This is a genomic window from Crenothrix sp., from assembly GCF_043729335.1.
Classification (GTDB): domain Bacteria; phylum Pseudomonadota; class Gammaproteobacteria; order Methylococcales; family Methylomonadaceae; genus Crenothrix.
The window spans coordinates 1-56,941 of the sequence record NZ_JAYTLQ010000032.1 but is presented as its reverse complement, the minus strand read 5'-3'; the positions used below and the strand labels follow the sequence as shown (position 1 = coordinate 56,941).

Annotated in this window: 63 protein-coding genes and 1 pseudogene (1 of these 64 cut by a window edge); 14 read left to right on the top strand and 50 right to left on the bottom strand. The window is 44.9% G+C overall.

Features of this window, described 5'->3' with window-relative positions:
• The 4 genes from ACHZC4_RS08005 to ACHZC4_RS07990 form a co-directional block, all read right to left on the bottom strand.
• On the bottom strand, positions 1-317 hold the 5' portion of the coding sequence (locus ACHZC4_RS08005) for a bacterioferritin (protein ID WP_394753309.1). It extends 277 nt beyond the left edge of the window; the window shows 317 of its 594 coding nt (coding positions 1-317); it begins with the start codon at positions 315-317; its stop codon lies off the left edge, out of view.
• 127 nt (positions 318-444) lie between these two features.
• On the bottom strand, positions 445-642 hold the full coding sequence (locus tag ACHZC4_RS08000; RefSeq protein WP_394753308.1) for a hypothetical protein: 198 nt from the start codon (positions 640-642) through the stop codon (positions 445-447).
• 135 nt (positions 643-777) lie between these two features.
• Positions 778-1,014, bottom strand: coding sequence for a hypothetical protein (locus ACHZC4_RS07995; RefSeq protein WP_394753307.1), 237 nt, complete (start codon positions 1,012-1,014; stop codon positions 778-780).
• A 454-nt stretch (positions 1,015-1,468) separates the two neighbouring features.
• Complete coding sequence (locus ACHZC4_RS07990) at positions 1,469-2,398, bottom strand: glycerophosphodiester phosphodiesterase (protein WP_394753306.1); 930 nt, start codon at positions 2,396-2,398, stop codon at positions 1,469-1,471.
• Positions 2,399-2,560: 162 nt separating this feature from the next.
• Between ACHZC4_RS07990 and ACHZC4_RS07985 the strand changes: the two genes are divergently transcribed.
• The 4 genes from ACHZC4_RS07985 (at position 2,561) to ACHZC4_RS07970 (ending at position 7,857) form a co-directional block, all read left to right on the top strand.
• A complete protein-coding gene (locus ACHZC4_RS07985) occupies positions 2,561-4,243 on the top strand; it encodes an ABC transporter ATP-binding protein/permease (RefSeq protein WP_394753305.1) in 1,683 nt (560 codons plus the stop codon).
• A 41-nt stretch (positions 4,244-4,284) separates the two neighbouring features.
• Entirely contained in the window at positions 4,285-5,421 is a 1,137-nt protein-coding gene (locus ACHZC4_RS07980) for a glycoside hydrolase family 5 protein (protein ID WP_394753304.1), read from the top strand.
• A 219-nt stretch (positions 5,422-5,640) separates the two neighbouring features.
• The gene (can, locus tag ACHZC4_RS07975) at positions 5,641-6,279 is read left to right on the top strand and encodes a carbonate dehydratase (RefSeq protein WP_394753303.1); all 639 of its coding nucleotides are present in this window, start codon (positions 5,641-5,643) and stop codon (positions 6,277-6,279) included.
• Positions 6,280-6,306: 27 nt separating this feature from the next.
• Positions 6,307-7,857: a SulP family inorganic anion transporter gene (locus ACHZC4_RS07970; RefSeq protein ID WP_394753302.1), complete on the top strand. Its 1,551-nt coding sequence runs from the start codon at positions 6,307-6,309 to the stop codon at positions 7,855-7,857.
• Positions 7,858-7,883: 26 nt separating this feature from the next.
• On the opposite strand, the gene ACHZC4_RS07965 is transcribed toward ACHZC4_RS07970, so the two are convergent.
• The 28 genes and pseudogenes from ACHZC4_RS07965 to ACHZC4_RS07830 all read right to left on the bottom strand — a co-directional run bounded on the left by ACHZC4_RS07965 (position 7,884) and on the right by ACHZC4_RS07830 (position 24,775).
• The gene (locus tag ACHZC4_RS07965) at positions 7,884-8,267 is read right to left on the bottom strand and encodes a hypothetical protein (protein ID WP_394753301.1); all 384 of its coding nucleotides are present in this window, start codon (positions 8,265-8,267) and stop codon (positions 7,884-7,886) included.
• Complete coding sequence (locus ACHZC4_RS07960) at positions 8,264-8,707, bottom strand: phage holin family protein (RefSeq protein ID WP_394753300.1); 444 nt, start codon at positions 8,705-8,707, stop codon at positions 8,264-8,266. The genes ACHZC4_RS07965 and ACHZC4_RS07960 overlap by 4 nt, the downstream gene beginning before the upstream one ends.
• Positions 8,708-8,718: 11 nt before the next feature.
• The gene (locus tag ACHZC4_RS07955) at positions 8,719-8,973 is read right to left on the bottom strand and encodes a DUF883 domain-containing protein (RefSeq protein WP_394753299.1); all 255 of its coding nucleotides are present in this window, start codon (positions 8,971-8,973) and stop codon (positions 8,719-8,721) included.
• A gap of 256 nt (positions 8,974-9,229) precedes the next feature.
• Entirely contained in the window at positions 9,230-9,481 is a 252-nt protein-coding gene (locus ACHZC4_RS07950) for a YqjD family protein (RefSeq protein WP_394753298.1), read from the bottom strand.
• Positions 9,482-9,548: 67 nt separating this feature from the next.
• Positions 9,549-9,770: a hypothetical protein gene (locus ACHZC4_RS07945; RefSeq protein WP_394753297.1), complete on the bottom strand. Its 222-nt coding sequence runs from the start codon at positions 9,768-9,770 to the stop codon at positions 9,549-9,551.
• Between the two features lie 50 nt (positions 9,771-9,820).
• Positions 9,821-10,036, bottom strand: a complete 216-nt coding sequence (locus ACHZC4_RS07940) for a hypothetical protein (RefSeq protein WP_394753296.1) — start codon at positions 10,034-10,036, stop codon at positions 9,821-9,823.
• A gap of 60 nt (positions 10,037-10,096) precedes the next feature.
• Positions 10,097-10,327, bottom strand: coding sequence for a DUF883 domain-containing protein (locus tag ACHZC4_RS07935; RefSeq protein ID WP_394753295.1), 231 nt, complete (start codon positions 10,325-10,327; stop codon positions 10,097-10,099).
• Positions 10,328-10,339: 12 nt separating this feature from the next.
• Entirely contained in the window at positions 10,340-10,654 is a 315-nt protein-coding gene (locus ACHZC4_RS07930; protein ID WP_394753294.1) for a BON domain-containing protein, read from the bottom strand.
• Positions 10,655-10,941: 287 nt separating this feature from the next.
• Positions 10,942-11,040, bottom strand: a complete 99-nt coding sequence (cydX, locus tag ACHZC4_RS07925) for a cytochrome bd-I oxidase subunit CydX (protein WP_394753293.1) — start codon at positions 11,038-11,040, stop codon at positions 10,942-10,944.
• A gap of 10 nt (positions 11,041-11,050) precedes the next feature.
• Positions 11,051-12,190 carry a cytochrome d ubiquinol oxidase subunit II gene (cydB, locus tag ACHZC4_RS07920; RefSeq protein WP_394753292.1) on the bottom strand — a complete coding sequence of 380 codons (1,140 nt, stop codon included), beginning with the start codon at positions 12,188-12,190 and terminating at the stop codon, positions 11,051-11,053.
• On the bottom strand, positions 12,183-13,754 hold the full coding sequence (locus tag ACHZC4_RS07915) for a cytochrome ubiquinol oxidase subunit I (protein ID WP_394753291.1): 1,572 nt from the start codon (positions 13,752-13,754) through the stop codon (positions 12,183-12,185). The genes cydB and ACHZC4_RS07915 overlap by 8 nt, the downstream gene beginning before the upstream one ends.
• The gene (gene cydP, locus ACHZC4_RS07910) at positions 13,751-13,948 is read right to left on the bottom strand and encodes a cytochrome oxidase putative small subunit CydP (protein WP_394753290.1); all 198 of its coding nucleotides are present in this window, start codon (positions 13,946-13,948) and stop codon (positions 13,751-13,753) included. The genes ACHZC4_RS07915 and cydP overlap by 4 nt, the downstream gene beginning before the upstream one ends.
• A gap of 133 nt (positions 13,949-14,081) precedes the next feature.
• The gene (locus ACHZC4_RS07905; RefSeq protein ID WP_394753312.1) at positions 14,082-14,168 is read right to left on the bottom strand and encodes a hypothetical protein; all 87 of its coding nucleotides are present in this window, start codon (positions 14,166-14,168) and stop codon (positions 14,082-14,084) included.
• Positions 14,169-14,356: 188 nt separating this feature from the next.
• Positions 14,357-14,869 (bottom strand): annotated as a pseudogene (locus ACHZC4_RS07900) (SDR family NAD(P)-dependent oxidoreductase); the annotation flags it as partial.
• Between the two features lie 55 nt (positions 14,870-14,924).
• Positions 14,925-15,368, bottom strand: coding sequence for an SRPBCC family protein (locus ACHZC4_RS07895; RefSeq protein ID WP_394753289.1), 444 nt, complete (start codon positions 15,366-15,368; stop codon positions 14,925-14,927).
• Between the two features lie 134 nt (positions 15,369-15,502).
• The gene (locus ACHZC4_RS07890) at positions 15,503-15,877 is read right to left on the bottom strand and encodes a hypothetical protein (RefSeq protein WP_394753288.1); all 375 of its coding nucleotides are present in this window, start codon (positions 15,875-15,877) and stop codon (positions 15,503-15,505) included.
• Between the two features lie 89 nt (positions 15,878-15,966).
• Positions 15,967-16,257: a hypothetical protein gene (locus ACHZC4_RS07885; protein WP_394753287.1), complete on the bottom strand. Its 291-nt coding sequence runs from the start codon at positions 16,255-16,257 to the stop codon at positions 15,967-15,969.
• Between the two features lie 354 nt (positions 16,258-16,611).
• The gene (locus tag ACHZC4_RS07880) at positions 16,612-17,469 is read right to left on the bottom strand and encodes an oxidoreductase (RefSeq protein ID WP_394753286.1); all 858 of its coding nucleotides are present in this window, start codon (positions 17,467-17,469) and stop codon (positions 16,612-16,614) included.
• Positions 17,470-17,502: 33 nt separating this feature from the next.
• Entirely contained in the window at positions 17,503-17,697 is a 195-nt protein-coding gene (locus tag ACHZC4_RS07875) for a CPXCG motif-containing cysteine-rich protein (RefSeq protein ID WP_394753285.1), read from the bottom strand.
• A gap of 88 nt (positions 17,698-17,785) precedes the next feature.
• Positions 17,786-18,229, bottom strand: a complete 444-nt coding sequence (locus ACHZC4_RS07870) for a hypothetical protein (protein WP_394753284.1) — start codon at positions 18,227-18,229, stop codon at positions 17,786-17,788.
• 175 nt (positions 18,230-18,404) lie between these two features.
• Positions 18,405-18,986: a superoxide dismutase gene (locus ACHZC4_RS07865; protein ID WP_394753283.1), complete on the bottom strand. Its 582-nt coding sequence runs from the start codon at positions 18,984-18,986 to the stop codon at positions 18,405-18,407.
• 58 nt (positions 18,987-19,044) lie between these two features.
• Positions 19,045-21,165 (bottom strand): catalase, encoded by a 2,121-nt coding sequence (locus ACHZC4_RS07860; RefSeq protein ID WP_394753282.1) that lies wholly within the window; start codon positions 21,163-21,165, stop codon positions 19,045-19,047.
• Between the two features lie 175 nt (positions 21,166-21,340).
• Complete coding sequence (locus tag ACHZC4_RS07855) at positions 21,341-21,781, bottom strand: DUF2383 domain-containing protein (RefSeq protein WP_394753281.1); 441 nt, start codon at positions 21,779-21,781, stop codon at positions 21,341-21,343.
• Positions 21,782-21,868: 87 nt separating this feature from the next.
• Entirely contained in the window at positions 21,869-22,108 is a 240-nt protein-coding gene (locus tag ACHZC4_RS07850; RefSeq protein ID WP_394753280.1) for a DUF2171 domain-containing protein, read from the bottom strand.
• 130 nt (positions 22,109-22,238) lie between these two features.
• A complete protein-coding gene (locus ACHZC4_RS07845) occupies positions 22,239-22,754 on the bottom strand; it encodes a hypothetical protein (RefSeq protein WP_394753279.1) in 516 nt (171 codons plus the stop codon).
• 21 nt (positions 22,755-22,775) lie between these two features.
• Positions 22,776-23,183, bottom strand: a complete 408-nt coding sequence (locus tag ACHZC4_RS07840; RefSeq protein WP_394753278.1) for a BON domain-containing protein — start codon at positions 23,181-23,183, stop codon at positions 22,776-22,778.
• Positions 23,184-23,363: 180 nt separating this feature from the next.
• A complete protein-coding gene (locus ACHZC4_RS07835) occupies positions 23,364-23,624 on the bottom strand; it encodes a YqjD family protein (protein ID WP_394753277.1) in 261 nt (86 codons plus the stop codon).
• A 329-nt stretch (positions 23,625-23,953) separates the two neighbouring features.
• Positions 23,954-24,775, bottom strand: coding sequence for a calcium-binding protein (locus ACHZC4_RS07830; RefSeq protein WP_394753276.1), 822 nt, complete (start codon positions 24,773-24,775; stop codon positions 23,954-23,956).
• A 519-nt stretch (positions 24,776-25,294) separates the two neighbouring features.
• On the opposite strand from ACHZC4_RS07830, the gene ACHZC4_RS07825 reads away from it, so the two are divergent.
• Positions 25,295-25,927, top strand: a complete 633-nt coding sequence (locus tag ACHZC4_RS07825) for a DUF502 domain-containing protein (protein ID WP_394753275.1) — start codon at positions 25,295-25,297, stop codon at positions 25,925-25,927.
• Between the two features lie 346 nt (positions 25,928-26,273).
• Positions 26,274-26,519 carry a DUF2789 domain-containing protein gene (locus ACHZC4_RS07820; protein ID WP_394753274.1) on the top strand — a complete coding sequence of 82 codons (246 nt, stop codon included), beginning with the start codon at positions 26,274-26,276 and terminating at the stop codon, positions 26,517-26,519.
• A gap of 98 nt (positions 26,520-26,617) precedes the next feature.
• On the opposite strand, the gene ACHZC4_RS07815 is transcribed toward ACHZC4_RS07820, so the two are convergent.
• The 12 genes from ACHZC4_RS07815 to ACHZC4_RS07760 form a co-directional block, all read right to left on the bottom strand.
• Complete coding sequence (locus ACHZC4_RS07815; protein ID WP_394753273.1) at positions 26,618-30,007, bottom strand: ice-binding family protein; 3,390 nt, start codon at positions 30,005-30,007, stop codon at positions 26,618-26,620.
• A gap of 873 nt (positions 30,008-30,880) precedes the next feature.
• A complete protein-coding gene (locus ACHZC4_RS07810) occupies positions 30,881-33,277 on the bottom strand; it encodes a phosphoketolase (protein WP_394753272.1) in 2,397 nt (798 codons plus the stop codon).
• Positions 33,278-33,666: 389 nt separating this feature from the next.
• Positions 33,667-34,428 carry a diguanylate cyclase domain-containing protein gene (locus ACHZC4_RS07805; protein ID WP_394753271.1) on the bottom strand — a complete coding sequence of 254 codons (762 nt, stop codon included), beginning with the start codon at positions 34,426-34,428 and terminating at the stop codon, positions 33,667-33,669.
• 13 nt (positions 34,429-34,441) lie between these two features.
• Complete coding sequence (locus ACHZC4_RS07800) at positions 34,442-34,948, bottom strand: septal ring lytic transglycosylase RlpA family protein (protein WP_394753270.1); 507 nt, start codon at positions 34,946-34,948, stop codon at positions 34,442-34,444.
• 46 nt (positions 34,949-34,994) lie between these two features.
• Entirely contained in the window at positions 34,995-35,510 is a 516-nt protein-coding gene (locus tag ACHZC4_RS07795) for a general stress protein (RefSeq protein ID WP_394753269.1), read from the bottom strand.
• 153 nt (positions 35,511-35,663) lie between these two features.
• Entirely contained in the window at positions 35,664-36,371 is a 708-nt protein-coding gene (locus tag ACHZC4_RS07790) for a Crp/Fnr family transcriptional regulator (RefSeq protein WP_394753268.1), read from the bottom strand.
• Between the two features lie 213 nt (positions 36,372-36,584).
• Positions 36,585-37,184: an NTP transferase domain-containing protein gene (locus ACHZC4_RS07785; RefSeq protein ID WP_394753267.1), complete on the bottom strand. Its 600-nt coding sequence runs from the start codon at positions 37,182-37,184 to the stop codon at positions 36,585-36,587.
• Complete coding sequence (locus tag ACHZC4_RS07780) at positions 37,174-38,376, bottom strand: XdhC family protein (protein WP_394753266.1); 1,203 nt, start codon at positions 38,374-38,376, stop codon at positions 37,174-37,176. The genes ACHZC4_RS07785 and ACHZC4_RS07780 overlap by 11 nt, the downstream gene beginning before the upstream one ends.
• Positions 38,377-38,452: 76 nt before the next feature.
• Positions 38,453-40,750 carry a xanthine dehydrogenase family protein molybdopterin-binding subunit gene (locus ACHZC4_RS07775; protein ID WP_394753265.1) on the bottom strand — a complete coding sequence of 766 codons (2,298 nt, stop codon included), beginning with the start codon at positions 40,748-40,750 and terminating at the stop codon, positions 38,453-38,455.
• On the bottom strand, positions 40,747-41,742 hold the full coding sequence (locus ACHZC4_RS07770) for an FAD binding domain-containing protein (protein WP_394753264.1): 996 nt from the start codon (positions 41,740-41,742) through the stop codon (positions 40,747-40,749). The genes ACHZC4_RS07775 and ACHZC4_RS07770 overlap by 4 nt, the downstream gene beginning before the upstream one ends.
• Entirely contained in the window at positions 41,739-42,347 is a 609-nt protein-coding gene (locus tag ACHZC4_RS07765) for a 2Fe-2S iron-sulfur cluster-binding protein (RefSeq protein ID WP_394753263.1), read from the bottom strand. The genes ACHZC4_RS07770 and ACHZC4_RS07765 overlap by 4 nt, the downstream gene beginning before the upstream one ends.
• Positions 42,348-42,698: 351 nt before the next feature.
• Positions 42,699-43,592, bottom strand: a complete 894-nt coding sequence (locus ACHZC4_RS07760) for a hypothetical protein (protein WP_394753262.1) — start codon at positions 43,590-43,592, stop codon at positions 42,699-42,701.
• Positions 43,593-44,187: 595 nt separating this feature from the next.
• Between ACHZC4_RS07760 and ACHZC4_RS07755 the strand changes: the two genes are divergently transcribed.
• Together ACHZC4_RS07755 and ACHZC4_RS07750 are read left to right on the top strand one after the other, a co-directional pair.
• On the top strand, positions 44,188-44,400 hold the full coding sequence (locus ACHZC4_RS07755) for a cold-shock protein (RefSeq protein ID WP_394753261.1): 213 nt from the start codon (positions 44,188-44,190) through the stop codon (positions 44,398-44,400).
• A 205-nt stretch (positions 44,401-44,605) separates the two neighbouring features.
• Positions 44,606-44,836, top strand: coding sequence for a hypothetical protein (locus ACHZC4_RS07750; protein ID WP_394753260.1), 231 nt, complete (start codon positions 44,606-44,608; stop codon positions 44,834-44,836).
• 287 nt (positions 44,837-45,123) lie between these two features.
• On the opposite strand, the gene ACHZC4_RS07745 is transcribed toward ACHZC4_RS07750, so the two are convergent.
• The 3 genes from ACHZC4_RS07745 to ACHZC4_RS07735 are packed head-to-tail and all read right to left on the bottom strand — an operon-like array spanning position 45,124 to position 46,642.
• On the bottom strand, positions 45,124-45,453 hold the full coding sequence (locus ACHZC4_RS07745) for a transposase (protein WP_394753311.1): 330 nt from the start codon (positions 45,451-45,453) through the stop codon (positions 45,124-45,126).
• Positions 45,389-46,123, bottom strand: coding sequence for a transposase (locus tag ACHZC4_RS07740; RefSeq protein WP_394753310.1), 735 nt, complete (start codon positions 46,121-46,123; stop codon positions 45,389-45,391). The genes ACHZC4_RS07745 and ACHZC4_RS07740 overlap by 65 nt, the downstream gene beginning before the upstream one ends.
• Positions 46,124-46,141: 18 nt before the next feature.
• Positions 46,142-46,642, bottom strand: a complete 501-nt coding sequence (locus ACHZC4_RS07735; RefSeq protein WP_394753259.1) for a hypothetical protein — start codon at positions 46,640-46,642, stop codon at positions 46,142-46,144.
• A gap of 188 nt (positions 46,643-46,830) precedes the next feature.
• On the opposite strand from ACHZC4_RS07735, the gene ACHZC4_RS07730 reads away from it, so the two are divergent.
• On the top strand, positions 46,831-47,052 hold the full coding sequence (locus tag ACHZC4_RS07730) for a hypothetical protein (RefSeq protein WP_394753258.1): 222 nt from the start codon (positions 46,831-46,833) through the stop codon (positions 47,050-47,052).
• 124 nt (positions 47,053-47,176) lie between these two features.
• Here ACHZC4_RS07730 and ACHZC4_RS07725 read toward each other — a convergent pair whose 3' ends face one another.
• The gene (locus ACHZC4_RS07725) at positions 47,177-47,398 is read right to left on the bottom strand and encodes a DUF4400 domain-containing protein (protein WP_394753257.1); all 222 of its coding nucleotides are present in this window, start codon (positions 47,396-47,398) and stop codon (positions 47,177-47,179) included.
• A gap of 260 nt (positions 47,399-47,658) precedes the next feature.
• Entirely contained in the window at positions 47,659-47,934 is a 276-nt protein-coding gene (locus ACHZC4_RS07720) for a hypothetical protein (protein ID WP_394753256.1), read from the bottom strand.
• 314 nt (positions 47,935-48,248) lie between these two features.
• On the opposite strand from ACHZC4_RS07720, the gene ACHZC4_RS07715 reads away from it, so the two are divergent.
• Positions 48,249-51,767 carry a PAS domain S-box protein gene (locus ACHZC4_RS07715; RefSeq protein WP_394753255.1) on the top strand — a complete coding sequence of 1,173 codons (3,519 nt, stop codon included), beginning with the start codon at positions 48,249-48,251 and terminating at the stop codon, positions 51,765-51,767.
• Between the two features lie 339 nt (positions 51,768-52,106).
• On the opposite strand, the gene ACHZC4_RS07710 is transcribed toward ACHZC4_RS07715, so the two are convergent.
• On the bottom strand, positions 52,107-53,303 hold the full coding sequence (locus ACHZC4_RS07710) for a hypothetical protein (protein ID WP_394753254.1): 1,197 nt from the start codon (positions 53,301-53,303) through the stop codon (positions 52,107-52,109).
• 320 nt (positions 53,304-53,623) lie between these two features.
• Here ACHZC4_RS07710 and ACHZC4_RS07705 point away from each other — a divergent pair, with 320 nt between their 5' ends.
• The 4 genes from ACHZC4_RS07705 to ACHZC4_RS07690 form a co-directional block, all read left to right on the top strand.
• Positions 53,624-53,884, top strand: coding sequence for a hypothetical protein (locus ACHZC4_RS07705; protein ID WP_394753253.1), 261 nt, complete (start codon positions 53,624-53,626; stop codon positions 53,882-53,884).
• A gap of 232 nt (positions 53,885-54,116) precedes the next feature.
• Positions 54,117-54,500, top strand: a complete 384-nt coding sequence (locus ACHZC4_RS07700) for a hypothetical protein (RefSeq protein WP_394753252.1) — start codon at positions 54,117-54,119, stop codon at positions 54,498-54,500.
• 66 nt (positions 54,501-54,566) lie between these two features.
• Positions 54,567-54,767: a hypothetical protein gene (locus ACHZC4_RS07695; RefSeq protein WP_394753251.1), complete on the top strand. Its 201-nt coding sequence runs from the start codon at positions 54,567-54,569 to the stop codon at positions 54,765-54,767.
• Positions 54,768-55,295: 528 nt separating this feature from the next.
• On the top strand, positions 55,296-56,941 hold a 1,646-nt coding region (locus tag ACHZC4_RS07690; protein ID WP_394753250.1), incomplete at its 3' end, for a hypothetical protein.

Here is a 56,941-nt window from a genome sequence, read left to right as displayed (position 1 = left end):
CCGCCTAATTCCGTAATGCGTTTGGCCAAACGGTCCGCGTGAACCATTTCTTCAATCGCATGTTCCAAAAATTCAGCTTTAACGGACTCTGAATGAATGCCTTTTGCAGTGAAGTAATGGCGTTTATAACGCAATACGCACACCAATTCGGTTGCCAGCGCTTCATTCAACAATCTAATCACTTCTGCCCGGTCGGCGCCATAGCCTTCAGTAACTGCGCCGCCTTCAATATTGATGCGGGCGCGTTCGCGTAGGGTTTTAATATCTGACAGCGTTGTTGAATTTGCTGTGGCGCTTTGGTTTGTAGACGGTTTCATTGTAGTGTCCTTAGTAGTTGCCCATAGTAAAAAAATCCACGCACTGACTAACAAAAAGCAAGGCAAAACGTGCGAAAAGATTTTTCCTTCGTATATCCAGGAAAGATTTATGTGTTTAGCGGGTTGCTTAGAGGTGGAATCGAGACTTTGCATCACTAATGCACAGGTGTGCGGCATTCTCATCCAAGGCTTCAGGGCTAAACGCTAGGTAACCATTGTAGATGAGGGGGGTATAGGTTTTTTTGGATAATGTTCCGGCCATTACGCCCATACTAAAAACAAGGCCAATTACTAAAATAAATGAGCTTAATTTAAAATTTTTCATGTTTTTATTTCATGGGTTACATTATTTGGGAGAGCTAGGCTGTTTAAGGCGGGTTTGTCATTCGCTTGACCTACTACAGTCCTTTTTTGATCCACTTAAAACAGCCAGAAGGCAATTTCCCATCTCAAGTTGCTTTTAGCCCAACATTTTTTTGTCTTGATTACGTAGCTTGTCACGTTGAAGCTGTTGCCATTCGGATAAGCGTTTTTCGGCTTCAACTTTGTCCTGCACATAGCTATTTTTATAGGGTTTACCTATAAAATAATTTTGTTTGCCGTCAATTAAATCCAGTTGATCATGGGTAAACCAGCTCCATTGGTCTTTAACATCATTTTTAATTTGTTCCCAATTGCTTTTAATTTGGCTTTTCATTTGTTTCTCTCATTCAAAGGTTCATGAAAATCAGTAAGGTTACCCGTAGGTATAGGTGACAAAACACACACGTTACAAATGCCATTTCATATCGGTACACCGGAATAGTGGCGAAGCTTTTGTTTTGTAGCCTTAGAATACGGTGATATTTTTTTATTGTCTGTTAGCTAGCGCACATAGCTAAAATTTTGTTGTCAGCCAAAACTTTCACTAAGCGCATCATGGTTAAATAAAGTTTTCATCGGTCTTTGCCTGGTTGTCTGTCAGGTAACTGTCCAATGTCTCTTGGGCGTTGTGCAAGCTGCGCCGCATTTGCCTGCAAAAAATAAGGCAAAGGTCATAAATTGAAATTTTTGTCGGAAAAAGCTGCCAAAATTTTTTACGCTATCTCTGAAAAAATATAGGGGTGGGCGAGCAGTTACGTTATTTCATGCATGTTCTTAAGGTCAGTTTCTCAGGATTTTATGAAGCCTGCATCATAAGCCGCGATTATTTCCCGTACCCGATTAGGGTAATCCGATACCAAACCGGTTACGCCAGCTGCCAGTAAATATCGTAGTTCTTCGCGGTCGTTGCATGTCCAGATATTGACACCAAAATTTGCTTTGCGAATTTTTTCAATATGGGCAAGATAGCGCTGACTGGCTCTATTACTGAAATCATTGTGCTTTAAGTCTTTATAGCAGGCCAAATTGTAAGCATTCACTTTAAGCTGGCGTAAATAACTTAACGGCGCTTTTAAAGGGATTTCCGTGAGCGCCGCTGTAGCGATATGAGCTGATTGTTGGCGTATTTGCCTTAGCAGATCATGCTCAAAAGAAGAAATAAGCACGTTATTTTCCATGTTCAGCGCTTCCACAACTTCCAGTACACCAGTAACCAATCTTGCACTATTATCGCGCAGTGCTTTAAGTTCTATATTGACGCTCATGTCGATGTTTTTAGCCAACGCTAGGGTTTCCATCAGCGTGGGTATTTTGACAGCACCGGAAGCATAAAGCTGACGCTCTGCGGGGCTGACAAATTGAGCCATCTCATCAGCGGTTAAGCTATATAAAAACGGCAATCTTTCTGTATTGGGAAGCGCCAATTGCGCAATATACCAGCTGCCAGCATCTAAACGCCCCAACTCTTCGACAGTAAAATCTGCAATTTTATAATTATTACCGCCAGGGAATTTTTTGACCACATCCGTGCATCGGGTCAGCTGTTCATCGTGATGAACAATAACGACACCGTCTTTTGACAAACGTACATCCATCTCGAACATTTGGCAGCCAAAGGTTTTGGCTTTGGCAAACGCCACCAGCGTGTTTTCAGGCGCATAAGCTCTAGCGCCCCGGTGCGCTATATTTAGAATTCGGGGTGATGTCTCTAATTTCATAGTGTCCCAGTTGTTACAGGCTTGTTGTGTGCAAAAACGCTTTATATCAGCTCGCTATTGCTAGCCATAATACAATAGGCGCTAAGAATCAGATAATGAACGGTTGACGTAGCCAACACTAGCAATTTCAATAAATGAAGGATAAACCAATGCAAGGCCAAGATGGGATTTTTTAAACAATTTGTAAAGCTAACCGGAGGGTTTTGGAGTTCTAAAAATAAAAATGCTATACGCAAAGATACAGCATTACTTATTGTGCTGACCATCATGCAAATTAGTATTGCTATTGGCATTGCGCAATGGAACAAGGATCTTTTTGATGCACTGGAAAAGCATTCAATGTTAGATTTAATTACCCAGATAGAATTGTTAATAGGCATTTTCCTGGCCAACATCATGATAACGACGACGCATCTCATTGTTAAAAGGCGTTTGCTTATCAGTTGGCGCTCGTGGCTTACCAAAAAAGTTATTTCCAGATGGATGCACAAAGGCCGGCATTATCAGGTGACTTTTATGTCAAAATCCGACCATGACAATCCTGATGGACGTATTGCAGAAGATATCCGCATAGTGACCGAAGAGGCTGTCTCACTGGCTCTTTCACTGTTTTACAGTGTTTTGTTGCTGGTAAGCTTTAGCAAAATTCTGTGGACATTATCGGGTACCGTTGTTTTAAATCTAGGCTCATTTTCGCTGCCTATTGTGGGCTATTTGGTGTGGATTGCTATTATTTATTCGTTTTTCGCCTCCATATTAGGCTGGTGGATGGGTAAACCACTGACTGTTGCAACCAATGCGCGGCAAACCGAAGAAGCTAATTATCGGCATGAACTGATAAAAGCCCATGAAAATTCCCAGGCGATTGCCTTAATTCATGGCGAGGACAACGAACAAGAGCGTTTTATTGACTCATTTCGAGCTATTATTGCCACCTATCAGCAACAAACAGCGGCGTGGACACGCATTCAAATATTTACATCAGGCTATTCGGTCATATCAATGGCGCTGCCCATTCTGGCCGCTTCACCGCGTTATATTACGGGCGCAATAACGCTGGGTACATTAATGCAATCTGTCCAGGCATTTGGGCACATGGTTTCTGCGCTGTCTTGGCCGGTCAATAATATGGCAGAAATTGCTAAATGGCGCACTTCGTTTGAGCGCGTTGTCAATCTGGTTAAAGCCTTGGATGAGCTGGATCAGGATATAGAAGGACTTGCTGCGCACCAAATTTGTGTAGATACGTCAGAACAACCGCTATTGAAGTTTACCGATGTCACTATAGCCAATTTGGAAAATGAAACCATCTCGGAAACTATCAATGATGAAATTAAAGCCGGGGAACGGGTTTTGATTTGCGGTGAAACAGGCGCAGGTGAAAAATTGTTCCAGGCGATTGCTGGTTTATGGCCGTGGGGTTCTGGTCATATTGAAATCCCTACCGAGGAGCCTTTGTTTTTTATGCCACCACGGCCTTATCTGCCAAGCGGTACGCTGCATACGGCTATTTTTTACCCCAAAGCCGTAGCTTCACTCAGACGGGCTGATTTGGAAAAATTGTTGAAAAAAGTAGGGCTAAAAGATTTAGCCAAGCAGCTTGACCAAGTGCAATCATGGGAACAGCTACTTTCCCGTGAACAACAACAACGTTTGGGTGTGGTTCGCGTTTTATTGCATAAACCCAAATGGATTTTTATCCAGGAAGCCCTGGATTCACTAACCCCCGATGGCGAAATACAAATGCTGGAATTATTGGCCAAAGAGCTTCCTGATGTCACTATCATGAACATTACCAATCAGCCCACGGCTGAAGATTTTCATCAGCGCAAATTAAAAATCTAGCCTGTCGGATATTTTAGTCACTTAATAGAAGGAAACAGATCATGGATCATGCCACACTGGATAAACACGATAAAAAACTACGTGGTGTCAATCTTGGCGGTTGGCTGGTGCTGGAAAAATGGATGACCCCCAGTTTGTTCGAAGGCTTGAAGGCAACCGATGAAACCAGCTATTGTGTTGAGCTGGGTACCCAGGCCGAATCACGCTTAAAGCAGCACTGGCAAAGCTTTATCACCCGCGATGATTTCGTCTGGCTGGCCAGCATCGGTATTAATGCGGTGCGCATTCCGCTTGGGCACTGGATTTTTGGCGCAAATTACCCCTATCATCGCGTGTATGGCGAATCACGTTATCCTTTTGTTGAGGGTGGCATTGATATACTCGATCAGGCTTTTGAGTGGGCACAAGCGGTGGGTTTGTCGATAATACTGGATTTACATGCCGCGCCAGGCTGTCAAAATGGCTTTGATAATGGCGGCATTAAGGATGTGTGTGACTGGCCTACCGATAAAAGTTATATTGAGCATTCATTGTGGGTGCTGGAAAAGCTGGCTGAGCGTTATCAAGGGCAGGGTGCATTACACGGGATTGAGGTGTTAAATGAGCCGCGTTGGGATATCGATACCCATCTGCTGAAACAATACACAACCGATGGCTACCATCGTATCCGTAAGCATTGCGCCGCTGAGGACGTGGCGGTTATTTTTTGTGATGGCTTTCGCCCCTATACCGAGTATCTTGAGTTTTTAATGCCGCCAGAATTTGAGAATACCGTGCTCGATATTCATCGTTACCAATGTTTCACTCGGCAAGAAATTGATCTGGATATTTTTGGACACCTTAAACAAACAATCGTAAACTGGAAGCACGAAGCAGAGCTCATTGGTAAAGACATGCAACGCGGTACTTATGTGGGTGAATGGAGTTTGGGTATGGATTTAAAAGTGGTGTCGCTTTGGGCTAACGGGCCTTTTAACCATGCACTGGAAACGATGGGTGAGTTTCAAAAAAATGTGGCGTATCGCGCCTATGCCTCTGCCCAATTAGCCACTTTTGAAAGCTATCTGGGCTGGTTTTTTTGGAGCTATAAAACCGAAACGGTACCGGCATGGTGTTTTCGTGATTGCGTTAAGAATGGCTGGTTACCGGATCAGTTTGGTTTTGATGGGGCTTTGTAACTATGGCTACCCATTTAAGCAAACAAAAGTTAGGTTGGTGTTGACGTTAGGAACCCCAACAACCACTGTTTCGCCAGTCAGCACATAATTTGCTTTATGAGCCAAAATATTTAACCCAACAGCCAATGTTTACAGGTTTTACGAATTATGTTTGCACATGGCCATACCTACTAGGTATATTTACATAGTTTTAACACTCATTATAGGGAGAGATGTCGTATGCACACACCGGAAAAGCTTCTTTTAGAAAATAAAGCCTGGTCACAAGAAATGGGCGCAAAAGATCCGGAGTTCTTTAAAAAACTAGCGATAGAACAATACCCTAAGTTTTTATGGATAGGTTGCTCAGACAGCCGCGTGCCTGCCGAAACGGTCGTTAATGCGCACCCTGGAGATATTTTTGTGCACCGTAATATTGCCAACCAGGTCCTTAATACCGATTTTAATTGTCTTAGCGTGGTGCAATATGCCATTAATGTACTCGCCGTTAAACACATTATTGTCTGCGGCCATTATGGCTGTGGCGGTGTTAAAGCGGCACTGCAACGCCAACAATCCAACCTGCTGGTGACTAATAAATGGCTGATGCACATTAAAGACGTCTACCGATTGCATCAGGATGAACTGGAGGCTTTGGAGCCTGAAAAAAGGCTTAGCCGCCTGATTGAGTTTAATACCATTGAACAAGTACAAAGATTGGCGTACACCTCCATCATTCAGTCGGCCTGGAAAAACGGTCAAAAAATCACTCTGCACGGCTGGGTTTATGGCCTGGAAGATGGCTTAATTACCGAACTCATTAAGGTAGAAGATGCGTCTAGCATTCCGACTATTTATCAATACACAGATGATCTTTAATTAAAAATTGCGGTCTTTAAAAGTATTATGAAAACACATATCAATTATTATCTCACCCACTTGCGCCAGGATATTCCTGCGGGAATCGTCGTGTTTCTGGTAGCGCTACCCTTGTGTTTAGGTATTGCCCTGGCATCGGGGGCGCCGTTATTTTCCGGTATTATTGCCGGATTAATTGGCGGAATTGTCGTGTCCTGGATGAGCGGTTCTCATCTGAGCGTCTCAGGGCCTGCCGCTGGCTTAACAGTGATTGTATTGAATGGCATTGAAACCTTGGGCAGCTTTAATGGTTTTTTAGTCAGCTTGGTGCTGGCAGGTGTTTTACAGGTCGTGTTGGGATTTTTAAAAGCCGGTGTGATCGGTGCTTTTTTCCCTGCGTCGGTCATTAAGGGGATGTTAGCGGCCATTGGTTTAATCCTGATTATTAAACAAACCCCGCATGCTACCGGTTATGATATTAGCTACGACGGTGATGAAAGTTATATGCAAGAAACCGCCGAAACCAGTTTCTTTGAGTTTTTTCAATCCCTGGAGGGTATTACCCCTGGTGTAACGCTGGTCAGTGCCGTGTCGTTGTTAATCCTGATTATTTGGGACAGTGCCTATTTAAAACGCTTTAGCGGGCTAAGACGCATTCCGGGGGCTTTACTGGCAGTGGTTTGGGGGATTAGCTATAACTTACTGGCAGTGCGCTTTGCACCGGATTGGGTGATTGGTGAAAAGCATTTGGTCGCCTTACCCCCATTGGGCAATCCCGCCGCATTTGTCGAACAGTTGTTGTGGCCAGATTTTAGCCATCTGGGCAATATTAAGGTCTACAGTATTGCCATTACATTAGCCATTATTGCCAGTCTTGAAACGCTGTTAAGCATTGAAGCAGTAGATAAGCTTGATCCTTATAAACGTACCACACCCACCAACCGCGAACTTAAAGCGCAGGGTCTGGGTAATATTATCAGCGGCTTGATGGGCGGATTGCCGATTACTGCGGTTATTGTGCGTAGTTCAGCCAATATCAACGCCGGTGGCCAAACCCGAATGTCGTGTTTTTTGCATGGACTATTGTTATTGGTGAGCGTGTTGTTTTTCTCACATCATCTTAATGCTATTCCGCTGGCGTGTTTGGCGGCTATTCTTTTACAGACCGGTTACAAGCTGGCGAAACCCAAATTATTTATGGAGTTTTACCGCAAAGGCTGGAACCAGTTTTTACCGTTTGCGATCACCGTAATCGCCATTCTGGTCACCGATTTATTGCAAGGCATTGTTATTGGTATGGCGTGTGGCTTCTTTTTTGTGTTAAAAGCCAATTATCAAGCGGCCATAACCCTCACCCAGCATAATTCGCATTATTTATTGCGCTTGCATAAAGATGTGTCGTTTTTAAACAAGGCGCTGCTGAGAAAGCATTTGAATACAATCCCTAAAAACAGTGTGTTGATTATTGATGGCTATAAAGCCCAGTTCGTCGATTATGACATTATGGAAACTATTAACGACTTTGTATTGACGGCAGCAAATCGTAATATTGCTGTTGAATTAGAAGGTTTTAGCGTAGCGACGACACCTACTTTGTAATGGTTGACAGTGGCGCTTCATAGGTTTTAAACGTCATCATCAGGTGATAAATTTGACGCGCCACCAGGCTGATAAATATTTTTCAGCATCCAAACAATAGGTAAAGCAGAATACAGACTGTGCGCCGAGGACACCAGATTAAGTACTCTTCTTAAAGGAGAGCCTTCTGGGCTACGTGAATGACTTGCTGTGGCCGATGATCTTTTAGGCGGTTGCTTGGTGATTTCCCCCAGAATAAATCCAACGCCACCGCCTAACCACAGCGTTCCTGGCGTAGCCACGTATTGTTGCAGCTTTTGTTGCACCTTTTTAAGCAAGGTAACCGTGCAGGCATCCAGCTTTTGTTGATGGACTAATAATTGACGCTCGGCATTTTTAATTTCAGTGCTTAAAGATTTGAATATTTTCATGGCTTTCTCGCATCTTGAGGCTTTAAAGGCATAGGTTTAAGGCTACGTAGCGTCGATGGAAATTTCAGGTAACGTTTTTTGCGCATTATTACCACACAAAGAATTAAAGCGAGTAGTAAATTAAAGCCTACGGCTAATAATGTGGCGCTACTCGTCGCCATAATGCCATATTCGACCAGACCCAAAACGCCAGCCACCATAAGACCCAGCCAAGCACCTACCAATAACAGCGCTACCATTACCCCCGCTATAATCATAGTGACTATGCTTTGCACTGCTCGCTGTGCTTCTAGCACAGCGAGCAGTAAATGCCCATGGCCTAATGCACGTAATTCGGCCAAGAGTGCCTGGACATTTTGCAGTACACCACCCCCATTAAGGGGATCGTCGTGTGAGGCAGTTTGTCCAAGCGCCTCAGGCTTTTTGGTGTTTGGCTTCATTACTCTACGGTCTAACGGGCACTTAACATACGGCTTAGTAAATAGCCGGCGGTGGCTGCAATAGCAATGGAGCTCACTGGATTTTCGCTAATATAACTGCACGTTTCGCCCATTACACGTTGTTCAGCGTCTCTCAATTGTCCACCTTTTTCACCCAAGTAATTGCCTGCTTTGCTGCTGGCCTTAGCGATTTTATCGCCCGCTTCATCAGCAAAATCGCCGGCTTTGTCTCTAAAATCTTCTGCTTTATCTTTAATGTCCATCATTATGTCCTGTCTTTAAACCGTATTATTACGGGAATTGATAGTTTTAACGTTTTTAGCGTAGCCATTCAATCCCCCTTTTTTCAAAGGGGGAAGTGAATACTTAGGTTTCAACAGACTTCCAATTTAAGGCGGGACAAAAACAAAAGTACACAGGTTGGGTTAACAATAATAACCTTGGCAATATGCAGGTAGCGTATTGTTTTAGGTTCATTTAGGCCAACCTACTTTGTTTGTCCCGCCTAAAGCGGATAAGTCTTTAGCGAAAGCTCAACATGCGGCTTATTAAGAAACCAGCCGCCGCTGCCATAGCAATTGACGTTACCGGATTTTCGCTGACATAATTGCATGTTTCATTCATTACACGTTGTTCGGCATCTACGAATTGTTCGCCTTTCTCCCCAAGATACTTGCCTGCTTTGCTGCTTGCCTTAGTGATTCTATCACTGGCTTGATCAGCAAAATCGCCGGCTTTATCTCTAAGGTCTTCTGCTTTGTCTTTAATGTCCATGATTATTTCCTGTATTAAATAGTATTTATATTAAGAGTGAGTAATGATTTTAATTGGCTAACGAAGCCTAAAATAGGCGACTTAATAAAAGTCCCGCCACTACCGCCATACCAATTGATGTGACTGGGTTTTTGCTTATATAGCCGCTAGAACTCTTCATTAAACGTTGCTCGGCCTTTTTGAGTTTTTTAGCTTTTTTACGCAATGCTTTAGCGGCTTTAGAGCTGGTGTTGGCAACCCTGTCACCTGCTTCACTTGCCATATCAACAGCTTTGTCTGTAAATTCCATGATGATTTCCTCTGACTTAAACTGATCTATAATTTTAATAAAATCGCAAATTAACGACCGGTTAATATCTGACTCAGTAAAACGCCGCCAGCTACTGCCATACCCATTGACGTAAATGGATTTTCACGGATATAAGCGCAGTAGCTATGGGTAGATTCTTGCTCGGTATTGCCAGCATGATTATCGTTACCATGCACCCGCCTACCGGCAGTTGCATGAGTGCTAGTTTTATGAGTAAGGTGAGCCGCTTTATGTCTATGTCTCATAATATACCCTCTAGATATAAGCCCTATTTATCTAGGCTATGGTTAATAACTGTCAAGAGTCTAACGACCGCTCAACACGCGACTTAGCAAAAAACCACCGGCTACTGCCATAGCTAACGCCATTTCTGGATTTTTACGGGTGTAATCGCAGCAATCGTTTACCAGGCGTTGTTCAAGTGTTTTAATTTGCTTACCTTTTTTAGTGACCGCATCAGCGGCTTGATTACTGGCATCCGTGATTTTATCAATCACATCGTGTGCAGAATCAGAAGCATCATCTATGGTTTTCATATTGGGTTTCTCCTATTTAAGGTTCATCTTATTTTTAACAGAAACGACACCGGTAACACCCCGGGCAATTTCAATGGCTCTATCCATATCGGCACGAGAACTTACAAATCCGCTTAATTGCACTTCACCTTTAAAGGTTTCCACGTTAACTTCTGCGGCACTTACGTTAGGATCTCTAACAAGCTCGGCTTTAACTTTTGTAGTAATGACAGAGTCGTCAACATATTCACCGGTAGCTTCGCGTTTGTGTGTTGATCCGCAACCTTGAGCACTCAGCAATGTCATAATGATAAAAAATGCGGATAAAAATTTGATAAAAAGTTTCATGGGTAAATCTCCATTAAGGCGTTTAAAGGTTGTTTATATTCCCAAACTGACTTCAGTAAGGTGCATTATCTTAAAAGTAAGCTCATTGGTATTATGATTAAAAGTCTTAACTTCTAAGTAAAACTGGGGTTTTTAAAACCTTGACGCTAATTTACGCATAAAACCAACAGTAGTCTGTACGGTATCGAACATATACACCGAGTTGATGGTATTAACCCTTGTGCGAGCGTGTATTTTGTTAGTAAAGCTTGAACTTTATTATGCCCACCCATTGCCCCTTAGCTTTTTTAACTGTCCGGGTGATCATTAATTTCTAGCCATAAAGCGTTAATAATGGCGCAAGCACAAGCCAGCGCTACCCCTAAAATCCAAGCGAAATACCACATAACGTTTGCCTTAATATAAAGTGTGCGGATTTTTTTGAATGTCTTCGACAATTATTTTTCCGCGTAAAGTACGATAAACCCAAGTCGTATAAGCCATAACGACAGGCATTAAAAACAGTGTGGCATAAAATAAAGTGTGTAAGGCGTAATAACTGCCACTGGAATCCCAAACCGTTAAACTGCTGGCGGGAGCAATACTGGAAGGCAGTATAAAAGGAAACATTGAGGCAGCCGTTGTCACCACCACATAAAAAACCACCACACTACTGACTAAAAAAGCCGATCCGGTAAAGCGTTTTACCGATAAAAACAGGACCAGCCAGCAGCCAATAATGGCAATTAAGGGGCATACCATTAACCAGGGATATTTTTGGTAATTATTGAGCCATAACCCCGGTGCTTTTTCGACTGTTTTTGATAATGGATTGGCAATCTGGGTGGTATCAATAACTGAAGTAATACGGTAACCCTCTACGCCAAAACTAATCCAAATACCCGCCGCAATAAAGCTTACCGAAAATATTAAGCCACTCCATAAGATAATTCGCCTAGCGCGTTTGGCTATGATTGCCTTGGTGCGCCAATGCAAAAAAACTGCCCCGTGAAAACAACATAAAGCAACCCCCACCACAACGCAAAGTAAGGCAAAGGGTTGGAACAAATCCCAAAAATTTCCGATATAGCTAGACCGTAAATCGTTATCAAATTGAACCGGTAAGCCAAGCAATAAGTTGCCCGCTACCAGGCTTAACACGACAGCAGGTAAAGTACCGCCTGCAAATAATGCCCAATCCCAGGCCGAGCGCCAGCGTGTATCAGCCAGTTTGCTACGGTAATCAAATCCGACCGGTCGTAAAAATAAACCAAACAATAAAATAAGCAAGGCCGTGTATAAACTCGAAAACAAGGTGGCATAAACTAATGGCCAGGCTGCAAACGTAATGCCGCCTAAGGTAATCATCCAGGTTTGGTTGCCTTCAAAAGTAGGCCCTATGGTGTTAAGCAAGACCCGGCGCTCATCATCGGTTTTGCCCAAGAATGGCAACAACATACCAATACCCAGGTCAAACCCGTCCATGACGGCAAAACCGCAGATTAAAAACACCAATACGCCCCACCAAATAACCCGTAATACTTCGTAATCAAACATGATCTATAGCCTCATCAGCGAGTTCAAGGTGATAACGGCCCGTATGTAAACTACTGGGGCCTAAACGGATATATTTAGTCATTAAGAATAATTCGATCACTAACAGGACGGTATAAAACACGAAAAAACCGGCCAGACTAAAATATAATTGCCCCACCTCAACGCTGGAAGCACTTAAATAAGTAGGTAAAATACCCGCGATTGTCCAAGGTTGGCGACCGTATTCTGCAACTACCCACCCGAGTTCATTGGCAATCCAGGGTAATGGCAGACCGTAAAACGCCAAGCGTAACAGCCAGCGCTGGTTATGTATGGTGCGTTTGGTGTTGTAATAAAAAGATGCCGTGAAAATAAATAACATCATAAAACCGCACAGCACCATCATACGAAAACTCCAAAACATGGGGGCTATTCTGGGTATGGAATGCCGGGTCGCCTCATCAATTTGCGCAGGGGTGGCATCGACTACCTTTTCGGTAAAACGCTTTAATAGCAGGCCATGGCCTAGGTCATCCTTATGAGCCTCAAACAGTGCTTTGGCTGGCATGTCGTTTTTATTTAAGCGTAATTTTTGCAAGTTCTCATAGGCAATCATGCCGCTTTTTATACGTTCGTGGTTTTTTTCAAGTATTTCTTTAATACCCGATACTTTTTCGTCTGTTGAGCGGGTAGCAATCAGGCCTAATATCCAGGGAAATCTAATCGCATAATCGGTGGACATCGTATCTTCGTTTGGTAAGCCTAACAGCGTAAACGAGGCGGGCGGTAGCTCGGTTTGCCATTCTGCTTCAATAGTGGCAAGTTTGGCTTTTTGCACTTCGCCTATGGTATAGCCGCTCTCATCGCCTAACACAATCACCGATAATACTGATGCCAATCCAAAGCCTGATGCAATTCTAAAAGACCGTCTGGCAAACGCGAGATCCCGATTTTTTAATAAATAATAAGCACTGATGCCCAAAACGAACATTGACCCGGTGACATAACCTGCGGCTACGGTATGCACAAACTTGACTTGGGCGACGGGGTTAAAGAACAAATCGGTAAAGCTGGTCAGCTCCATGCGCATGGTGTTGTAGTTAAACGCCGCCCCCACAGGATGGTTCATCCAGGCATTGGCAATTAATATCCATAACGATGATAAGCTGGTGCCTAAGGCCAGCAACCAAGTCACCATTAAATGTTTTACCGGGCTAAGTCGATCCCAGCCAAAGAAAAACAGGCCTATAAAAGTAGATTCCAGAAAAAACGCCGACATGCCTTCAATGGCTAACGGTACGCCGAAAACATCGCCTACATAATGAGAATAGTAAGCCCAGTTAGTACCAAACTGAAATTCCAGGGTAATACCGGTAGTAACCCCCATAGCAAAATTGATACCGAATAATTTGCCCCAAAACCGCGTCATATCCTTATAAACAATTTTATCGGACATCAGGTAAAGCGATTCCATTATGGCTAATAGAAATGCCAGTCCTATTGTCAACGGGACAAATAAAAAATGGTATAGCGCCGTTAGTGCAAATTGGAGTCTGGAAAGCTCGACAACTTCATTGATAATCATGGGCGATGCTCCTGGTTTTTAAGATGGCTATTGCCGGAATGCTGTTCGCCGAAAAGTTTGTCGGCCATAACAGCCGCATCGACCACGGGTTTATTACCGGCAAAAAATAACCACCACAACGCAGCCAGCATCATAAATTTTAAAACCAGTTCGCTAGTAATTTCCAAACGGAAAGTTGTTTTACGATTTTTCATAACTGATATCCAATGGCTACAGTCAGACTAAGTGGCTCGCCTTCACAAATGTTTAAAACAGCCATCGAAGCCGCAAGGACAAGTTATTTTGGGCTATCTTTTAAGTTCTAGGTAATCTGTTATGCCGCAGATATTAGAACGCACTTTTAATAACACCCCCCTCTACGCGAAGAGCCGCCCCTGTGGTAGCGGACGCAAGAGGACTGGCAATATAAGCCACCAGCGATGCCACTTCTTCTGGAGAGGCGAAGCGTTTAATAAGCGAGGCCGCACTTTTTCAAAAAATTCTTTTTCAAATTCATCAAACGACTTCCCTTGTGCCTTGGCAAGAGTATTAACAAATTCGCCTACACCACGAGATTTAGTGGGGCCAGGTAGAATACTGTTTACGGTGATGCCAGTGCCTGCAACTGCCTCAGCTAAGCCGCGTGCTAGCGCAATTTGTGCGGCTTTGGTCACGCCATAATGGATCATCTCGGCGGGAACCTGAATGCCACTTTCGCTGGAAATAAAAATAATACGCCCCCAGTTCATGCGTTTCATGTCGGGCAAGCATAAACGCGCCAGGCGAACGCCACTCATGACATTGACTTCAAAAAACCTCATCCAGTCATCGTCGGCAATGTCTTCAAAAGATTTCGGCTCGAAAATGCCCAGATTATTCACCAAAATTTCTATATTGGGGTACGCGTGGTTTAATGCTTGTGCAGCCTGTGAGGTACTTAAATCGCCCGCGAACCCGAAAACCTGAGTATTCCCGCTAGCTTTAAGACCGGCTATGGCAGCATCAACAGAAGCTTGAGAGCGCCCATTAACAATGACTTGTGCGCCCTCTGTAGCCAGTGCAGCAGCAATGGCATATCCTATTCCGGCAGTGCTCCCTGTTACCAGTGCAAGCTTATTGGTTAATTTCAAATCCATATTTAAGACCACTCAAAAGATTAACTTACGACCGATTCAGATTAAATGCATTTTGTTAGCCCGAAATATCGGGTTCAACAAGCTTGGCAAGTTGTTCCATGGACTCTTGCCATCCGAGGTAGCACATTTCGACCGGAATCGCGGTGGGTATTCCCTCCTGGATGATGCTGATATCGGTGCCGCAGGATACTTGCTTTAGCATAACTGTAACCTGCATTTCGCCGGGCAGATTCGGGTCATCAAACCTATCGATATATCTGATGCGTTCGAAAGGCACCAATTCGAGATAGTTACCGCCAAAGGAATGACCATTTCCTGTGGCGAAGTTCGTGAATGACATCTTGAATGTGCCGTCCGTTCGCGCATCCATATGGTGAACTTTGCAAGTAAAACCGTAGGGAGGCAACCATTTTGCCAGGGCATCAGCATCCAAGAATGCTTTGTAAATTTTTTCCGGTTTAGTCCTAAGGACACGATGGATTTTTACAGTACCTGACATGATATAAATTCTCCTTTCCAGAGCGGGGTATATTGCAGGGAATAAAGCGAAGTTGCGCTGAATGGGTAGCGCCTAACTTATCTTAAACCCGGTAAATTAACCCCTTAGTCTGAGAGCTTAGGGTTAAAAAGAATTTACTTTTTTTCCCGCTTATTGCGTTCAATCTGTTCTTCAGGGGAAATGTACTGGCCATTTTCGTACTGCTGAACCTCTTGAGGATGGTCGGTTTTCAAGGCCTCTTCTGTTTGCACAACGTCTGCCAGCTTGGAAAATTCTGCCTTATCTAAATTGCCGTCAAGACTAGTGTCCAATTTGTCCCAATATTTAGAAACATCTTCAGTGCTAAAGCCTTCCTCGCGGCTTATTAAGCCATCACTGTTTTTATCGACGCTGCTAAATGTCGGAAGATCGTGCTTACCTTGTGCCGGGAAATTAGGCGGGTCTTGAGCCCAGGCTGTCGAAAAAATCGTCAAGGATATGAATACGGTATAGCTTAGCCTGCTAATCATGAGGGTAGCTCCATTAATTACACAAACTTCAATGAGATAAACTGCTATTGCAGCGTAATAAACGCCACAATAACAGGCTGGTTTTGCAATTAAGATTGTTGGTCGCTGTGGGTTTCAGCGTATTTTTTGGTGGCTTTCGCACCTTGTTTTTTAGCTTTGTTGGTATGCCCCTGTGCTATCTGTGCATGATGGGCTGCGGTTTTATGGTCGCCAGAATCGTGATGCTTAACCGCTTCTTTGTGATGTTTAGCCGCTTGATCATGATGAGCTGCCGCTTTTTCATGGTTTTGCTTTGGAGTTTTGGTTTGAGAGGCTTTCTCATCTTTCGCTGGGGTTTTCTTTTGTGATGATTCCTGATCTTTTTCTTTTTGAGTTGCCATTTTTATCTCCTAGATAAAAAATTGAAAATAACTTCATGATGGTCATTAATTAACCAACAACTTCATATTAAGCAATTATCAAGGGTAATTCTGTCTGTTAGCACACATAACCGCGCTTATTGAAATGCAATTAAAGGTTTTCTCAGCAATTTAGAGTATCCCTGAAGCATAACCACAGCGAGTTTACCCATTTTGCTTAGGGCATACGATCCCCTCTCCTAGTTGGTTAGGGCTGGCGAGGTGTTAGTGTTCCAAGCTATTTAGCAGGTGATGTGGCTGCACTAAACCGGACACACCCTTTAAAAAAATAATTTATGCGGTTGCCCTAGGGGACTAAAGCGTCGGAAGAGTATTCTAATTTTTGGGAAAATCGGCACCTCGAGATACCGTTTCCCACGCTAAAAATTCTTTCTGAAGCTTATTAATTTTTGCCATCGCCCCATCGAAAGCATCGTTGCCAAGTAGCAAATGGTGAGGCGGATTACCTGAGTCAATCGCTTGCACAATGGCTTGAACAGCCCGTTTTGGATCGCCGGCTTGTTTACCTGAAACAGCACGGATATGTTTGCGCCAAAAACCTGCGGTTTTAGCATAATCCTCAATTTGGCGGTCACTTTCGTTTGCAGAACGACCCGCCCAATCGGTACGGAAGCCACTGGGTTCGACCAGCATTACCTTAATGCCTAAAGGTTCAACTTCTTGCCAAAGGGCTTCTGATAAGCCTTCCACTGCAAATTTGGTTGCATTGTAGTAGCCAAGTGAAGGAAATGAAGTCAGTCCACCGATAGAAGAAAAGTTGACGATAAATCCTTTTCGGCGTTTACGCATGGCGGGCAGCGCCACATGAATCATCCTGGCCAGACCAAATACGTTAATATCAAACATCCGGCGTACTTCATCTTCTTCGCTTTCTTCAACGGCTGCAAAATAGCCAATCCCTGCATTGTTGACCACCACATCAATGCAGCCAAACTCATACTCTGCGGCAATAATGGCCGCTTCAGCTTGAACATGGTCAGTCACATCGAGCTTAAGTATCAAGGCATCGCCTTTATGTGCCAAGTCTTTAATATCATCTGGATTACGGGCAGTCACAACCGTGCGATAGCCTTGTTCAAGTACGTATGAAGCCAGTTCTCGGCCAAAGCCTGTGGAACAGCCGGTGATAAACCAAACGGGTTTTTCGTTGGTGGGTGTAGTGTCAGTTGCCATGGTTATGTCTCTTTATATAAATGTGACTTTTCCTTACTCATCTTCTGTGTGGGCTTCAATGCTGACTACCTCACCTTGAAATGAAGCCACAGAAAAAATAATTGGTTTGCAACAAACGCTGCAATCTTCAACGTATTCCTGATTATTCACTGAGCAATCAACGATTACCTCAATTTGTTCCCCGCAATACGGGCATTGAATACTTTTAGTTTGGAGGCTGTATGTCATACGTCCATAATTGTGTTAAAAGCCACCTTACTTAATTAAGATGGCTTTTTGATTTTAATGGGCACTTATAAATAAGCGACCGCTGAGCTTACTGATTTTGTACCAGCGCGGGCTCAGTTTCACCGCTATGGACACCTCTTGCGGTTTCACAATGGGCTATTAGCACGTAACTATTTGCCCCAACACCGCTTTTATCCACCAAAATGGTATAAAGACCTTCGCCACCCTTCGCAATTGTTCCAACAGGGCTGTAAAGCGCATTGCCGCCTCTGGGATCAGTCGTTTGAGAAGCTAACCTGCCTTTATAGGCTTGTGCGCTGATTAAAGCACCCACTTTTGCTGCTCTTATTCGCGTGACAAATTTTCCGGTTGCCCCTGCTGAATTTCTGAAGCAGCGCATCTGATAAACATCAACGGCATTAGCTTTTGCCGCCAATGCACCATTGGCGGTATGTGCTGAAACTGCACTGCCATAACTTAAGGCAGTTAATAAGGTTGTGGCGGCAATATTTTGTAAAATTGTATTTTTCATGACTAAACCTCAGCTTGGCAAACTAACAATAAAATTAAAAAAGTTGATGAATTCATCCTGAAATTATCAACAGGAAACAAGGTAAACCAAAAGTTTGCGTTGCCATCTTTTATTTTCATTTTTCTAAAAGCTAATGAAAGCTTGCTTAACTGCTAGCAGTTAAACACTAGAAAAATTAAGCAGAAAAGTTTTTAGCCGCAAACTCCCAATTTACCAATGCCCAAAAGGCTTCTAAATATTTTGGACGCGCATTACGGTAATCAATGTAATACGCGTGCTCCCAGACATCGCAAGTTAACAACGGGGTTTGACCGGTTGTTAAAGGGCAACCGGCATTACTGGTGCTGAGCACGGCTAAACTACCATCGGTATTTTTAACCAACCAAGCCCACCCTGAGCCAAAAGTAGTCACAGCAGATTTAGTAAATTCTTCTTTAAACGCATTAAAAGAACCAAAGTTTTTATTAATAGCGTCTGCTAATAGCCCGGTAGGTTCACCGCCACCACGTGGAGACAAGCTGTTCCAATAAAAAGTGTGGTTCCAGACTTGGGCCGCATTATTGAATATACCCCCTGAAGATTTTTTAACAATATCTTGCAAAGATGCAGCTTCAAATTCAGTGCCGGGCAGTAAATTATTTAAATTAGTAACATAGGCTCTATGGTGCTTATCATAATGAAAATCTAAAGTCTCTTCAGAAATGTGGGGCGCTAACGCATTTTTAGCATACGGCAAGTTGGGAAGCTCAATAGCCATTGGATAATCTCCACAGTAAAGTAATTTATAAAAAGCCCGCTCAATAAAGCTAAGCGTATCAAGCCAGCTTTCTGACATTGGCCTCGCGACTCCACTGGCGTGTTTTAGCGGCGTTAATAAAGCCCTCTATGCTACTGATGGCTATGACGCCTGCATCAGGGTCAATACCGGCTTTTTCTAATAAGGCTTCACCGCCCTTATCCACACCAATGGCTTTCAAATGGCCAAAAGCGTCGCGTACAAAATCAACAGCAGCACCCTCTTTAGCCAATATTGCGGCGGCTTCAGCAGAAAGAATGACGGCAACTGCATCAAATAATACCGAAGGGGTACCGGCTAACTGCGTATCCACTTTTAAACCCGAGCCATCCGCAGATTTTATTTCGCCAATTTTTGCCGCAATTATTTTCAGTTTTGCACCGGCAGCAGTAACGGCATTCTTAAGTGCATTAATACTGGCTATATCCGAACCTTCTGCAACCAACACACCGATCATACGGCCTTGCAAGGTATCTTTCATGTTGCAGATAATTTGTAATGCAGGTGAGGGTGCTAATTTTTGTACCGGAGCAGCAACTGGTGGAGCTTTCGGCAAATCATCCATGCCAAGCCCTGCCGCCACGCGCTGGGCAAGGTTTTCTTCTATATGGCGCAAATGACCGACCATGGCTGTGAGGATATGCGGATGCTCAACTTTGGACAGTTCAAAGACCAAAGCAGAAGCAAGATGCGCCTGTTCGTAAACACTCTGGCTGATATAAAATTGCCGAGCCTGGCTGTAATGGTCGGCAAAGCTCTCAGCCCGAATGCGACCTTTAACCCCCGTTTCTTCTACCGCCGCCGTTTTAAAGCCGGTTTCCGGTTGCTCGGCGGGTGAGTTAGCTGCTAGCGTATTGGGTTCGTAATTAACCCGCCCAGTCGGCTGCATCATTTGCATGTGGCCGTCGCGCTGATTGTTGGCGAAGGGGCATTGGGGGGCATTAACCGGTATTTGATGAAAATTGGGCGAACCTAGACGCGATAATTGGGTATCCAGATACGAAAAAAGCCGTCCTTGCAATAAAGGATCGTTGGAGAAATCAATACCCGGTACCAAATGCGAAGGACAAAACGCCACTTGTTCGGTTTCGGCAAAAAAGTTGTCCGGCCAGCGGTTAAGCACCATGCGTCCGATCACTTTCAAGGGTATCAGCTCTTCAGGGATTAATTTAGTGGCATCCAAATGGTCGAACGGCAGGGCATCTGCTTGTTCTTGAGAAAACAGCTGAACAGCCAATTCCCATTCCGGAAAATCGCCGTCGTTGATGGCGTCAAACATATCACGGCGATGAAAATCCGAGTCAGCTCCGGCAATTTTAACTGTCTCATCCCAAACAGTGGATTGCATGCCCAGTTTGGGTCGCCAATGGAATTTTACGAAAGTAGATTTTCCGGCGGCATTAACCAAGCGAAAGCTATGCACCCCAAAACCTTCAATCATACGCAGCGAACGGGCTAAGGTACGGTCAGACATGATCCACATTACCATGTGCATGGCTTCAGGGGTAAGCGATATAAAATCCCAGAAAGTATCATGCGCGGTAGCCGCTTGCGGAAACCCGCGATCAGGTTCCATTTTGATGGCATGGACAAGGTCAGGAAATTTGATGGCATCCTGGATGAAAAACACAGGCACATTATTACCGACTAAATCCCAATTACCCTCTTTGGTGTAAAACTTGACGGCAAAACCGCGTACATCGCGCGGTGTATCCGCTGACCCTGCACCGCCTGCGACGGTTGAAAAACGGGTAAAAAGAGGGGTTTGTTCGCCAACTTCAGTCAATACTTTGGCTGTGGTGTATTTCTCCAGGGATTCGGTAAGCTCAAAAAAACCGTGTGCACCGGTGCCGCGGGCATGGACGATGCGTTCCGGAATGCGTTCATGATCAAAATGATGGATTTTTTCCCGTAAAATAAAATCCTCGAGTAGCGTCGGACCTCTGGGGTTGGCTTTCAGGGAATTTTGATTGTCAGAAATAGGCAAGCCTTGATTAGTGGTTAACGCAGGCTGAGCATCCGTACCCATCTGGTGCCACTCACCTCCATTGCCCACTGACACAGCCGATTCTTGCGCTTGTGATTTTTCTGGTTTACCGTTAACGGGTAAGGTAAGCGAATTTTTTGCTTTGGTCATCATGAATCTCCAATTATTTTGCACAACAACTTATTTAGCGTTACGCATCGCTGAAAATTAAAAACCTGTTACCTCTAAAACTGAGGTAAGCAATGCCTTTATTAATGGGTTAAATACAACAGATGCAGCGTAATTGCATTAAACTTACGCTGCATTAAATTTAAGTGAGTATGGCAATTTAAGCGGCGGTTTCTAAAAGCCGATCCAGGATACGAAGATGTGATTGCTGTGCAGGCAGGAGTTTAGTTTTAATTAAGCTACTGATATCGGTATGCAGTTCGGCATCTTCAAGCGCGTCTTCATAATCCTTAACGCCCTTTTTTTCGCCTTCTTGTAAAGACTTTAGCGCGGCTTGCTTACCTAATAAATTAGCCCCACCTTGCACTAATTTTGCCCACGTTCCCCAGCTGCCTGAATCTTCAGAAGGCGTTCCTCCAAGGCGTTGAATAAGGGATTGTAAGCTGGAAACGGAATCTTTATGGGCTTCGTAAAGCGGCATTAAAGATTCGGCTACCGATAGCCCGACATCGTCACGCAGTTTATTTAAGGCCTGTTGGTAGGTTTCTGTGGCTGATAATTCATCTTTTAAAAATTTGTTGAGTAATTTAATATTATCCATAATAAACCCCTGTGTGATTAACTTGGGGTGGCTTATTTCTAAAGTATAAGAATGAGCCAACCGTGAAAATTAAGTTTGCAAATTCAGCTAGCCCATTGGTGGAGTTGTCGACCAATCTTGCATTGCTTCATCGCCTGGGCGATCCACTTTAACTTTGCCGTCTTCAGTTGACGTTACCCAGCTTAAAGGGATGTAATGATGTTGACCTGCTTTATCTTTTTTCAGTTTGATAGTCGTTTGACCTTCCATATGATCAACAACGGAAAATTGTCCGTCTTCAGAACAGACAACAGGCATATCAGGTTTAATTTGGTCGGCAGTAGTCATGGTTTTTTCCTTTGGCTCAGCCTGAGCCTGTTGTGTTGATAATTTTAGTGAGCTTGGCTGCTTATTTAATAGCGCATAAAATAATTTATGCGCTAACCAAACAAGTGTGCCGCTTTGCAAGCAAACTCAATTACACCGATGTTTCTGTGGTGTAAGAAATATCTTCAGCATGGGCATCTTCAAATATTTTCTTAGCCTGATCAATCCCTTCACTGCTGGTGGTATGCACAGAAATCAAGGCATTGCCGCCATGCACTTTACCTTCATAACGTTTAGCTTCATATTCTGGAATACCCAGACCAATTAACGCGCCTGCCAGGCCACCGGTTGCAGCGCCTACTGCCGCACCCCCTAACGCGCCCATAATAGGGCCTGCGGCAATAAAGGGGCCAACACCTGGAATCGCCAAGCTGCCAATTCCCGCTAACCACCCCAGCACTGCGCCTGTGCTGATGCCTACCGCACCACCAATAGCAGCGCCTTCTGGCGATTTAGTGTGCTTTTCGTGGGCAAAATCCTTGGTAGTGGATTTGTCCGGAAACAGCACGGATATATCATTATTTGAAAACCCCGCTATCTTCAGGTTATTTACAATGATCTCTGCTTGATCAACATTTTTAGCAATACAAAAAACGGCTTTACTCATGACATTCTCCAAGGTGCGCTGTTAAGGCGCAGTAATTTCAAGTTGGTTATCTACCCGCACCACGCCACGTGTGCGTTTGGCAATTTTTTCAATTTTTACGTTTTCTGCCTTGCTGTCGACAGGGCCTCGCAAAGTCACCTGGCCGCTACGGGTAATTATTTTTACGTTTTGGGCGTTGACCGAAAAAGACTTGTCTCTCATTATTCTTTTGCGTATATGAGTGGTAATCCGAACATCCCTTTTGGTTTCTTTTTGGTTTTCTGGTGTTAATGTTGTGTCATTTTTGTCACGAACATTCATCTCGGTATTTTCCAAAACCGAGTTTTCTGCTACGTAGATTGCGCTACCCTGTTCAGCTTGAACAAGGCCAGTGGTCAGTATTAAACTGCTCGTAAAAGTGAGCAGAATCAATGAAAATCGCGTTGTCATAATAATCCCCTAACAGTGAGTTTTTTAAAGTAATTAAGTGGCATCATTGCCTGCTTGTCCTTTTAATTAGCATATTAGCACTTGCTTTTAAGCGACTAACAAGATTGTCGATGAACACTGGGATTAATCAATTGTTGCTTGGTAAAAACCTGTTATTGCATCCGCAACCTAATGAGTAATTTAGCGAATACTCAACATACGACTTAAGATAAAGCCAGCGCCCACTGCCATGCCTAGCGCAGTGACGGGGTTGTCATGAATATAGCCGCGGCAATCATCTACAAATTGCTGTTCTGCCGTTTTTAACTGCTCACCTTTTCTGCTGAGTGTTTCGGCAGCATTGGTGGTTGCATCCGCTACTTTATCAACCACTTCGTGCGCACCGGTTCTAACGCGGCTAACGGTATCATCAACATTGTTGTGTATTTCTCTGGGTTCCATAATAATTTCCTCTAAAATAATTAATTTAAAAACGTGCCCTCTTTAACCTGCTGCTGGCAAGCTAGTGAGTGACTCAAATAACTGGACGTTAATGGTTAAAAATCAAATAAACAATAACTAGCACAATAACCGGTACGCCCAATAACCAACCTAAAAAATATTTACCCATGAAACAATCTCCCTAAAATAGCTGTATCTGTGGTCGCTTATTATTTTTTGACTTGCCTTTAACCTAAGCTACCGAAATCGGTAATGATGCAAGTTGGTATAAAGTTTACTGGAAAGGCTTTTTAGAGTCGGTGCGGTGTCGCACATTGTGTAAAACTATTCTAAATAATTTGGTGGGCGATGGTAGCGGTGACATTACCAATAATATCTACTGCGGTTATACCGGCACTTGCATCAGAGTGCGCTTCCAACACAACGGTATGGGCCGGATTGTGATTAAGGTTGTAGCTGTTATAAGCCACGGGTGGGTAACTTACGTTCACCTGAAGCGCCACCGCTTTATCCAGGTTGATGGGAAGGCAGTTTTTTATAATAAATTTGTACGCTTCGCCCGCTAGCGCAACCGTGTTGATATTGACATTATGATGCTGGCTGTCCTGTAAAGTGATGACGCCATTTTTGATTTTAAACGCATCAAAATGAGGCGTGTCATTAGCATCGGCCGGGTTTACACTGGCGTTGGGCATAATTTTCTTAGAGTCTAAATCAATCTTATCGAAGCGATCTAAACCGTATATCCTGTCAAAATTGATGGGAATTTTGAGCGGGCTAAGCTGAAAAACACTTTCTCCTTTAGGAATGACCACGGTATCGGGATTGGCATGGCCTTTGACTAAATAATAAGTATCCTGATTAACATTATCGGGGCTTATGCCGCCGCCCCCTCTTAGCGTATTGGCACCGGTTCCGCCGTATAAATTGTCACTGCCTGTGCCGCCATAAAGTGCATCCGCGCCGCTATTGCCATAAAGATTATCCCTGCCCGCGTCACCATAAAGCTTATCAGCACCACTACCACCGTATAGCTTGTCATTACCGGCGTGGCCGTAAAGCATGTCGTTACCGCCTAGACCTAAAATAGTGTCATTATCAGCAGTGCCCTGAAGAATATTATTTTTGTTTGTACCTATTATGCTAGCCATGGGCGTTACCTCTGTGATTTAAATTTTATTAATTTGCTCACCTACAAACAGGCCTAAAAAGCCGTCATGATGTAAGTGAGTAAAACAGTAGGGGAATAATTGTTTATTTTCTGTGCGATGCCATACATTAGGGGAAAGTGTTTTTTAACACCCTAAATAACATGACTATTTTATGAATATGCTTTTCTATGTGCGCAACCGAACAGACTCATTTTTGTTATCTGTATATATTTGAATACAAGCAAAAATAACTTCAGCTTGAAATTTGTGTAGATACTGATGACTGTTTAGCGGGACAAATGCAGATTTAGGTTAGGCGGGTGATAACAAATCCGATACTTAACCCACCATAAGCTTTAGGCTGTTACTTCAGCCCGACCTAAATCTGCATTTGTCCGGTTTTTAATGGATCGTTTTAGAGGGTTTAAAGCCTGTTTTTACGCAATCTGCATTGCTGTATTTTGTTTTTAATGCTGAAATCACTACTCCACCGTCTCTTTTTAGGAAAAAACCTAGGCTATGAATCCATTATTAACCGTTAAAATGAAGCCCATCACCAAAACCTTTTTTAAAGGTTTGATAGCTATTATTCCGCTAACGCTTACCCTGTATTTACTGTTTTGGCTGGCAGCCACGGTAGAACTGGCTTTAGGGAATATTTTTAAACTTTTCTTGCCCGAAAGCTGGTATACCAAGGGTTTAGGATTTGTATTAGGTCTTGCTGTAGTATTCTTTTTCGGCGTATTTCTGGAATCCAGGCCATTTCGCCATTTGTTCCGTAAGTTTGAGGAGTTGGTAAATCAGATTCCGGTTGTTAAAAGCATCTATAGCGCAATCCGCGATTTTATTTCCCTGTTCTCTGGCAAACAAAAAGGTAAGTTTAAGCAAGTGGTGTTAGTTAATGTGCCTCACGGCAAAGGCCAGCAAATAGGTTTTATTACCGTTTCTGATTTTGGAGAGGTTTTGCCTACGCTTGTCAGCAATGATCAAATTGCCGTATTTTTACCTTTTAGCTACCAAATGGGTGGCAATACCGTCATTATGTCGCGGCAAAATATAATAAACATAGATATGTCGGTGGAAGATGCCTTACGTTTTATCGCAACCGCTGGCGTTGTCGGCAATGTGGAAGACGAAAAAAATAAAATTTAAGCCTATCTTTTCCTAGCTTGAAAATACCTTGATTAAGCCTGCCAGGTGTCACGTTTTAAATATTAAGTAAAACGTTTAAGCACCTTGTTTTTTCTATCTGGCAGAAGTTTTTTATAAAAGCTTCTGCCCTACTTTCTCAATTAGCAAAAATCAGGCTAGCCAATTAAGGCGCGACATCCATTCACCGTAAGTTTGTCAAAGGGCTTGTGGGTGATGATTTGATAAAGCCCTCATGAGCTTGTTGAATGGCTCAGCCTTTATGCCCTTTTGGGTACCAACGGTTTTTTAAAGCTGTCGCGTGTTAAGTGGATAGCCAAAAATCATAAGTTAATTTTTGGAAATTTAAATGGATACTTCAATGCACACCATGCAAACGCTATTTTGCCAATTAGGCTTAGATGATGATGAAAGACAAATGACGGCTTTTATTGAAAAACACAAGCCATTACCTCAAACAACACCGTTACCTGAGGCTTTTTTTTGGAGCGAAGCGCAGGCTACGTTTTTGATTGAAGCTGTAGAAGATGATTCCGATTGGTGCGAGATAGTGGATAGATTAGATTGTTTGTTGCGAGAAAATAAAGCGATATAAGCATGATTTTAACTGTAAAAGTATGCGGTTTGCCTATAGAAAGTTAGCTGTTCGCTTGGCTTTTGCTAAACGAACGGCTTAAATCAACCTTATTGATCCTACTTAGCGACTAGTGCTTTAACCGTTAAAGTCGCGCTCGCAGAGGCGGCGTTGTTGCCTTTATTGGTTTTTAAAGCTCCAGCAGGCAACTTGTTTTTGTAACTGCCTTTAGATTTTGCAGTCACTTGCACCTTCACAGTACAGCTACTTTTGGCTGGAATAGAGCAGGCCTTTAAGATCACTTTTGAGCTACCCGGCGCGGCTGTTAACGTTCCACCGCAAGTGGTAACTGCTTTTCCTGATATCACCATGCCGATGGGGAAAGTGTCGGTAAGGGGGGCAGTCAATTTAGCCAATGTACTGTTAGGGTTCTTTAAGGTAATGCTCAGCATTGACAGACCCTTAGCAGGGACAATAGCCGGTTTGAAAACCTTGCCAAGGCTGGGCGCAATGTGAGCTGCGGGAAGCACTGTCAAGGTTGCGACAGTAGGGCCTGCGTTGTTGCCTTTATTCGTTTGCAAATCACCCGCTGCCAAGGAGTTATAAGAACAGCCTTCAGCCAGTCCAATGACATTTACTGATACCGTACACGAACCATGAGCCGGAATCGTGCCATTTTTCAATACCACGGTCCAGTCATCAACCATGACTTTTCCACCGCAGGTCGTGCTGGCATAGCCATCGACCAATACGCCACTTGGCAGGTTGTCGATAAGAGGTGCAGTAAGGCTTGCAGCTTTAGCACCCACGTTGCTTAAGGTAATGGTAAGCAGTGAGTTATCACCGGATTCGATAGTGGCTGGACTGAAGCTTTTGCTGAGTGCAACAGAGACTGGCGCGGAAGGCGTAGATGGATTTGAAGGTGTGGAAACGGTCAAGGTTGAGATAGCCTGGCTGATGTTGTTGCCATTATTGGTTTGTAAGGCACCAGCAGCCAGGGAGTTAATATAGTTTCCTACATTAGAGGCAGTCACTTTCACTGTCACCACACAGGATTTATAGGCTGGGATCGATCCACCTACCAAGATGACTTTAGAGCTACCAGGAGTCGCTGTAAGTGTACCGCCGCATGTATTGCTGGCCGCGCCGACAATCAGCATACCATTAGGTAATATGTCAATGAGGGGTGCGCTCAGAGTAGAGATTCTAGCGCTAGAGTTGCTTAAAGTCAGGCTGAGAATTGATGTGCCTTTTGCGGTGATGGTGGCCGGACTGAAAGACTTGCCGAGCATAGGGGCAACACCTACAGGAGGATTGACAGTTAAGGTGGCAATAGTTTGAGCAGCATTACTGCCATTACTGGTCTGCAAGACACCGGCAGCCAGCGAGTTAAGATAGTTGCCTTCTTTAGTTGCCGTTACTTTTACCGTTACTGTACAAAAACTATTAGCCAGAATCACGCCGTTTTTCAAGGTTATTTTTGAGCGTCTCGCAGAGGCTGCAAAGGGCAATTTACTACACGTGGTGTGCACTGAACCCATTACCATAATACCTTTGGGCAATGTATCAATGAGCGGCGCGGTAAGGCTGGCAGCCGTGTCACCAGGATTGCTTAAGGTAATAATTAGTGTCGATGTACCGTCTGCATTAATGGTAGCAGGGCTAAAGGCTTTACTGAGCGTAGGTCTTGTGCTCACAGGTGAGTTAACGGTTAAAGTTGCGATGGTGGCATTGGCATTGTTGCCGTTATTCGTCTGTAAAGCACCGGCGGCCAGTGAGTTGATGTAATTGCCTCCGTTGGCGGCTGTGACATCCACGTTGATTACACAGGAGCCGTTGTTCGCAGGAATAGACCCACCTGTCAAGATCACTGTCGAAGCGCCCGCAGTAGCGGTGAGTAAGCCTCCACACGTAGTGCTCGCATTGCCGTCGACCACCAAGCCATTGGGCAATGTGTCGGTAAGCGGCGCAATAATGCTGGCGGCTGTTACATCAGGGTTAGTCAAGGTAATGGTAAGTGTAGATGTACCATTGGTATTCATTGTGGCAGGGCTAAAGGCTTTGCTGAGAGTGGGTGTAGTCACTACAGGTGAATTGACGGTTAAAGTCGCGATGGCCGGCGCAGCATTACCGCCATTGCCGGTTTGTAAGACACCGGCAGCCAATGCGTTAATGTAGTTGCCGCCGTCCGTTGCAGTCACGCTGACCTTTACCGTACAGTTACTGTTGGCTGGGATTGTTCCTCCTGTCAAAGTTACCGTTGAACCACCCATAGGGGCAGTCACTGTTCCTCCGCAAGTATTGGCCGCACTACCTGCAATGGTTAGGCCACTAGGCAACGTATCAGTTAGCGCTGCGGTCATAGTTGCAGCGGTATTGTCCGAGTTGCTTAAAGTTAAGGTGAGAGTTGATGTGCCACCGGCATTAATCGTAGCCGGACTAAAGGCCTTGCCGAGAGAGGGCGGAATCACCACCGGGGCATTAACTGTTAAGGTGGAAATAGCGGCAAAGGCATTATTGCCATTACTGGTTTTCAATACTCCGGCAGCTAGCGAGTTGATGTAGTTGCCACCGTTCGCTGCTGTCACCGGAACGGTAACGGTACAGGAACCATTGTTGGGTGGGATCGAGCCACCGGTTAAAGTTACCGTTGAGCTGCCCGTGGTGGCAGTCACTGTGCCGCCGCAGTTGGTGCTGGCGCTACCGGCGACTACCATACCCGTGGGCAGGGTATCGGTAAGTGGGGAGCTCAAGCTGGCCGCTTTCGTATCAGGGTTACTTAGGGTAAGCGTAAGCATTGATGTCGCATCCGCACTGATGGTAGCAGGACTAAAGGCCTTGCCGAGCGTAGGCGGTATGGAAGTTCCTGGTGACACCGCGCACACGGAGATGGAGACGGCATTGGAATCCATCGTAACAGCCCCATTGCGTGCAAGGGCTCTACCCGATACGTCGGTATTGCTATTAAGGGAGATACTGGCGAGCGCTAGAATATTGCCTACAAACGAAGTGCCGGTACCTAAAGTTGCAGAGCTGCCTACTTGCCAAAAAACATTGCATTGCTGGCCGCCATTGATTATTTGTACAGACGAGTTAACCGCTGTGATCAGGGTACTGCCTACCTTAAATACCCAGACTGCACTGGGGTCGCCTTGGGCGTCGAGCGTGAGCGTTCCTGTCAATTGAGCTGAGGAGGAAAAACAATAAACACCCGGCACGAGTGTCATGCCTCCGATGTTGGTGGGAATACCATAAGTGGTATTACACGCCTGGCTCGCCAAATTATTGTAAGCAATAGCGTTATCACTTTGCGCCTGAGCTGCCACCGCATCACCCGCATGTATCGTGCCTGTAGTCACAGTGCCGGGCGGAAAACCGGTAATAGCCGAGCCCGGACTGACACCCAGATCGCCAGTTGCGATGATAGTTGGGCCGGTATTGGTTACCGTCGAGCCGCCCAAAACCGCGAAACTCTGCGCTGTACCCAGTGACGGCGCGGTCGCTGCCAATGCTGTGTGGAATGGGACTGCGCTAATTACGGCGAAAAAAAGAAGACTGAGAATCCGCGGCCTCAGAGTATTCAGCATGTTCAGAGTGTTCATTTGATATCCTTTAATCCTTTAGATAAAGGCAGGCCTTTGCCTATTGGCATAGGTGTCTACCTATCTTTAAAAAATTTTTGTTGAAAAAATGCGTTATTGTTTTGCACAAAAATACCTAACTCATTTAAATTAAATAAGTTAAAAATGTGTGTAGATACCTATGCTGTTTTGGCGTGCTATTTATGCTTGAACGTTTTGAGCTGCTATGGCGTACTCATTGTTTTTAAAGACGTGTTCTACGCTGTAGCGCATGTAGTGAAAAAAGCCAGTATTACCCTTACGGCTTTTTGATGACATGTTTGATAGATGAAAAGATACCCGATGCTTATTGTTTAAAATCAACTTCCAATTAAGCTGAGACAAGTGAAGTCTACTGCTCTTCCTTATCCCAGTTATGTAGGTAGATTTGAAATCTGATAGGGCTGAAACTTGCTTTTACTGCGTTCTGCTTTACCTGTGCTTATGTGGAGGCTTTGTAAGATTGCTGTGTTGCAGGTTGAAAACTTTAATTAATCGCTAATGTAACCGCGATTACAACACATCAGAAAATTAGTGTAAAGATATATGTAAAATATATTATAAATAGATAAAAATTAATAAATTTTGTTAATTTTTTATTTTACAATTTATTAAAATTAGCCGCGCATATTTACATAAAACAATTATATAACCCATGTTCTTGTTTCAATTTTGACCTTCACTGGCTCAATAATGTACTGTACGAATGTGAATAGATTCGCAATTAGAGTGTTTCAACAGTTAGGAACGTTACTTTTATGTTTAATAAGGCCATTGCCAATCAGCCTCTTCTGGCCTATCGATGCCATACTCGTAAGCATAATTGCAGCACTCAATCTGCCGGTCACGTAGCTTTTGCTTCACATGCGCACCAGAAATTCTTAGCGCAGGAATGCGATTGATGGCATCAATGGCTAAACTGAAACGGTCAATTTCATTTTGAATGGCCAGTTCCAGGGGGGTATTGATACTGCCTTTTTCCTTGTAACCGCGCACATGCAAATTAGGATGATTGTTACGCCGATAAGCCAACCGGTGAATTAACGAAGGATAGCCATGGAAATTAAAAATAATAGGCTTATTTAAAGTAAACAGGCTGTCGAAATCCCAATCTGAAAGACCGTGGGGATGCTCAGTGCTGGGCACCAACTTGTAGAGATCCACTACATTAATAAAACGAATTTTAAGCTGGGGAAAATATTCGCGCAGTAATACTGTCGCGGCCAAAGCTTCCTTGGTCGGAATATCGCCCGCACTTGCCATCACTAAATCCGGCTCGTAGCCCTCGTCGTTGCTAGCCCACTCCCAGATACCAATGCCCTTGGTGCAGTGTTTAATCGCCGCATCCATATCCAAATATTGCAGATGCTTCTGTTTATCGCACACAATAACATTAATATAGTCGGTGCTTTTCAGGCAATGGTTAGCAATGGAAAGCAAGCAATTCACATCCGGTGGCAGATAGATACGGGTTACCGACGGACTTTTGTTGACCACCAGGTCAAGAAAGCCCGGATCCTGGTGAGTAAAGCCATTATGATCTTGCCGCCAAACCGTGGAAGTAATTAACAGATTAAGCGATGAGACCGCCGCCCGCCACGGTACTTTTTTAGACATGGCCAGCCATTTGGCATGCTGATTAAACATCGAATCAATAATATGCACAAACGCTTCATAGGTAGAAAAAAAGCCATGACGACCCGTTAACAAATAGCCCTCCAGCCAGCCTTCCAGGGTATGTTCAGACAGTATTTCCATCACGCGGCCATCGAGTGACAGTTCGCTGCCGCCGGCATCTTCGGGCAGAATTTCTGCCAGCCAGGTTTTTTTACTGACCTTATAAATGTCATCCAGCTTGTTGGAAGCATTTTCATCCGGGCCGAACACCCGAAAATTTTTCATATTATCAGCCATAATATCGCGCAGGAATTTACCCAGTGGACGGGTATTTTCTGCGGTGGTTTTACCTGGGCTTGCCAGTGCCAGCATATAATCCCGGAAATCAGGCATGCGCAAGGCTTTTCGTAACAGGCCGCCGTTAGCATGGGGGTTGGCACTCATACGCCGTGTACCTTTGGGCGCTAATACTCTAATTTCGGGACTCAATTTTCCTGAGGCATCAAATAATTCGTGAGGCCGGTAACTTAGCAGCCAATCTTCCAAGATTTTCAAATGCGCCCGATTTTCTTTAACACCAGACAGCGGCACTTGATGTGCCCGCCAAAAACCTTCCACTTTATGGCCATCGACTTCTTTAGGCCCTGTCCAGCCTTTTGGGCTACGTAATATAATCATCGGCCAGCGAGGGCGCGTTGCAATACCGGTGCGACGCGCTTCATCCTGAAACCGGCGAATTTCAAGGACACAGTGTTCCAAAACACCTGCCATCAGCTGGTGCATGGTTTCAGGATCGCTGCCTTCTACAAAGTAGGGGGTATAGCCGTAGCCTTGAAACAGCTTTTCCAGTTCTTCGTGGGAAATACGCGCTAAAACAGTGGGATTGTTAATCTTGTAACCGTTCAGATGCAATATGGGCAATACCGCGCCATCGGTGATCGGATTAAGAAACTTATTGGAATGCCAGGATGTTGCCAAAGGGCCGGTTTCTGCCTCACCATCACCTACCACTACGGTTACCAGTAAGCTGGGGTTATCAAATGCAGCGCCGTAGGCATGAGAAAGACTGTAACCCAGTTCGCCGCCTTCATGGATAGAGCCGGGTGTTTCAGGGGTGCAGTGGCTGCCTATACCGCCTGGAAATGAGAATTCCTTGAAAAACTGTAATAAGCCTTCTTCATCTTCGCCCTTGTTGGAATAAATTTCCGAGTAAGTCCCTTCAAGATAAACGGGCGCCAGCACACCCGGTGCGCCGTGTCCTGGGCCTGCCATAAAAATCGCATTAAGATCATATTTATTAATAAGCCGGTTGATATGAATGTAAATAAAGCTTAGGCCAGGGCTAGTTCCCCAATGTCCTAGCAGCCTATTTTTGATATGTTCTGGCTTGAGGTGTTCTTTTAAAAGCGGGTTGTCCAGTAAATAAATCATACCGGCAGCGAGGTAATTACAAGCACGCCAATAGGCGTTAATTCGGTATAGTTCATCTGCGCTTAAGGGCGCAACTGGCGTTTGTGGTGTTGCGTTATCTGAGAATGTCATTAGCTATACCTGCTTTAGAGTTTAATTGTTAAATTAAACAGTTTTAGAATGCGGCGGGAGGTGATAAAAATAGGCACTTAGGTCAGATTGAGTTGCACGGTTTTAAGCCCGGGTAGGTGTAGATTAATCCTTAATGATTAAATCGCAAAAATCCATTAGCAACGGCCATTAACTGTAGTCAGTCAGTATGATTTGCCGGACACATTTTTAGGCTACCCATTTGAGGCGGAATATCCGTTCGAGCTTGTCGAAGGGTCTGTTGTTCATGGTTCGAGAAGGCTCTCATGAGCTTGTCGAATGGCTCACCACGAACGGCTTTTTTTAAACTGTCTCGTCTTAGAGCCTTGTCGAACCATGAATGGTTTGCCCTGCGACACCTCCAGCAAACGTCAGAACAAAAATGATGAGTTGTTATTAGTGCGTTGAGCTACTTTAACACGATACATGGCATTATCAGCCTGATTGATCAGATCACTGTAATCTTGCCCCTCTGCGCCATGAAAGGCAATGCCGATACTGGCAGTGACTGTAACAACATGCTCACCCAGAATATAAGACGCACACAGACGTTTACGGATTTTGGCTGTCATCAATGCGGCACTTTCCTGGGTATCAATTTCTGTGAGCATAATCACAAATTCGTCACCGCCATAGCGGCACACTGTATCGCCCTGACGTACGCAGGACACTAAACGCTTTGCCACTTGCTGCAAAAGCTTGTCACCTACCGCATGTCCAAGCGTGTCATTAATGCTTTTAAATTTGTCCAGGTCAATAAACAACAGCGCCACCTGTTTTTGTTGCCTAGCGGATTGTGCCATTGTTTGCTGAAGTCGATCCCGTAATAGATTACGATTAGGCAGCCCTGTCAGTACGTCGTGATGTGAGCAATGAAGCGCCTGTGCATACTTTTCTGCAAGTCCAAGCGACTCGTGTTTAATACGGGCATTGGTTTCTAAAAGCACATCAATTTGCTGTTGCGCAATGCTTAATTGCTGTTGACAGCTTGCCAAAGCCAGCTTAACTTCCACCAGCTCTGCACGAGATTGCTGTAGTTGGGCAACGAACGCATGCTCAGGGCTTACTGGTTTGCTGGCTTTTACCGGGAAAAATCGGGAGCCATAAAATGCAAAAGTCAGGTTAAAGATCATATAAGACTTTTATTTATTTTGTAGGGGGCTGGGTTTCAATCTTGACATCGCTGGTACCGTCTTTTTTCATGTCAAGCTTGTTAGCCGCTGCTTTGGACAAATCGATGGCACGCCCACCTGTATAGGGTCCGCGATCATTAATTTCGACATCCACTTTTTTGCCATTTTCAAGGTTAGTGACTTCAGCCTTAGTACCCATAGGTAAAGTGGGATGCGCCGCTGTCAGTGCTTTCTGGTTAAAAGTTTCACCACTGGCCGTTTCTTTACCTTGAAATTTTGTGCCATACCAAGAAGCCTTACCAACTTGTTTATGAACAACCTTACTAGAAACACTGCCCTTTTTATGAGGGTGTTTTTTGCTTTTGTGACCTGATTGGGCTGAGTCACAGTCAAAAGCATAAACAACTAACGTCCCGATTAAAATGGCACGGATGACATTGAAAAACCATTTTTGCCCACTTGATCTAGAGTTGAAGCGGAGTTTTTTTTCGTCTAGCAGTGAGTTATTAAAAGTTAACATGGTACATCCCCTATAGACCTAGCTTGTAAAATGAGTAAGCCATCTTTTAATGATGAACAGTCGCTTGTTCTGCTTTGTTTTCCATTAAGATATTTCTGGCTTTAATGACTTCATCACTGGAACCGTGCACAATGAGAAGGAATTTGTCGGCTTTTAGTGCAGTTTCGTATTCAATAACGCTGTCTTCAGGAATGCCAATGCTGGCCAGTGCGCCGCCAAGGGCGGTTAGGCCACCGGTAACAAATGCCACTTCCAATGCACCGATTATCCAGCTTACCAAGGGGCCACCGACCATAACCGGCCCCAATCCTGGAATAATAAAGAATGCTGAGCCAAAAAGAAGCCCCCAAATCCAGCCCCAAAACAGACCGTATTTACCCCAGTTCGCCATACGGTCACCGGTATTGTAATACCCGACAATATGTTCTTCGGTGTGATAATCTTTGCCGACCACAGAAAGCTTTTTCATATCATAACCAGAGGCCTGCAGTTCTTTGACTGCAATTTCGGCATCTTCGTGATTGTTAAAGACGCCAACGGTAGAGCTATTTTTTTCAGACATGTCACTTCTCTGTAGTGTGTAGGAAAAATGCAGTGGGTAAATTATCCATTAATAATCTTGGTTCCTAACCCCTAAGCTATTATTGTCGGCTTTCATCAAGAAGTCTGTTCGCTAACGCACACAATATTAAATAACAACAGTGTGTTAGGCTACTTAACCCAAAATACGTTCGTAGATTTCTTTATCGGCTCTATAACAACCACACGATGCCGCCTCAAGCCCCACGCGATCACGAATGACCAAATCGCCACGCTGGTAACTAATGAGATTTTTCTTCAGTAATGAGTTTGCCGCTTTAGTAATGCCAACACGCCTTACACCGAGTATATAGGCCAAAAAAACATGGGTAACATGCAAATGGTCAGACTGCGCCCGATCTTGTGTCATCAATAACCAGCGGGCAAGCCGCGCTTCTAATAAATGAAAACGAGTGCAGGCCGCTGTTTGTGCAAGCTGCTTCATGGAGACATAAAGATAGCGCTTCAATACTGTTTCTAGCGCCGGGCTTTGTTCCAGTTCACGCAGAAACAACGCTGTTGTCATGCGCAATGCAGATCCGGCCCCCTGAACCACAGAATAAAATGGAACTATATTTACACCTAGCAGGAGGGTAATCCCGAGCATGCCTTCATTGCCAATCAACCCCACTTCCAGATTTGCCCGGCCATCAATAGGTGTCACTACAGAAATAAAACTTCCGGTCGGGAAATACACATGCGATATAAGCTCATCGGCGCGGCACAGTACTTCAGAAAAAGCGAGCTCGATAGGCTCGCAGTTTGCAAGCAATCGATTTCTATCATGGCTAGGCAGGCTAGCCAGCAAATGATTATGGGTTGAAATAGCGGGACGGGGTGTCATGAGTATTTTCCTGTGATGTTTGGAAAACTCGACAGGGATTTAAAGCCATTGCAATGCCCTTATTGAGTTTGCTAGGGAGAAGGACTCCAACAGTAAACGCAGCTTAACATAGCGGATTTTGGCTCTCTGTGCGCTAGCACACCAACTTGTGTCAGGCTTTTACGAGAGAGGGGGCTGATCATTTTTTAGCGGGGTTAATCACACTTGCAGATTTTATTGGATATTTTCATAGTCAGCCGGCGTATCAATATCAGTTGCAGCTTCGGGTACCGAGACAGTTATAAGAGAGGCGGAATGGGCTAGAAGTATGCTTTTTGCACCTTGCTGACCCGTCAGCGCCAGCAAGTGCTGATAAAATGGCTTGCCAAAAAGTGCGGGCACACCTACCGTATTTTCATAATCCGCAGCAATCAGCTGTGCGTTTGTTGAACGATAAGTAATGACTAATTTGTTGATGATTTCTGTGTCCACATAGGGTTGATCGCAGAGCATCAAAATAACGGCACAGGTATCCATCCCCTTAGTAAGATAAGACATTCCGGCTGCAATAGAAGACCCCATACCCTCTGGCCACGCTGTATTAACCACGGTTTTCAGAGGCAAACCGGCCACTTCAGTTTGTATTTTTTCTGCATGCGCCCCTAAAACCACCACTATGGGTTGGCAATAAGATGCAAGCGCCATTTTTGCCGTATGACGCATTAAGCTTTGCTGTTTGTAAATCAACAGTTGCTTTGGAGTGCCGAGCCGTTTGGAGCTGCCTGCCGCCAGCAATAACAACCCCACGTGGCCGTGTCTATCTTTACTGGGCATAAGTTTGAGCAAATACTTTACTCGATGTCCACGCTTTTACGCTGCGCTTGCTGTCAGCGGTAGCAGGATAAGTACACAAATGTCCCCCATGGCGATCTGCCACCAGCGCGCGTATTTCTGCAATAATAGACAGGGCAATTTCCTCAGGTGAGCCAGCACCGATATCTAAACCTACTGGCGCGTAAATCCGGGCAAGGTCAGTGTCTTTACAGGTAAAACCACCGGTTTTTTCCACATCATCCAACAAGCGTTCAGTGCGTTTTTTAGGGCCCATAACGCCAATGTAACGCGATGTCGATAACAGTAAAAATTCCAGCAAGCTTTTATCATGCACATAGTTATGGGTCATCAACAGCGCGAAGCTGCGTAGAGTAATGCGGACGTGCTCATGAACATTTTCCGGACGCGCCAGCGTAACCTTACTGGCTAACGAAAATATGTCTAGGCTAGCGGGGCGAGCCTGGACATCAATAACGTCTGTCTGCCAACCTAAGCCCGAGGCTAACTTTACAATGGGCAGTACGTCATAGCCTGCTCCAAAAATAACAAGTGTGATGGGTGGGGGAATTATTTCAATAAAGACTTTAGCGCTATTGCCATCCCAGTTGTAAACACAAGCGCCGGATTTTTCTTCAAGCAAAGCACTGTCAGCATCCTGATAAATTAAGGTAGCCAACCTATTATTGAAAACAGTACAGTTAATTTCTTGGAATTTATTGATAATAACGCGGGCGCCTATTTTGATGTCTGCTACCGGCATTAAATCAGCGGGTGAATAATGAAAAACAGTCGCCACAGCGATAGCAGCCGTATTTGAAGCGGCGGTAAACGTTAGGCGCAAGGCATTGATATAACTACATTGCAAAGTGCAAGGTTCAATAAGCAGACTTACCACCCCATGGCAACCTAGCCCTAAACCCCACGCCATCTCCTGTGTTGTTGAGGTGGTGTCATATTCGATGAGCTCAGTTAACTGGGTATCAATCACGCGTAGCGCCTGTTGAATAACATCCGTTTCTAAGCAACCGGCGCTAATCATGCCCGTACTTTGGCTGCTTTCAGTTACCAGCATACGCGCCCCCGGATGCCGGTAAGCTGAGCCTTCAACATTCACCACCGTCACTAAAGCGCAGCGCTCGCCTTGGGCCTGAGCTTTGTCAAAGGCTTCAATTATTGCTTGCGATTCATTCATTATGTTTTCCTCTGGGTAAGCGGAAGCTAGGTTTCATCGTTGTTTCTAAACTTTTGCAGTCGATTTTCCAATAGTTTTACAGAAGCCTATCCAGGGTAATGGGCAAATCACGCACACGCTTGCCGGTCGCGTTAAAAACCGCATTAGCGATTGCCGCTGCGGCTCCGGTGATGCCAATTTCACCAATTCCGTGCGCACCCAAAGGCGTGTGTTCGTCAGCAATGTCGTTGTAAATAATATCAATGTGCGGCACATCTAAATTAACAGGGACATGATATTCGGCCAGTGACGGGTTCATGATCCGGCCTTTGCGTTCATCAAATAAGGTTTCTTCCATGAGTGCCATGCCAATGCCCATCACGATGCCACCGCGAAATTGACTGATAGCGGTTTTAGGGTTCAAAATTCTGCCACAATCAAAAGACCCCAGCCAACGTGAAACCTGCGTTTCACCGGTTTCTTCATTAACCCGCACTTCGCAAAATTGCGCCCCGTAAGAATGGATGGAATATTTTTGTATTTCTACCGGCATGTCCGAAGCGGCTTCAGCCTCTACATAATCTAAGGCAAAACGATTTAAAATGGATGTGTAGGTTTCGCCTTGGGATGAATCATCTTTACTGTACAAGCCATTAGCACGGGCTTCTATTTGCTCGTATTTTAAGCTGGAAAGCGGTGAATCTGCATGGTGTCCCGCCAGCGCAAAGAGTTTTTTATGGACTTTTTCAGCGGCCGCCGTAACCGACGCAATAATGCTGACGGTTTGGTTGGAACCGCCTGCCACCGGCGATTCGGGCAAATCAGAATCACCGTATTGAAACGACACTTTATCAAGCGGCAAGCCCAATCTTTGCGCCGCATGTTGAATCTGCACGGTTGCTGTGCCCATGCCCATTTCATGCGCCGATGCCGAAACCACAGCGGTGCCGTCCGCACAAATACGCACCCGCGCTGATGCCGGAAAACGGTAAGTCGGATAATAGGCACTGGCCACCCCTTGTCCTATCAGCCATTTACCGTCACGCTGTGACCGGGGTTGTGGATTATGATTTTGCCAACTAAATTTTTCTGCGCCGCGTCGGTAAGCTTCCAGCAAATGACGGTTGGAAAATTCGGTACCTTTGGTCGGATCTTTTTCCGGTTCATTAAGCCTGCGTAATTCAATCGGATCAATTTGCAGGGCATGGGCGAGTTCATCTATAGCAGACTCTAAAGCAAACGTGCCTATTGATTCACCGGGCGCGCGCATAAAACTGTTGGCAACCGTGTCCATCCTAACGAATTTTTGATGAAGATATATATTTTCCGCCGCGTAAAGGTTTCGTGCCGGAAAGCTAAACTGTTCCGGAAAATAATTGTGCGCGGTCATTGCGGTCGTGCCGGTATGAATCAACGCAGTCAATTTATTGGCTTTATTGACGCTGAGCGCGACTCTTTGTTCAGAAAGCGTGCGCCCACCAACGATACGAAAAACGCCTTCCCGCGACACCACCAGCTTTACTGGGCGCTTAATGATTTTAGCCGCCATAACGCAGAGAGCAGTGTTGGCCCATAAAGAACCCTTGCCGCCAAAACCGCCGCCGACAAATGGGGCAATAGCACGCACTTTGTCAGGTTTCAGAGAAAATATTTCCGCCAGCGTACGTTTGACACCGTAAACATTTTGCGAGGGATCAAACACCGTCAAACTATCATCATCGTGCCAGACGGCAATCGTCGCGTGGGGTTCAATGGCATTGTGGTTATAGCGCGGCGTGTGATAAACCTGATCGATGTGCAGTACTGACTGCGCTAACGTCTTTTCGGCAGTGCCAATTTCAATCTTTGGGGGTTCGCCTAAAATATCGTCTGGGGTTTTGGCATCGGCTTTTAAAGCATCAAATGAAACACTGGGGGTTTCAATTTTATAGTCCACCGTTATCAACGAAGCCGCGTGTTCGGCTTGCTCGACTGTTTCGGCAACCACAATTGCTATCGGTTGCCCATTCCAGTAAATGTTTTCATTTTGCATAATAGGCAGGCTACTCCCCGCAGAACCTGTGCTTTCGCCGCCCGCTTTAAAGACCGGTGGATCTTGCATTTTGGGTGCGTTTTTATAGGAAATAACGGCTATCACGCCGTTTGATTGTTCTGCTTGGCGCGTATCAAGAAAAGTAATTTTACCTTTGGCGATCGTGCTGTAAACAAGTGCAGCCTGTGCCATATTTTCAAAGGGATATTCTGCGGAAAAACGCGCTTCGCCTTTCACTTTCAATTCACCGTCAACCCGGTTTAAAGCTTGGCCCACGTAACCTTCTTTGTGTGTCAACGGGTCAGCGTCTTTGTCGGGCATAAATTGCACCACTGTTGCCATGATTTTTTGCATGATACTCATCGCGCACCCCCGCTTTCGGCTAATTCGCTTAACACGCTTACAAGGGTTCGCTTAGCCAGTTCGATTTTAAAATTGTTGTGGCCATAACCTTTAGCGTCTTTTAATTCCACCTCGGCAGCGTCTTGAAAAGTCTTTCTATTAACCGCAGCACTCACCAATAGTTTTTCTGCTTTATGGGCTCGCCAAGGTTGGTGCGCCACCCCGCCCAATGCCAAACGGACATTGGTGATTATGCCATCTTCGATTTCTAAAGCGGCGGCCACACTGACTAAAGCAAAGGCATAGCTGGCTCTATCACGCACTTTTCGATAGGTGGAATTTCTAGCCATTTCAAGCGGAGGAATCTGGATGGAAGTAATCAATTCATCGGCCTGCAAACTGGTTTCAATATGCGGGGTATTTCCGGGCAAACGGTAAAAATCGTAAAATGAAATCACGCGCTTACCCTTGTTTCCTTGCACGTTAACCGTCGCATCAAGCGCTGCCAAAGCCACGCACATATCCGATGGATGGGTAGCGATGCAATTTTCAGAAGCACCTAGAATGGCATGCATGCGGTTAAGACCTTCGATAGCATCACAACCCGAACCTGGGTCACGTTTGTTGCAACCGGCGGCTTTATCGTAAAAGTAATAACAGCGTGTACGCTGTAAAAGGTTCCCCCCGGTCGTTGCCATATTGCGTATTTGTCCCGACGCGCCAAATAAAATGGCTTGTGACAACATCGGGTAGCGGTCACGAATAATTGCATGGTTGGCTAAGTCAGTATTTTTAACGCCGGCACCGATAGAAATTGCCCCGTTTGAAAGTGCTTCAATGTGGTTAAACGGCAAGCCACTCACATCAACAAGCATGTCCGGTTGTTCTATATTTTCGCGCATTAAATCAACCAGGTTTGTGCCGCCTCCCAGAAATTTTGCGTGTTCGTTTTGCGAAATCAAATGGATAGCATTGGCTGCATTTTCGGCTCTTGCGTAAGAGAAATTTTTCATGGTGCTACCTCCGTTGCATAAACCTTGCGAATCGCATCACAAATTCCCATATAAGCCCCGCAGCGGCATAGATTGCCACTCATGCGTTCTTTTATCTCTGTATCTGAAAATTCAATTCGCGATGCAGAAATATCTGGCGTAACTGCACTCGGCAAGCCATTTTTGAATTCATTGATCATACCGACTACCGAACAAATCTGTCCAGGGGTACAGTAGCCGCACTGAAGGCCATCATGTTCGATAAACGCAGCTTGCAACGGGTGAAGTGCCGTGTTTTCGGATAAACCTTCAATGGTGGTAATTTCTGTATCTTGATATTGAATAGCAAGCGCCAGACATGAAAGGATGCGTTTGCCATCCACCAAAACGGTACACGCCCCGCATGCACCTTGGTTGCAGCCTTTTTTAGGCCCCATAATCTCAAGATATTCGCGCAGAGCGTCCAGCAAGGAAACACGGGGCTCAAGGTTTAGCTTATAGGGTGTACCGTTAATCTTCAGATTGATGATGGTTTCAGGTGTCAATAAACCCCTGGCCACTGCGGGAGATGTGCTGTGCAGATCATGGTGATCCAAAACCTGTTCCCTTTGCGAATTAATTTGCATAGTGCTGTCCTCGTTAAATGGATAGGTTTAACAATAAGTATTATTACCAAAAGACCCTGTTAGATAGTCAATGAGCCTGCTACATCAGCAAGGGCGTAGCACACGTGATTGCAGTCCTTTGGTAACCGCTTAAGCCCCGTCTTTGCATAATTTGCCTCTTATTAAGTTTATTGAATCTCAATTTTCATAAGACAGATCTTGTGACTAATAAAACGCGTCAACACAACTGCTGACAAAACACTCAACAAATTTAGGCGTTCATTCGCCGCACTTTAAAGATGTACAGAAGACATTGCCCATAATTTGCATTTACTCGGACAAACTACGGAGAATTTGATGAAATTAAGCGATTTAGCGAGTTTTTATAGTTTGCAGCTCCAAATTCTCATATTCGTGCTGCTCTAATTTACCGTCCCTGCCCGCATCTACGTGATCAAATGTCTCTAAAAGGTAAGGAAAGTTTTTTAGCTCTTCTTTAGTAACGTAATGGTCAGCATTTATATCCGCCTGAGAAAATTCAGGAAACTTACCGCTTTCAGGTCTGGGTACCGCTTCAGATTTTGAATTATCGCCAGTGGCATTTTGAGCAATAGTTGCTATACCAGAAGATATTTTCTTCTCATTTTGGTTCCCATTGCCCATTGAGCCTTCAGACATCTTATTTTGGTTATTGGGTGTTTGCTGAGTCTTTTGAGCCACATTGCTCCTCGAGCTTTCAGCCAATTTATTTTTATTATCTGGCATTTGTTGAGCATTTTGGCCTGCATTGCTCATGGCATTGTCTGAGGTTTTGGTTTTGGTATCTGACGTTGTTTTATTAGCGTCGCTACATTTTTTTGAATATTCTTTGCCCATAGCATTATTAGTGGCCGTATTGGCATCCATATTGGATTTTTGAACTTCAACTGGGGCTTTTTTAGCAGCCATATCAGCCTTTTTTGGGGTAGTCTGGTTTGCTTGATGTGTTGCTTTAGTATCACCCTTTGCTGTGGCTGATTTCTTAGCGCCTTGATCAGGCATTGCAGAGGTGTTTTTTCCACGCTGGGGCTTCATGACATGTTGAATATCTAGCATCTCGGTACTTTCAGCGGCTACCGGCTGGGCAACGAAACCAATACTACAACTTAAAATCAGCATTAATCGCATTGCTGAAGAAAAACTTTTAAGGGCATGCAACGTAGACGTTTTTGACTTCTGAGGATGAATAAAATTATCTAAAACACCAATATTTTTTTTGGTCTTCATAGGAATTTCCTTTATTTAAATTAAATGAATCAAGTAAGGGGAGTTGTGTCTTTAAGGCTCTAGCCCAAATTTAATAAGTCAAATTAATCTTAAACTGTAAAAACCTATGAAGTCGGTACGGTGTCGCACATAAATGGTTGAAGTTGTTTCTAAAAGAAAAATTTTTATTGGCGCTAGATTTTGATAGGCGGGTGTTTTCACTCTAGAACCATTTAAAAATTATGGCTCTTCCCGATTTCGTGTAATGCGCAACTTATTGCTTTGGATAACCGGTAATTATGGGCAGCAAGGGCGCGACTACGCCTGAAGCCTTGTCTAGATGAGGCTATCTGAATGTGAACCGTGTATGCTGTTGGCTTGGTAAATATCACGCTTAGTGGCAGACTTATTTAAAATTGAAAGAGGCTAGCTATTGACAAATTTAATAAGCCACTTATAATAATAACTAGCTAGAAAATATGATTTACCCTCTGCTTACCATTTCGATGTATCTTTATGTAGTTGATCGTCCTGTTTTTCATTTTGTAATTTCCAAATTTACCAGCTCTACGTGCCTTTTTAAGGCTTTATAACTCAAATATTTACAGGACTCATTATGTCTACAATTACTACTGGCACCGTTAAATGGTTTAATTCTGAGAAGGGTTTCGGCTTTATCGAGCAACAATCAGGCCCCGATGTTTTCGTACATTTCCAACAAATAAATAATGCTGGTGGTTACAAATCACTGGATGAAGGCCAAAAAGTACAGTTTACTGTAGCCCAAGGTCAAAAAGGCTTGCAAGCTGAAAACGTAACCGTTATCTAAATTCTCGCCTGCTTTAAATTAATACTAAAACCGGCATCCTTTTTGAAGGATGCCGGTTTTTTTATGTCTTTTACACTCGATGTTCAAGTTTTTAGTCCTTGACTTTATAAAATGCCGACAATTCAGATAGTCCCTGCAAATCAATACGGGTAGCTATTTTCAGGAGTTTTTGACATAGTGCAGCGCAAAACTTTGCCATTACGTCATGAATTTTGCATCCACTAAACTGAACACCCCGTTAAATTTATTTTGCCCAAGACCCGATGCCCCCTACCACAAGTCAGCGGATAACCACATTACCAAGGATGGCGGCTACACGACCAAAAGTGATGGTGTTTTCCGACAGATGTTTCGCTGCGGAAAAGGGAATCACCGCTTTTCTGAAACCGGTTACTGTGGTTTATTTGGCAAACATGTGTTCGCATTGCCTCATTAAAATTCATACTATTTAAGGGTCCTTGCCTCATCTAAAATCACACTACTTTTAAGCACAATAAAAGGGGGTTTTGGATGTTAATAAAATCAATGAGCTTGTCTGCTCGGAACCGACATTCCGCACCCCTATTAGCGCATATTTATCGATAAAATATATATAATAATCATATTCTTATATAGAATACCGAGAAAAAATAAATAATCAATGACTTACGATTTATTCCTCGAAACATTTGTTTTTCAACAGGTTAAGAAATATCAATTGTAAATATTCCCACCTTCCCATAGTTACAGCAAATGGGATAATGCCGCACGTCGCTCATCAGACATAAGCCAGGGAATAAAATCTATCAGGTCATCTGGCGGTTTGCTATGGTTTTGGGCGCACACTGTCAGATATTCATAAAGCCACCGCTGTCGGTTGATCCCCCATTGCGGTAGGGTGGCAAAGATGGAGAAGAGCTGAGCGGCCAACTCGACGCTCCAAATTGCACCGGAACCAAAGTAATTGTTGCGTCCCAGGACAGCACCACGGATAGTCCGTTCGGCCAAGTTATTGTCCATCGGTACGGCGGGGTTGGTGACAAAGACGGTTAATCCAACCCAATGTGCTTGCAGGCTGGTTAAAAACGGCCACCTGTATTTTTTGTGTTTTGGGGTCGAGTTCCAATAATGCCTGGGTGTAATCGGCTTTTACCTGTGCGATGGCTTGTTCCAGCACAACCTGTTGGCTGTTGAAATCGATAGATTGTGCAGCTAAGGGCACAGCGGGGTTCCAGTGGGGCAGGCGCTGGTGATTGATATGGTACAGCTTGGCAATCTGGTCGACCCAATGTTGCACCCACTCGCACAATTTAGGGTAGCTACGGGCATAATCCAGAAAATCCCGCCGTACATGCGCCCAACAAAAGGCCAGGATAATACGTTGGTTTAGTCTGGCCAGCCGCTTGTAGGCGCTGTAACGGCCACAGACGACAATCACGTAACCTACCTCGGTCAGCTTTTCGCAATACTCTATGGGGGTATCGCCACTGCGGTTATTGGCGGCGATAAAAAGGGTCACTGATGGGCTACGGAACAACCACAAATACCAATGGGTATTACGTTTGCTTTCGGTAAGTTCGTATTCCTTCCAATAGGTTTCATCATTATGAAACAAGGTTTCACTCAACTGCTTTTCTTTGAATGGCTGGATGACAGGGGCAAACAAGGCGGGCATCCGTTTAAAACCATTGGTTAGCGTCCCGGCAGCAAGGGACAAGCCACGCTGGGCAAAATCTTTGCAAATACTATGGAGTGAACGGTGTTACTGGAATTTTTCCAGCAACACCTCCGTCCAGATGCTGATGCCGCACAGGTTACGGTTGAACAGGCGCAACGGTGGCGGTGCCGTTATCACGGCTTTGACCCCTGCACACTGGCAGGTCTTGACGTATTTGTGCCGGTGGATAACGCGTTTATGCGCTTTGACCTCAATCTCCAGCACTTCCGCGTCTTCTGTATTGTTGATCTCATGATAGGGCAATCCGCAGCACGGGCAAACACGCTCGGTTTCGGGTAATACGCTGTGTTCTTCAATAACAGGCAACTCAGGTTTGGGTGCATGGGGGAACCTTGGCGCACCTGCCTGGTGCCCGCGCTTCTTTTTTTCACGAGGAGGCCTTTGGGCTTCGGATTGTGTCTGGCCTTTTTCACTGTGGTCGCCATATAAGCGGTGGGTTAGGTCTGCGACCTGTGCTTCCAAGTCAGCAGTCCGACTCATGAGTTCGCTGTGTTGACTTGCGCGTGTTGGAACTGGGCATGCCAATAGTTTTTGTCTGCTTCGAGCTGGATATAGTCCTGGAAGCTCAGCGTGATCTGCCGCTGTGCAAAAGGCGGCTTCGGTTTAGCTTCACTGGGCGATATGTATTCACCTGTAAGTGACATAAAACTCACCATTCGCTTAATTTTACCCCCACTTCGTAAAATTGTGGCAGGCTATCGATTTTTGCCAAAATGACACCGCCAACTGTAACCAAAACAGAACGAGTAGACGACACCCCCCTGCTGATTGCGCAGATGGAAAAAATGCAAATAGCCGACCTCATGGACAAGCACTTTCCGGTGCATGGCACACCGCTACGCTGGTCGGGATTGGGCATTGGCCAGACCGTCGTTGGCTGGCTGGCCTATATCCAGAGCGAAGGTGACCACCGCTTAAACCATGTGCAAGGCTGAGCAGCAGGTCTGCTACTGACACTGGGATCTGCCTGAAGACGGCCACCTTGCGTGACCTGGACTTTAGCGATGACCGTTTGGCCACCATCCTCACGCGCCTTGGCAAGGATGCCGACTGGGAGGGCTATGAGGTAGACCAAGCCCAAGTGCTGCTACGGGTATACGACCTGAAATCCAAGCAAATACGCACCAGGCCATCGATAATGCCAACCAGCGCCAGCAACACAAACGCCGGTGCCGACAAGGCCAACACTGTCAGGCGCACGGCAAACACGGAGGTCATGGTAATGGCGGCCAGGATATACTCCGCGCTCACATCGTAGACGTATTTTATCCAATTGTGCAATCGCGGGTATTGCTGTGGTGCCGACAATTCTTCTGCACCTTTGCCACACTACAACAAGGGGGAATCAACCGACAGCGATGGCTTTATGAATATCCAACAGCAGGGTGTGATTAAAAGTGCGGGGAATCTCGTGCATCTGCTGCGGTGCAGAAATTATCCCAATAGTTTTCCCAATCACCATTGGCTATTACAACACGTAGTGCTAACATTGGCTCAATATTGGCGGCTTTCCACCACGCTCCGGGTAATTTTAACCGTTGCTAAATGATATAGCGGTGGACACTTTCGATTTCGCCCGAACCAATGGGCAGGCCTTTTTCTATCGCGCCTTTGTAATCCAGTTGGCCAGTACGATTGCTTAAATAACGATGGCAAGCGCGGACTGGGGCTTTGTCATTTCCAATACCATCGGCCTCCAAATAACCGGTTAAGTTTTCGATAACAATTGCAAAATCATTGTTTTTTAACAAGCTCTTCTGAATCGCCATCCAGACGTGGGGCGCGTTCGGCAAACACGTTTTTGAGGCGGCAGCCAAGTAGTCACCGTTCGCCCATTTACTTACGGTTCGCTCATTTTTTCTTGTGGTTTTCAGAATTCAAAACCACTATATATAGTGGTTTTAGAGGGTAATTCTAAAATTAAAATTCCCACGATAATTTTAATGTCAGAAATTTTCAGTTTTATGCGAAAAATTAGTCATTCAAAGTTAAAAATCGAATTTTCTGTCTTGTTTTTAATATCAAAAAGACCAATCTTTCGAAGTACTCTAAAAAATGAGCGAACCGTAAGTAGAAGGTTAATAAAAACACTACGCACATTAATTTTAATTTAATTCTACGCCGTAAAAATATGTCCAAAAAAAATATAAATTCTAGTTTTAAAGATGATGCTGCTAGGGCGCAGGGAAATTCCGCCTCAAAGTTTCCTTTTAAAATGGTGGCATTGGTTTTGGTTGCCGTGGTATTGGTGGTGACGCTGATGTTGGCCTCATTTTTAGCTTTCCAAGCCATAAAAAACTCGGCAGCAACCAAGCAGCATACGCATGAGGTTATCTACAGCGCGGAAACTTTTTTATCTAAATTAAAAGATGCCGAGACCGGACATCGCGGTTATCTCATCACGGGCAAAGACGTTTTTCTGGAACCCTATAATGCCGTAAAAGATAGCCTATCTGCTGAGTTGGAAAAGTTGCATCAACTTACCTTAATTCCAGCCGCAAAACAACAGCTGGATGCTTTAACGCCAGAGGTAAACGCCAAGCTCAATTTTATGGCGCAAGGCATTGAATTGCGCCGCGGCCGTGATGCACAAGAAGCAGTAAAAATGGTTAGCAGTGGGGAAGGTAAACGCCTCATGGAGGCTATCCGTAATAATATGGCTAGGTTTGGCAGCATAGAACAAAGCGCCGCAGATAAGGCCGAGGCCAAATTCCAGGCAGATATGCGCAATCTTTTCTGGGTTATCAGTGTCATCGGTCTACTTATCCTGCTGACCGCGTTTTGGCTGTGTTATTTTGTTTTTCGCCAGGGCCAGCAGCGTTTAAAGGATGCCATCCTTGCCGAAGCCCAGCATTCGCTAGACCTTCAGCAGAAAATAAATGCCCAGTTGCAGCAAGCGCATAATGCCTTACAGTTCAGCGAGGAGCAGCTTGCCGTCACCCTGCGATCCATAGGCGATGGCATGATAGCCACCGATGTTAAAGGCCGCGTAACGCTTTTAAATACCGTTGCCGAACAGCTGACCGGTTGGACACAAGCTGAAGCCGTCGGCCTTTTGATCGGCGATATTTTTCCTATTATTAACCAGTACACCCGCAACCCTGTCCCTATCCGGATAAAAGATGCCTTGCTGCATGGCACTATACAAGGCATGGCCAACCATACTGTACTCATTGCCCGTGATGGTACGGAGTTTGCGATTGCCGACAGCTGTGCACCTATCCGCCATTACGATGACAGCGTTATTGGGGCGGTATTGGTATTTCGGGATGTTACCGAAGAATATGCCGTGCAGGCCAGCTTGCAAGAAAGTGAAACGCGCCTGAACTTTGCCCTGCAAATAACCCACACCGGCGGCTGGGAACTGAATATGCAAGATGGCACCACGCGGCGCACCCTGGAACACGACCGCATCTTTGGCTATGAGGCATTGCTGCCAGAGTGGACCTACGAGATGTTTCAGGCGCATGTATTGCCTGCGGATCGTGCTGAAGTTGATAAGTGTTTCCGTGCCTCAGTAGAAAACAAAACGAATTTAGATTTTGAATGCCGTATTCGCCGGACTGATGGGGAAGAGCGCTGGATTTGGGTGAGCGGCCAGCATCAATTTGATAGCACAGGGCATGTGAAATGTATGGCTGGCATAGTGCAAGACATTACGCAGCTCAAACACAATGAAACAGCACTGAAAAAAGTTTATGAACGCGCGCAGCTTGCTTTGGATGCCGGAGGGCTAGGCGATTGGAGCTGGGATGCCGCGACCGACCAAGTGTCCTTAGGGGCTCGTGCGGTACAGATGCTGGGTTTTCCTGAAGGAAGCCCTGTTACCCTGCAACAACTGCGCGACCGCTTATTAACGGAAGATGCCGACCAGGCGCATGATACCTGGGATAAGGCCCTTAGCGAGCACACCGATTACCACAACGAATATCGGGTAAGCCATCCTGTCAAGGGGTCGCGCTGGCTTGCCATAACCGGACGCGCAAACTATGCTGAAGACGGCACAGTGCTGAGCATGAACGGCGTAGTGCAGGACATTCACGAACGCAAACTTGCCGAGCTGGCTAAGCTTCGGCTTGCCGCCATTGTAGAATCGTCTGACGATGCCATCATCAGCAAAAACATGCAGGGTATCATCACCAGTTGGAATGCCGGTGCGGAAAAAGTATTTGGCTATAGCGCAGACGAGATGATTGGCAAGCCGATTAGGCTAATGATGCCAGCGGAACGCGCAGGGGAGGACAGGCAAATTCTGGATAAAATCAGCCGTGGCGCTAAAGTACAAAACTTTGAAACGGTGCGGGTGCGCAAAGATGGCAGCTTTGTTGATGTTTCCGTCACCATATCAGCCATCCAAGATGGCACAGGAAAGATTGTCGGTGCCTCCAAGGTGGCGCGCGATATTGCCGAGCGCAAACGCTTTGAGGCAAGATTGCACGAAGCCGTAATCACTGCGGACAAAGCCAACCTGGCCAAATCTGAATTTTTATCCAGCATGAGCCATGAATTGCGCACGCCCTTAAATGCCATTTTAGGCTTTGCGCAGTTGCTGGAAGCCGGTAGTCCGCGGCCCACAACAATACAGGAACGCAGGGTAAAAGAAATTATCAAAGCCGGCTGGTATTTACTGGAATTGATTAACGAAGTGCTGGATCTTTCGTTAATCGAATCCGGTAAGCTATCGTTGTCGCCCGAACCCTTGCTGCTGCTTGATGTCATGCACGAATGCCAGTCCATGATCGAACCTATGGCACAACTGCATAATATCCAGTTGAGCTTTTTGCCTTTCGACAATTCCTGGGGTATTTATGCCGACCATACGCGAGTCAAACAAATAGTCATCAATTTGCTTTCCAATGCCATTAAATACAACCGTAAATTCGGAAGTGTGGAAATAAAATGTACGCTCAGCGCCCCGCAACGTATTCGTATTACTGTTAAAGACACCGGCCAAGGTTTATCGACAGACCAGATGGCGCAACTGTTTCAGCCCTTTAACCGTCTGGGGCAAGAACACGGCGCTGAAGAAGGCACCGGCATTGGTTTGGTCGTCACTAAAAAATTGGTGGAATTAATGGGCGGGGCAATCGGCGTAGCAAGCACTGTTGGCGTGGGCAGTGAATTCTGGATAGAATTCGCGCAAGATGTTGTCCATTCCTATGATACGGAACAAAAAGTGCCCACTGCGCTTTTGGCCAATCCGCATAACATAGCGCAAGGCACCTTGCTGTACGTGGAAGACAACCCCGCCAATCTGCTATTGGTTGAACAAATTATTGCCCATTCCCCCATCCGTATCCTAAGCGCACGCGATGCTATTTTGGGTATTGATCTTGCCCGCGCCCATCTTCCGGATATTATCTTAATGGATATTAATTTGCCGGGCATGAACGGCATTAAAGCCTTAAAAATTCTTCAAAAAGACCCCTTAACAGCCCACATTCCAGTGATTGCCCTCAGTGCCAATGCGATGGCGCGTGATATTGAAAAAGGCAAAGAAGCAGGCTTCTTCCGCTATCTTACCAAACCCATAAAAGTGAATGAATTAATGACGGCCCTTGAAGAAGCCTTGAAAAGTATTGATACGTTGTGTACTCCTAAGATTGATCCGGGTACCTCTGCTGTTGCATCTGCCAATGAAGAAGAGTGAGCGTCTACCCCACTGTTTTAAAAAAAGCCGTTCTTGGTGAGTCCTCCAAAATCTGGAATCGGATAGGATAGGATTGAGCCATAATGAGAATTGTTGGCGTGCTCAGGGCGTTTCCAAATAGCTTCTAAGGCTTATTGCGCTATTTCCAGCTACCGGCAGACGATGGCAAACAAGGGATACAATCCGCTTATCGCTATCCAAATGGCATACGCTGGGGAGTTCGATTTATAGGGGTGGGGATGTAGTTACTTCTTTAGAAAGCAAAGTACGCTTGGCAATGTAGATCACCAGTAATGGCATGGCAAGCCCCAAAAACATCTCGGTAAAAAGCAAGCCCGCCTAACTGGCTGTAATCAGCGGAAACATGCAAAATAGGGTCAAGACACTGGAAATTAACGTCAATTTGGACAGAAACTGTTGATCGAAACCCAGTTCATCAATCATCCACCAGGTGGAGCCAGCACCTGTTGTAGGCACAGCACGGAAGGCAAAAATAACCAGCGCCGTGCCAAATAATTGCCTTTTGGCAGAGGCTGAAAGCTCAGTGGTCAAACGCCCTAGCAGGAATATCACGATGGCCAAAGAGCCTGCAAAAATCAGTTCTTCGTTAAAAGGGATGTTGGCGAGTCCCATGATCGCAGCGAATAAAGCAAAACTAAGGCCACCGCCCAATATCCACCAGTTAATTGCCGGCAGTTCGGTATCCGGGCGATCAAGCTCACGCTTAATATCCTCAAATTCGTAGCCTTTTGCGGCCAAGCGCCATTCCTCGTTGGAACGAAGATGCGCCGCAAAGAAAACCCCAAATACGGAAATAACGGGAATTAATAATGCCCATTGGTATATCTGCACATAAATTGCTGTCTGGGCAGCGGCGTCCATGGTTGCGACACCTCTAAACCAATAGACATTGGCCAGGGCGACAATTAATGTACCACCAATAATCGCTACCCGGCCTAGCGTTTGCATGGTAGTGTGGGCTAGTTTAATTTGTTGCTCAGCAATAGCATTGCCCCGTTCATCCACACGCGGTACAGCCTCTACCGTCATGGCATCGGCCACAGTGCCTTGTATAACGTAACCCATCGGTGCCAATAAGGTTGCTATAACAAACCACGTTTCTACCGACAAAAATCCCGACATTTTACGGGGGCTGGCCAGTATATTCAGCATGATTAACAGGCTTGCTGCAATCAATAAAGCGCCTAAATAAATCAATTTGGCTTTATGTCGCCAGAGCAGATCCACCAAATGGCCGATGGGCATTTTCATCGTCCAGGGCATTACCGCCCAAAACCCCAGCGTAGCTAGAAATTCAGCAGAAAGCCCCAGGTAATCCTTAACAAAAAACGCACCAACAATGCCCGTTAAGCCGGAAATGCCCGCCGCTAGATAAACCATCATCGGGGGCACATAACTTAAACGCATCTGGCGGGCTAAATCGTAGACGTTTCGATCCAGCCAATTTTGCAGATACCCCAAAAATCCGCTTAGCGGCGGCAGGTTATTATGAGGTAAAGATGCGGGTTTTTGCATGGTCAATCCTCACGTTAATGAGTGTCTTAATAATCAGAGCTTAAAAAACCAGTTTGGTTCGAGTACTCACTTAATGGTCGCGTTGAGAGTATATCAGGCCTCAATGCAGGCGCAAAATGCTGGCTGAACGATTTGAATCACGCCCTTAACCTTACTCCGTAAATTCATAATATGCCCATTATTTGATTTGTATTTGATCTATATCAAATTCAGATTACCCAATGATGTAAGAATGCACTTGCCCATTGAAAGGTTAATGATTATTGCATCAGCAAGTATTGATCTAGGGGTTAGATAACTCAACTAAAAGGTAAAATCAAATGAAAAATATCATATTAGCAATCGTACTTGTTGTCGCCTTACCTGCTGTTGCTTCCGCTAAAGAAAAAGTAATGCAAAACACCAATCCATCAGCGAATCCGGTTCCAGAGCATGTTATGCAAAATAGTAATCCTTCACCTGAACAGGTAACTGAACCGGTGGTAACGCCGCCCAAACATGTGATGCAAAACACTAATCCATCGCCAGAGCAAGTACCTGAGCATGTCATGAGAAATAACAATATCAACTCTTCAAAATGAAGCAATAAAGGCTGAATAGTCACGCAAAAAATGAAATAAGGACATACGTGTTTTTATCTGATCCTTGTTTTTATGCTGGCATGATTTTAATAAAGGAGCTATCACTGGCTCCTTTATTATCCAGTAAAACAACTCAGCTATGCGCCATAAAATACTGCGTAATAATAGGCATTAGTTTGATATAGTGGCTCAGCCACTTTTTTATGGTTTTTCTATTTTTTGGAGCAAGGCAATGTCACGTAAAATTCTACTGTTGTTATGTTTGTTTTCTTCAAGTGGCTTTGCCGCACCGCGCATGAGTCACCACGGCGAATTTATTACCAAATGTCACAAGCCGCTTTTTTTTAATGAAATGCCGGTTAAAGAATCCGTAGTGACTTCATTACAGGATTTTAGCGTTACCGCGTCCGATAATACTGATATTAAGACGATCAAGTTCAGCGTCAACAATCAGCCATTTGCAGCGACTTTGGAGCGTTTACGCAGTGGGCGTATTTTAATCAAGGGGCATCTTAATGAAAGCATCACCACACTGGGGACAACTTTGTTAAAAGTCGGTTCAGAAAGTAATGATGGTTGCAATGGGCTATTTGCCTGGCGTGTGTATATAAAATAATAGCTTGTCGGCATAGGGCAATAAACGTGACGAATCTGGCTGCGCAAGGTAATAACTACCGCCACTATGGTTAAAAATCCCCAGATATCCACTAACACAACGCTTTACGAAAGCCTGATTATCATTATCAGTTTGCTGGTTATTATCGGCTATCTGGTGTTGAGCGTTGCAATGGGGCTAGATCGATGTCTATACGCTGTTGTTAAGCAGCCAATTGACCTCCACCAGCGGCTATGCCGCCTAAAAACTTATCAGATTATTGAATGATGATTTTAGCGGCTGCGCTTTTTACAAAACCAAATTCCAGATAATGACAATATAACTATGATCAGTCGTTGTAATTTTCAATGCTGCTTCAGTTTATTTAACATCATTGTTCTCCGATTTTTTATAACCGCACCAATTGGCTTTTACCCAGTTTTCTTCATGAACAAGGCTTTCAAAAGCGATACCAACAATTAATCATGCAGTACACCGTATAGTTAACGCAGAACTTGCTTGCATTCCATGGGCTTCCAATTTAAGGCAAGACAGTTTAAAAAAAGCCCTTCGTGGTGAGCATTGTCGAACCATGAGCGGCACACCATACACCCTTCAAGCAGTGTGCCTCATTGAGTGGTGTATAGCTCAAATTGGCAAAAAATGTCATAAAGTGACATTTTTTTCTAATTGCCTAGTAAAACTTCTAAGTTGTTCTACAGTTGATGTAACTTGAACTCTACACTGATGCTAAATCCGAGTGTGTACAGGGAATGTAGTCAAATTGATTAATAATCTTAGGAGCTTTAAAAAACCATGAGCATCATACTAAAAGTAAACAACTCAACAGAAACACTAGAAAATCATGTTATCCCTAAAGGTAAGAGTGTTCATGTTAAGGCTCAGCCTGGGGTAAATTATGCAATTGTTAACGACAATGGATCAGCTCCAAGCCGCATAACCACTAAACGGGTAGGCAAGAATCTGCACATCTTACTAGATGACGACACCAGTCCAGATATTATCATTGACGGCTATTTTAATGCTGACGGCAATCTTGGCTCTGTTATTGGTCAGGCAGCGGATGGAAAATATTATAGCTATGCCATTGAAGGCGGCTCACAGACCGGTTCAGCTGTTTTAGGTGGTGGGGCGTTGACGAGTCCATTAGCTATGGCGTCTGATGAGGGCGGGTTAAGTTCTTTAGGTTTATCAAATGGCACGCTGGGGGCGCTAGGCGTGCTAGGGGTTGGATTAATCGGTGGTGGAATTGCGGTAGCTGCTAGCGGTGGTGGCGATAATGGAAATAATAAAGCACCCGTTCCTCCAGCCAGTAAATACAATACAAAAACAGGAATCATCAGTGGTAATGGAGCAACTCCCGGCAGTACCGTAACGGCGACGTTACCTGATGGCACAGAAACGTCTGCTGTGGCTAAGCCCAACGGTAGCTATAAATTGCCACCTTTTCAGCCTGTGCCCAGCAATCATGAAACCATCACTGTTAATGTTGATAATAAAATCAGCACTATTAAAGCGCCTGATACCACGCCTATTGTCGGTGGATATGATCCCATAACAGGGGTTATTGCGGGTAAGGGGGCAACTCCGGGAAGCAAGGTTACTGCAACGCTGGTTGATGGCACTAAAATTTCCGGTGTGGTTAAACCTGACGGGAGTTACAACTTAGCTGCGCTTAATCCAAAACCGGGTAATGGCGATGCTATTACCATTACCGCTGATAATGAAAAAGTAGTTATTAAAGCAACTGTTGTTGAAATAAAAAGTGATTATAACCCTCAAACTGGCGTTGTCAGCGGCACAGGAGCCACCCCAGGCAGCACTATAAAAGCATCGTTACCCGATGGCACATGGGTATCAGCAATTGTAAAGCCAGATGGCACCTATGTTTTACCGCCTTTTAATAATGCACCCAATAATGGCGGGTCTATTACTGTCAGTGTGGATGGTAAGCCAAGTGCATTTATTAAAACCCCTGATAATACCGATATAGCTCCAGAGTACAACTCAAAAACTGGGGTTTTAACTGGCAAGGGAGCGACTCCAGGCAGTACAATCACGGCAACTTTACCTGATGGTAGCAGTGTCTCGTCAATCGTTAAACCTGATGGCAGTTATAGTTTGCCGGCTTTTAGCCCTGTGCCTGTTAATGGCGAAACTATTAAAATAACAGCCGGCAATGAAAACATCTCTATTAAAGTTGCAGACAGCACTGAAATTACGAGCAGTTTTAATGCTAATACAGGCACAGTGAATGGAAACGGCGCCACTGCTGGCAGCACAGTTACTGCAACCTTACCGAATGGCACTCAAGTCAGTGCCATTGTTAAACCTAACGGTAGCTATACCTTGCCCGCGTTCAGTCCAATCCCTGCCAATGGTGAAACAATTACCGTCAAAGCAGGTACAGAAGTTACTACGGTGACGGCCACAGATAGCAC

Coding starts and splice junctions, on each gene's coding strand:
- ACHZC4_RS07755 (WP_394753261.1), top strand. CDS start 44,188: ATGTCTACAATTACTACTGGCACCGTTAAATGGTTTAATTCTGAGAAG.
- ACHZC4_RS07960 (WP_394753300.1), bottom strand. CDS start 8,707: ATGAAGCCAAACACCAAAAAGCCTGAGGCGCTTGGACAAACTGCCTCA.
- ACHZC4_RS07930 (WP_394753294.1), bottom strand. CDS start 10,654: ATGAAACTTTTTATCAAATTTTTATCCGCATTTTTTATCATTATGACA.
- ACHZC4_RS07770 (WP_394753264.1), bottom strand. CDS start 41,742: ATGAAAAATTTCTCTTACGCAAGAGCCGAAAATGCAGCCAATGCTATC.
- ACHZC4_RS07850 (WP_394753280.1), bottom strand. CDS start 22,108: ATGACTACTGCCGACCAAATTAAACCTGATATGCCTGTTGTCTGTTCT.
- ACHZC4_RS07965 (WP_394753301.1), bottom strand. CDS start 8,267: ATGAAAATATTCAAATCTTTAAGCACTGAAATTAAAAATGCCGAGCGT.
- ACHZC4_RS07785 (WP_394753267.1), bottom strand. CDS start 37,184: ATGCCCAGTAAAGATAGACACGGCCACGTGGGGTTGTTATTGCTGGCG.
- ACHZC4_RS07990 (WP_394753306.1), bottom strand. CDS start 2,398: ATGAAATTAGAGACATCACCCCGAATTCTAAATATAGCGCACCGGGGC.
- ACHZC4_RS07865 (WP_394753283.1), bottom strand. CDS start 18,986: ATGGCTATTGAGCTTCCCAACTTGCCGTATGCTAAAAATGCGTTAGCG.
- ACHZC4_RS07700 (WP_394753252.1), top strand. CDS start 54,117: ATGTCACGTAAAATTCTACTGTTGTTATGTTTGTTTTCTTCAAGTGGC.
- ACHZC4_RS07775 (WP_394753265.1), bottom strand. CDS start 40,750: ATGAGTATCATGCAAAAAATCATGGCAACAGTGGTGCAATTTATGCCC.
- ACHZC4_RS07800 (WP_394753270.1), bottom strand. CDS start 34,948: ATGTTAACTTTTAATAACTCACTGCTAGACGAAAAAAAACTCCGCTTC.
- ACHZC4_RS07890 (WP_394753288.1), bottom strand. CDS start 15,877: ATGATTAGCAGGCTAAGCTATACCGTATTCATATCCTTGACGATTTTT.
- ACHZC4_RS07695 (WP_394753251.1), top strand. CDS start 54,567: ATGGTTAAAAATCCCCAGATATCCACTAACACAACGCTTTACGAAAGC.
- can (WP_394753303.1), top strand. CDS start 5,641: ATGCACACACCGGAAAAGCTTCTTTTAGAAAATAAAGCCTGGTCACAA.
- ACHZC4_RS07885 (WP_394753287.1), bottom strand. CDS start 16,257: ATGGCAACTCAAAAAGAAAAAGATCAGGAATCATCACAAAAGAAAACC.
- ACHZC4_RS07810 (WP_394753272.1), bottom strand. CDS start 33,277: ATGACATTCTCAGATAACGCAACACCACAAACGCCAGTTGCGCCCTTA.
- ACHZC4_RS07880 (WP_394753286.1), bottom strand. CDS start 17,469: ATGGCAACTGACACTACACCCACCAACGAAAAACCCGTTTGGTTTATC.
- ACHZC4_RS07760 (WP_394753262.1), bottom strand. CDS start 43,592: ATGAAGACCAAAAAAAATATTGGTGTTTTAGATAATTTTATTCATCCT.
- ACHZC4_RS07895 (WP_394753289.1), bottom strand. CDS start 15,368: ATGTCAGGTACTGTAAAAATCCATCGTGTCCTTAGGACTAAACCGGAA.
- ACHZC4_RS07955 (WP_394753299.1), bottom strand. CDS start 8,973: ATGATGGACATTAAAGATAAAGCAGAAGATTTTAGAGACAAAGCCGGC.
- ACHZC4_RS07970 (WP_394753302.1), top strand. CDS start 6,307: ATGAAAACACATATCAATTATTATCTCACCCACTTGCGCCAGGATATT.
- cydB (WP_394753292.1), bottom strand. CDS start 12,190: ATGTTTGATTACGAAGTATTACGGGTTATTTGGTGGGGCGTATTGGTG.
- ACHZC4_RS07820 (WP_394753274.1), top strand. CDS start 26,274: ATGGATACTTCAATGCACACCATGCAAACGCTATTTTGCCAATTAGGC.
- ACHZC4_RS07795 (WP_394753269.1), bottom strand. CDS start 35,510: ATGTCTGAAAAAAATAGCTCTACCGTTGGCGTCTTTAACAATCACGAA.
- ACHZC4_RS07790 (WP_394753268.1), bottom strand. CDS start 36,371: ATGACACCCCGTCCCGCTATTTCAACCCATAATCATTTGCTGGCTAGC.
- ACHZC4_RS07935 (WP_394753295.1), bottom strand. CDS start 10,327: ATGAAAACCATAGATGATGCTTCTGATTCTGCACACGATGTGATTGAT.
- ACHZC4_RS07875 (WP_394753285.1), bottom strand. CDS start 17,697: ATGACATACAGCCTCCAAACTAAAAGTATTCAATGCCCGTATTGCGGG.
- ACHZC4_RS07985 (WP_394753305.1), top strand. CDS start 2,561: ATGGGATTTTTTAAACAATTTGTAAAGCTAACCGGAGGGTTTTGGAGT.
- ACHZC4_RS07830 (WP_394753276.1), bottom strand. CDS start 24,775: ATGGCTAGCATAATAGGTACAAACAAAAATAATATTCTTCAGGGCACT.
- ACHZC4_RS07715 (WP_394753255.1), top strand. CDS start 48,249: ATGTCCAAAAAAAATATAAATTCTAGTTTTAAAGATGATGCTGCTAGG.
- ACHZC4_RS07945 (WP_394753297.1), bottom strand. CDS start 9,770: ATGGAATTTACAGACAAAGCTGTTGATATGGCAAGTGAAGCAGGTGAC.
- ACHZC4_RS07950 (WP_394753298.1), bottom strand. CDS start 9,481: ATGGACATTAAAGACAAAGCAGAAGACCTTAGAGATAAAGCCGGCGAT.
- ACHZC4_RS07765 (WP_394753263.1), bottom strand. CDS start 42,347: ATGCAAATTAATTCGCAAAGGGAACAGGTTTTGGATCACCATGATCTG.
- ACHZC4_RS07845 (WP_394753279.1), bottom strand. CDS start 22,754: ATGAGTAAAGCCGTTTTTTGTATTGCTAAAAATGTTGATCAAGCAGAG.
- ACHZC4_RS07915 (WP_394753291.1), bottom strand. CDS start 13,754: ATGATTATCAATGAAGTTGTCGAGCTTTCCAGACTCCAATTTGCACTA.
- ACHZC4_RS07825 (WP_394753275.1), top strand. CDS start 25,295: ATGAATCCATTATTAACCGTTAAAATGAAGCCCATCACCAAAACCTTT.
- ACHZC4_RS07860 (WP_394753282.1), bottom strand. CDS start 21,165: ATGATGACCAAAGCAAAAAATTCGCTTACCTTACCCGTTAACGGTAAA.
- ACHZC4_RS07730 (WP_394753258.1), top strand. CDS start 46,831: ATGACACCGCCAACTGTAACCAAAACAGAACGAGTAGACGACACCCCC.
- ACHZC4_RS08000 (WP_394753308.1), bottom strand. CDS start 642: ATGAAAAATTTTAAATTAAGCTCATTTATTTTAGTAATTGGCCTTGTT.
- ACHZC4_RS07780 (WP_394753266.1), bottom strand. CDS start 38,376: ATGAATGAATCGCAAGCAATAATTGAAGCCTTTGACAAAGCTCAGGCC.
- ACHZC4_RS07750 (WP_394753260.1), top strand. CDS start 44,606: ATGAATTTTGCATCCACTAAACTGAACACCCCGTTAAATTTATTTTGC.
- ACHZC4_RS07940 (WP_394753296.1), bottom strand. CDS start 10,036: ATGAGACATAGACATAAAGCGGCTCACCTTACTCATAAAACTAGCACT.
- ACHZC4_RS07835 (WP_394753277.1), bottom strand. CDS start 23,624: ATGGAACCCAGAGAAATACACAACAATGTTGATGATACCGTTAGCCGC.
- ACHZC4_RS07705 (WP_394753253.1), top strand. CDS start 53,624: ATGAAAAATATCATATTAGCAATCGTACTTGTTGTCGCCTTACCTGCT.
- ACHZC4_RS07980 (WP_394753304.1), top strand. CDS start 4,285: ATGGATCATGCCACACTGGATAAACACGATAAAAAACTACGTGGTGTC.
- ACHZC4_RS07710 (WP_394753254.1), bottom strand. CDS start 53,303: ATGCAAAAACCCGCATCTTTACCTCATAATAACCTGCCGCCGCTAAGC.
- ACHZC4_RS07840 (WP_394753278.1), bottom strand. CDS start 23,183: ATGACAACGCGATTTTCATTGATTCTGCTCACTTTTACGAGCAGTTTA.
- cydP (WP_394753290.1), bottom strand. CDS start 13,948: ATGAAAAATCGTAAAACAACTTTCCGTTTGGAAATTACTAGCGAACTG.
- ACHZC4_RS07805 (WP_394753271.1), bottom strand. CDS start 34,428: ATGATCTTTAACCTGACTTTTGCATTTTATGGCTCCCGATTTTTCCCG.
- cydX (WP_394753293.1), bottom strand. CDS start 11,040: ATGTGGTATTTCGCTTGGATTTTAGGGGTAGCGCTGGCTTGTGCTTGC.
- ACHZC4_RS07855 (WP_394753281.1), bottom strand. CDS start 21,781: ATGGATAATATTAAATTACTCAACAAATTTTTAAAAGATGAATTATCA.
- ACHZC4_RS07870 (WP_394753284.1), bottom strand. CDS start 18,229: ATGAAAAATACAATTTTACAAAATATTGCCGCCACAACCTTATTAACT.
- ACHZC4_RS07995 (WP_394753307.1), bottom strand. CDS start 1,014: ATGAAAAGCCAAATTAAAAGCAATTGGGAACAAATTAAAAATGATGTT.